Annotated in this window: 55 protein-coding genes and 2 tRNA genes (2 of these 57 running past the window's edge); 30 read left to right on the top strand and 27 right to left on the bottom strand. The window is 59.7% G+C overall.

The features are described 5' to 3' along the window. From rpe to ACM6J5_RS25775, 8 genes are all read right to left on the bottom strand, one after another. Positions 1–75, bottom strand: partial view of a ribulose-phosphate 3-epimerase gene (rpe, locus tag ACM6J5_RS25810; RefSeq protein WP_095946111.1) — the 5' portion only. It extends 600 nt beyond the left edge of the window; the window shows 75 of its 675 coding nt (coding positions 1–75); it begins with the start codon at positions 73–75; its stop codon lies off the left edge, out of view. Positions 76–190: 115 nt separating this feature from the next. After that, the gene (locus tag ACM6J5_RS25805; RefSeq protein WP_414929592.1) at positions 191–1,339 is read right to left on the bottom strand and encodes an iron-containing alcohol dehydrogenase; all 1,149 of its coding nucleotides are present in this window, start codon (positions 1,337–1,339) and stop codon (positions 191–193) included. A 231-nt stretch (positions 1,340–1,570) separates the two neighbouring features. Then, the gene (locus ACM6J5_RS25800) at positions 1,571–2,395 is read right to left on the bottom strand and encodes an ABC transporter permease (protein WP_007980200.1); all 825 of its coding nucleotides are present in this window, start codon (positions 2,393–2,395) and stop codon (positions 1,571–1,573) included. A 12-nt stretch (positions 2,396–2,407) separates the two neighbouring features. Further along, positions 2,408–3,655: an ABC transporter permease gene (locus ACM6J5_RS25795; RefSeq protein ID WP_007980201.1), complete on the bottom strand. Its 1,248-nt coding sequence runs from the start codon at positions 3,653–3,655 to the stop codon at positions 2,408–2,410. A 170-nt stretch (positions 3,656–3,825) separates the two neighbouring features. Beyond that, on the bottom strand, positions 3,826–4,869 hold the full coding sequence (locus ACM6J5_RS25790) for a polyamine ABC transporter substrate-binding protein (protein WP_095944869.1): 1,044 nt from the start codon (positions 4,867–4,869) through the stop codon (positions 3,826–3,828). Positions 4,870–4,917: 48 nt separating this feature from the next. Then, positions 4,918–6,042: an ABC transporter ATP-binding protein gene (locus ACM6J5_RS25785; RefSeq protein WP_046039490.1), complete on the bottom strand. Its 1,125-nt coding sequence runs from the start codon at positions 6,040–6,042 to the stop codon at positions 4,918–4,920. 351 nt (positions 6,043–6,393) lie between these two features. Beyond that, a complete protein-coding gene (locus ACM6J5_RS25780) occupies positions 6,394–7,023 on the bottom strand; it encodes a response regulator transcription factor (RefSeq protein ID WP_008051638.1) in 630 nt (209 codons plus the stop codon). A gap of 125 nt (positions 7,024–7,148) precedes the next feature. Further along, positions 7,149–9,545 carry a PAS domain S-box protein gene (locus ACM6J5_RS25775; RefSeq protein ID WP_414929591.1) on the bottom strand — a complete coding sequence of 799 codons (2,397 nt, stop codon included), beginning with the start codon at positions 9,543–9,545 and terminating at the stop codon, positions 7,149–7,151. Positions 9,546–9,618: 73 nt separating this feature from the next. On the opposite strand from ACM6J5_RS25775, the gene ACM6J5_RS25770 reads away from it, so the two are divergent. After that, positions 9,619–10,608, top strand: a complete 990-nt coding sequence (locus tag ACM6J5_RS25770) for an alpha/beta hydrolase family protein (RefSeq protein WP_414929590.1) — start codon at positions 9,619–9,621, stop codon at positions 10,606–10,608. Between the two features lie 119 nt (positions 10,609–10,727). On the opposite strand, the gene ACM6J5_RS25765 is transcribed toward ACM6J5_RS25770, so the two are convergent. The 3 genes from ACM6J5_RS25765 to ACM6J5_RS25755 are packed head-to-tail and all read right to left on the bottom strand — an operon-like array spanning position 10,728 to position 13,184. Continuing rightward, positions 10,728–11,495, bottom strand: coding sequence for a TerB family tellurite resistance protein (locus ACM6J5_RS25765; RefSeq protein ID WP_414929589.1), 768 nt, complete (start codon positions 11,493–11,495; stop codon positions 10,728–10,730). 1 nt (position 11,496) lies between these two features. Beyond that, positions 11,497–12,168, bottom strand: a complete 672-nt coding sequence (murU, locus tag ACM6J5_RS25760; RefSeq protein ID WP_095944865.1) for an N-acetylmuramate alpha-1-phosphate uridylyltransferase MurU — start codon at positions 12,166–12,168, stop codon at positions 11,497–11,499. Next, positions 12,165–13,184, bottom strand: coding sequence for an aminoglycoside phosphotransferase family protein (locus tag ACM6J5_RS25755; RefSeq protein ID WP_095944864.1), 1,020 nt, complete (start codon positions 13,182–13,184; stop codon positions 12,165–12,167). Before ACM6J5_RS25755 ends, murU begins: the two co-directional genes overlap by 4 nt. Positions 13,185–13,314: 130 nt before the next feature. Here ACM6J5_RS25755 and ACM6J5_RS25750 point away from each other — a divergent pair, with 130 nt between their 5' ends. The 11 genes from ACM6J5_RS25750 (at position 13,315) to ACM6J5_RS25700 (ending at position 27,502) form a co-directional block, all read left to right on the top strand. After that, positions 13,315–16,125, top strand: coding sequence for an LPS-assembly protein LptD (locus ACM6J5_RS25750; RefSeq protein ID WP_414929588.1), 2,811 nt, complete (start codon positions 13,315–13,317; stop codon positions 16,123–16,125). After that, positions 16,106–17,422, top strand: coding sequence for a peptidylprolyl isomerase SurA (gene surA, locus ACM6J5_RS25745; RefSeq protein ID WP_414929587.1), 1,317 nt, complete (start codon positions 16,106–16,108; stop codon positions 17,420–17,422). Before ACM6J5_RS25750 ends, surA begins: the two co-directional genes overlap by 20 nt. Beyond that, entirely contained in the window at positions 17,419–18,408 is a 990-nt protein-coding gene (gene pdxA, locus ACM6J5_RS25740) for a 4-hydroxythreonine-4-phosphate dehydrogenase PdxA (protein WP_414929586.1), read from the top strand. Before surA ends, pdxA begins: the two co-directional genes overlap by 4 nt. After that, positions 18,405–19,214, top strand: coding sequence for a 16S rRNA (adenine(1518)-N(6)/adenine(1519)-N(6))-dimethyltransferase RsmA (gene rsmA, locus ACM6J5_RS25735; RefSeq protein WP_095944861.1), 810 nt, complete (start codon positions 18,405–18,407; stop codon positions 19,212–19,214). The genes pdxA and rsmA overlap by 4 nt, the downstream gene beginning before the upstream one ends. Positions 19,215–19,329: 115 nt before the next feature. After that, entirely contained in the window at positions 19,330–19,710 is a 381-nt protein-coding gene (gene apaG / locus ACM6J5_RS25730) for a Co2+/Mg2+ efflux protein ApaG (protein WP_095944860.1), read from the top strand. Continuing rightward, the gene (locus ACM6J5_RS25725) at positions 19,710–20,591 is read left to right on the top strand and encodes a symmetrical bis(5'-nucleosyl)-tetraphosphatase (RefSeq protein ID WP_150672008.1); all 882 of its coding nucleotides are present in this window, start codon (positions 19,710–19,712) and stop codon (positions 20,589–20,591) included. The genes apaG and ACM6J5_RS25725 overlap by 1 nt, the downstream gene beginning before the upstream one ends. 33 nt (positions 20,592–20,624) lie before the next feature. Further along, a complete protein-coding gene (gene glpE, locus ACM6J5_RS25720; RefSeq protein WP_008051614.1) occupies positions 20,625–20,954 on the top strand; it encodes a thiosulfate sulfurtransferase GlpE in 330 nt (109 codons plus the stop codon). Between the two features lie 297 nt (positions 20,955–21,251). Then, positions 21,252–23,174, top strand: a complete 1,923-nt coding sequence (locus tag ACM6J5_RS25715) for a PrkA family serine protein kinase (RefSeq protein WP_008051612.1) — start codon at positions 21,252–21,254, stop codon at positions 23,172–23,174. Positions 23,175–23,378: 204 nt separating this feature from the next. Next, entirely contained in the window at positions 23,379–24,650 is a 1,272-nt protein-coding gene (locus ACM6J5_RS25710; RefSeq protein ID WP_008051610.1) for a YeaH/YhbH family protein, read from the top strand. Further along, positions 24,647–26,209 (top strand): SpoVR family protein, encoded by a 1,563-nt coding sequence (locus ACM6J5_RS25705; protein WP_057713067.1) that lies wholly within the window; start codon positions 24,647–24,649, stop codon positions 26,207–26,209. Before ACM6J5_RS25710 ends, ACM6J5_RS25705 begins: the two co-directional genes overlap by 4 nt. Positions 26,210–26,272: 63 nt before the next feature. Beyond that, a complete protein-coding gene (locus ACM6J5_RS25700) occupies positions 26,273–27,502 on the top strand; it encodes a multifunctional CCA addition/repair protein (RefSeq protein ID WP_150672009.1) in 1,230 nt (409 codons plus the stop codon). Between the two features lie 81 nt (positions 27,503–27,583). Here the strand turns inward: ACM6J5_RS25700 and folK are convergent, their stop codons facing one another. Then, positions 27,584–28,102: a 2-amino-4-hydroxy-6-hydroxymethyldihydropteridine diphosphokinase gene (gene folK, locus ACM6J5_RS25695; protein ID WP_150672010.1), complete on the bottom strand. Its 519-nt coding sequence runs from the start codon at positions 28,100–28,102 to the stop codon at positions 27,584–27,586. Continuing rightward, positions 28,093–28,449 carry a dihydroneopterin aldolase gene (gene folB / locus ACM6J5_RS25690; RefSeq protein WP_008051601.1) on the bottom strand — a complete coding sequence of 119 codons (357 nt, stop codon included), beginning with the start codon at positions 28,447–28,449 and terminating at the stop codon, positions 28,093–28,095. Before folB ends, folK begins: the two co-directional genes overlap by 10 nt. A 74-nt stretch (positions 28,450–28,523) precedes the next feature. On the opposite strand from folB, the gene plsY reads away from it, so the two are divergent. After that, positions 28,524–29,093: a glycerol-3-phosphate 1-O-acyltransferase PlsY gene (gene plsY / locus ACM6J5_RS25685; RefSeq protein WP_008051600.1), complete on the top strand. Its 570-nt coding sequence runs from the start codon at positions 28,524–28,526 to the stop codon at positions 29,091–29,093. A 23-nt stretch (positions 29,094–29,116) separates the two neighbouring features. Here plsY and tsaD read toward each other — a convergent pair whose 3' ends face one another. After that, positions 29,117–30,142, bottom strand: a complete 1,026-nt coding sequence (gene tsaD / locus ACM6J5_RS25680; RefSeq protein ID WP_150672011.1) for a tRNA (adenosine(37)-N6)-threonylcarbamoyltransferase complex transferase subunit TsaD — start codon at positions 30,140–30,142, stop codon at positions 29,117–29,119. 199 nt (positions 30,143–30,341) lie between these two features. Between tsaD and rpsU the strand changes: the two genes are divergently transcribed. The 6 genes from rpsU (at position 30,342) to ACM6J5_RS25650 (ending at position 40,010) form a co-directional block, all read left to right on the top strand. Continuing rightward, positions 30,342–30,557 carry a 30S ribosomal protein S21 gene (gene rpsU, locus ACM6J5_RS25675; protein ID WP_002551877.1) on the top strand — a complete coding sequence of 72 codons (216 nt, stop codon included), beginning with the start codon at positions 30,342–30,344 and terminating at the stop codon, positions 30,555–30,557. Between the two features lie 481 nt (positions 30,558–31,038). Next, the gene (gene dnaG, locus ACM6J5_RS25670) at positions 31,039–33,006 is read left to right on the top strand and encodes a DNA primase (protein WP_414929585.1); all 1,968 of its coding nucleotides are present in this window, start codon (positions 31,039–31,041) and stop codon (positions 33,004–33,006) included. Between the two features lie 67 nt (positions 33,007–33,073). Then, a complete protein-coding gene (rpoD, locus tag ACM6J5_RS25665) occupies positions 33,074–34,921 on the top strand; it encodes an RNA polymerase sigma factor RpoD (RefSeq protein WP_095944854.1) in 1,848 nt (615 codons plus the stop codon). A 123-nt stretch (positions 34,922–35,044) separates the two neighbouring features. Continuing rightward, positions 35,045–38,791, top strand: a complete 3,747-nt coding sequence (locus tag ACM6J5_RS25660; protein ID WP_414929584.1) for a bifunctional diguanylate cyclase/phosphodiesterase — start codon at positions 35,045–35,047, stop codon at positions 38,789–38,791. 15 nt (positions 38,792–38,806) lie between these two features. Beyond that, positions 38,807–38,883 (top strand) — tRNA-Ile (locus ACM6J5_RS25655). 233 nt (positions 38,884–39,116) lie between these two features. After that, entirely contained in the window at positions 39,117–40,010 is an 894-nt protein-coding gene (locus ACM6J5_RS25650) for a DUF6602 domain-containing protein (RefSeq protein ID WP_414929583.1), read from the top strand. A gap of 158 nt (positions 40,011–40,168) precedes the next feature. Here ACM6J5_RS25650 and ACM6J5_RS25645 read toward each other — a convergent pair whose 3' ends face one another. The 10 genes from ACM6J5_RS25645 to ACM6J5_RS25600 all read right to left on the bottom strand — a co-directional run bounded on the left by ACM6J5_RS25645 (position 40,169) and on the right by ACM6J5_RS25600 (position 46,011). Beyond that, a complete protein-coding gene (locus tag ACM6J5_RS25645) occupies positions 40,169–40,528 on the bottom strand; it encodes an HNH endonuclease (protein ID WP_414929582.1) in 360 nt (119 codons plus the stop codon). Continuing rightward, positions 40,525–40,659, bottom strand: a complete 135-nt coding sequence (locus ACM6J5_RS25640; protein WP_414929581.1) for a hypothetical protein — start codon at positions 40,657–40,659, stop codon at positions 40,525–40,527. Before ACM6J5_RS25640 ends, ACM6J5_RS25645 begins: the two co-directional genes overlap by 4 nt. A 328-nt stretch (positions 40,660–40,987) precedes the next feature. Next, complete coding sequence (locus ACM6J5_RS25635; protein WP_414929580.1) at positions 40,988–42,211, bottom strand: tyrosine-type recombinase/integrase; 1,224 nt, start codon at positions 42,209–42,211, stop codon at positions 40,988–40,990. 8 nt (positions 42,212–42,219) lie between these two features. After that, complete coding sequence (locus ACM6J5_RS25630; protein ID WP_414929579.1) at positions 42,220–42,411, bottom strand: hypothetical protein; 192 nt, start codon at positions 42,409–42,411, stop codon at positions 42,220–42,222. Next, a complete protein-coding gene (locus ACM6J5_RS25625) occupies positions 42,395–42,955 on the bottom strand; it encodes a hypothetical protein (protein WP_414929578.1) in 561 nt (186 codons plus the stop codon). Before ACM6J5_RS25625 ends, ACM6J5_RS25630 begins: the two co-directional genes overlap by 17 nt. Before the next feature lie 265 nt (positions 42,956–43,220). Beyond that, the gene (locus ACM6J5_RS25620; protein ID WP_414929577.1) at positions 43,221–43,607 is read right to left on the bottom strand and encodes a hypothetical protein; all 387 of its coding nucleotides are present in this window, start codon (positions 43,605–43,607) and stop codon (positions 43,221–43,223) included. Then, positions 43,597–43,923, bottom strand: coding sequence for a hypothetical protein (locus ACM6J5_RS25615; protein WP_414929576.1), 327 nt, complete (start codon positions 43,921–43,923; stop codon positions 43,597–43,599). The genes ACM6J5_RS25620 and ACM6J5_RS25615 overlap by 11 nt, the downstream gene beginning before the upstream one ends. Before the next feature lie 11 nt (positions 43,924–43,934). Next, entirely contained in the window at positions 43,935–44,153 is a 219-nt protein-coding gene (locus ACM6J5_RS25610; protein ID WP_414929575.1) for a helix-turn-helix domain-containing protein, read from the bottom strand. Between the two features lie 71 nt (positions 44,154–44,224). Further along, complete coding sequence (locus ACM6J5_RS25605; RefSeq protein WP_414929574.1) at positions 44,225–44,698, bottom strand: hypothetical protein; 474 nt, start codon at positions 44,696–44,698, stop codon at positions 44,225–44,227. Beyond that, the gene (locus ACM6J5_RS25600) at positions 44,698–46,011 is read right to left on the bottom strand and encodes a tyrosine-type recombinase/integrase (RefSeq protein ID WP_414929573.1); all 1,314 of its coding nucleotides are present in this window, start codon (positions 46,009–46,011) and stop codon (positions 44,698–44,700) included. The genes ACM6J5_RS25605 and ACM6J5_RS25600 overlap by 1 nt, the downstream gene beginning before the upstream one ends. A gap of 127 nt (positions 46,012–46,138) precedes the next feature. Here ACM6J5_RS25600 and ACM6J5_RS25595 point away from each other — a divergent pair. Beyond that, positions 46,139–46,213, top strand: a tRNA-Leu gene (locus ACM6J5_RS25595). A 74-nt stretch (positions 46,214–46,287) separates the two neighbouring features. On the opposite strand, the gene ACM6J5_RS25590 is transcribed toward ACM6J5_RS25595, so the two are convergent. Both ACM6J5_RS25590 and ACM6J5_RS25585 read right to left on the bottom strand, forming a co-directional pair. Beyond that, on the bottom strand, positions 46,288–46,593 hold the full coding sequence (locus ACM6J5_RS25590) for an XRE family transcriptional regulator (protein ID WP_008051594.1): 306 nt from the start codon (positions 46,591–46,593) through the stop codon (positions 46,288–46,290). Beyond that, positions 46,586–46,951 (bottom strand): type II toxin-antitoxin system RelE/ParE family toxin, encoded by a 366-nt coding sequence (locus ACM6J5_RS25585; protein ID WP_150672013.1) that lies wholly within the window; start codon positions 46,949–46,951, stop codon positions 46,586–46,588. Before ACM6J5_RS25585 ends, ACM6J5_RS25590 begins: the two co-directional genes overlap by 8 nt. A 558-nt stretch (positions 46,952–47,509) precedes the next feature. On the opposite strand from ACM6J5_RS25585, the gene ACM6J5_RS25580 reads away from it, so the two are divergent. Further along, entirely contained in the window at positions 47,510–47,809 is a 300-nt protein-coding gene (locus ACM6J5_RS25580) for a DUF3077 domain-containing protein (protein WP_414929572.1), read from the top strand. An 88-nt stretch (positions 47,810–47,897) separates the two neighbouring features. On the opposite strand, the gene ACM6J5_RS25575 is transcribed toward ACM6J5_RS25580, so the two are convergent. Then, positions 47,898–48,578, bottom strand: coding sequence for a peptidase M41 (locus tag ACM6J5_RS25575; RefSeq protein ID WP_414929571.1), 681 nt, complete (start codon positions 48,576–48,578; stop codon positions 47,898–47,900). A 128-nt stretch (positions 48,579–48,706) separates the two neighbouring features. Between ACM6J5_RS25575 and ACM6J5_RS25570 the strand changes: the two genes are divergently transcribed. The 9 genes from ACM6J5_RS25570 to pqqE form a co-directional block, all read left to right on the top strand. Then, positions 48,707–49,168: an Lrp/AsnC family transcriptional regulator gene (locus ACM6J5_RS25570; RefSeq protein ID WP_007980298.1), complete on the top strand. Its 462-nt coding sequence runs from the start codon at positions 48,707–48,709 to the stop codon at positions 49,166–49,168. Between the two features lie 222 nt (positions 49,169–49,390). Beyond that, positions 49,391–51,088: a flavin monoamine oxidase family protein gene (locus tag ACM6J5_RS25565; protein ID WP_150672015.1), complete on the top strand. Its 1,698-nt coding sequence runs from the start codon at positions 49,391–49,393 to the stop codon at positions 51,086–51,088. 12 nt (positions 51,089–51,100) lie between these two features. Further along, positions 51,101–51,895: a carbon-nitrogen hydrolase family protein gene (locus ACM6J5_RS25560; RefSeq protein ID WP_414929570.1), complete on the top strand. Its 795-nt coding sequence runs from the start codon at positions 51,101–51,103 to the stop codon at positions 51,893–51,895. 48 nt (positions 51,896–51,943) lie between these two features. Beyond that, positions 51,944–54,373, top strand: coding sequence for a pyrroloquinoline quinone biosynthesis protein PqqF (pqqF, locus tag ACM6J5_RS25555; protein ID WP_414929569.1), 2,430 nt, complete (start codon positions 51,944–51,946; stop codon positions 54,371–54,373). Positions 54,374–54,540: 167 nt separating this feature from the next. Beyond that, entirely contained in the window at positions 54,541–54,615 is a 75-nt protein-coding gene (gene pqqA, locus ACM6J5_RS25550; RefSeq protein ID WP_003444522.1) for a pyrroloquinoline quinone precursor peptide PqqA, read from the top strand. A gap of 77 nt (positions 54,616–54,692) precedes the next feature. Next, positions 54,693–55,604 (top strand): pyrroloquinoline quinone biosynthesis protein PqqB, encoded by a 912-nt coding sequence (gene pqqB, locus ACM6J5_RS25545; protein WP_150672018.1) that lies wholly within the window; start codon positions 54,693–54,695, stop codon positions 55,602–55,604. Positions 55,605–55,745: 141 nt separating this feature from the next. Further along, complete coding sequence (pqqC, locus tag ACM6J5_RS25540; protein WP_414929568.1) at positions 55,746–56,498, top strand: pyrroloquinoline-quinone synthase PqqC; 753 nt, start codon at positions 55,746–55,748, stop codon at positions 56,496–56,498. Then, positions 56,495–56,770: a pyrroloquinoline quinone biosynthesis peptide chaperone PqqD gene (gene pqqD, locus ACM6J5_RS25535; RefSeq protein ID WP_090451769.1), complete on the top strand. Its 276-nt coding sequence runs from the start codon at positions 56,495–56,497 to the stop codon at positions 56,768–56,770. The genes pqqC and pqqD overlap by 4 nt, the downstream gene beginning before the upstream one ends. Then, a protein-coding gene (gene pqqE, locus ACM6J5_RS25530) for a pyrroloquinoline quinone biosynthesis protein PqqE (RefSeq protein WP_414929567.1) crosses the window boundary here: on the top strand, positions 56,742–57,422 show its 5' portion. It continues 492 nt past the right edge of the window; only the first 681 of its 1,173 coding nucleotides appear in the window; it begins with the start codon at positions 56,742–56,744; its stop codon lies beyond the right edge, outside the window. The genes pqqD and pqqE overlap by 29 nt, the downstream gene beginning before the upstream one ends.

Here is a 57,422-nt window from a genome sequence, read left to right as displayed (position 1 = left end):
GACGTTGTCCACTTCTTCACCCAGGCGGGCGAAGTCGGCGGAGAGAATCGACGGAGCAATTACGAAGGGCTGCATGACGCACCTTTTCTGAGCAGAATCACGATGGCGCGCATTGTATACCTCATGCTTTGACGCGCGCACCGTGAGCGCGATGATTGGACCTTGCCATCATCCATCGACGGCAATTGCCCTAGTACGCCGCGCGATAGATTTTTTCGATATCGACGGCACTCAATTTGCGCGGATTGTTGCGCATCAAGCGCTCGATCCCCGCCGCTTCCACGGCCATGGACGGGATGGCGTCCTCGGGCACACCGAAACTGCGCAGGCCTTGGGGAATTTCAACGGCGGCACACAGTTCGGACATGGCTTGCACAGCTTTGTCGGCCGCTTCGTTGATGCTCAAGTGAGCGGTCTTCACGCCCATGGCCTCGGCAATATCCTGCATGCGTTCGATGCAGGCCATCTTGTTCCAGGTCATGACATGGGGCAGTAGCAAGGCATTACTGACGCCATGGGCAATGTTGAAGCGCCCGCCCAGCGGATACGCCAGCGCATGCACCGCGCCAACCCCGGCATTGCCGAACGCCATGCCGGCCATCAGGCTGGCAGTGGCCATGTCTTCCCGGGCTTGCAGGTTCGACGGGTTGGCGTAGGCCTTGGGCAAAGCCTTGGCGATCAACTTGATGGCGCCGATGGCCAGGGCATCGGTGATCGGCGAGGCGTTGACCGACAGATAGGACTCGATGGCATGCACCAGCGCATCGACGCCGCTGGCCGCCGTGACGCTGCGCGGACAGGTCAGGGTCATTTGCGGACTGACCAGCGCCACATCAGGCAACAGGTAGTCGCTGACAATGCCCTTCTTCAGTTGCGCGAGCTTGTCGGAAAGGATGGCGACGTTGGTCACTTCCGAGCCGGTGCCGGCGGTGGTCGGGATGGCGATCAGCGGCGGGCCCTTGCGCGGGACCTGATCGATACCGAACAGATCCTCCAGCGCACCGTGGTACCCGGCGTAGGCCGCCACGCTCTTGGCAATGTCGATGGCACTGCCGCCGCCAAGGCCGATCAAGCCGTCATGCCCACCGTCGCGATAAGCCTGCATGCAATCTTCGACGATGGCGATTTCGGGGTCCGGGAGCACCCGGTCGAAAATCTCGTAACTGCGTTCGCCCAACTGCGCCAGTGCCAGTTCTACCGTGCCGGACTTGACCAGGGCGGCGTCGGTGACGATCAGCGGGTTGTCGATGTCCAGACGCCTCAGCTCGGCAGACAGCTGCTCGATGGCACCTGCGCCGGTGATCAGTTTGTGAGCGATTTTGAAAGAGGAAAGACCCATATGCGCAGCCTCTTATAGGTAGGGGAGCTGGGCACAATAGTAGCTGGGGATTGGGGTTTGTCTGCCATTCAGGAGGTGAATGACCGGACCTCCCGAAAACTACCAAAAACACTTGTAGGAGCGAGCCTGCTCGCGATGAACCTGAGAGCGCCGCGGGGTGTCAGGTTTCCCGCGTTATCGTTGACGTTCATCGCGAGCAAGCTCGCTCCTACAGGGGATTGATGTGAAGCTTTAAACCTGCGCCGTACGCAGCTTCTCGCTCCGCCCACGCAGCCACTCCAGGGTCAGCAGCAGGATCACCGAGAAAGCAATCAGCAGCGTCGCGGCGGCGGCGATGGTCGGGCTGAGGTTTTCGCGGATGCCGCTGAACATCTGCCGTGGCAGGGTCGCTTGTTCGGGACCTGCGAGGAACAGCGTCACCACCACTTCATCGAACGAAGTCGCGAAGGCGAACAGCGCCCCGGAGATCACGCCAGGCGCAATCAGCGGCAAGGTCACCCGGCGGAACGTGGTCAGCGGCGAAGCACCCAGGCTCGCAGCGGCCCGCACCAGGTTGTGGTTGAACCCCTGCAAGGTAGCGGAAACGGTAATGATCACGAACGGCACACCCAATACCGCATGCACCACGATCAGCGAGAAGAAGCTGTTACCCAGCCCCAACGGAGCAAAGAACAGGTAACTGGCCACACCGATGATCACCACCGGCACCACCATCGGTGAAATCACCAGCGCCATCACCAACGCCTTGCCGGGGAAGTCGCCCCGGGTCAGGCCGATCGCCGCCAGCGTACCGAAGACCATGGCCAGCACCGTGGCCGCCGGGGCGACGATGATGCTGTTCTTCAGGGCGCGCATCCATTCCGCCGAGGCGAAGAAATCGTGATACCACTGCAGCGAGAAGCCCTGCAGCGGGTACACCAGGAAACTGCCGGAGTTGAACGACAGTGGAATGATCACCAGCACCGGCAGGATCAGGAACAACAGAATCAAGCCGCAGAGAATCCGCAAGCTGTAGAACCACACCCGTTCGATGGGCGACATATAAGGACTCAGCATTTCGTTCTCCCCTTAGCTCAGGCGCAGGCGGCTCGCGCCTACCAGCCAGCTGTAAATCAGATAAAGCACGACCGTCGCGAGCAGCAGCAGCCCACCGAGTGCGGTCGCCATGCCCCAGTTGATGCTGGTGTTGGTGTAGAAGGCGACAAAGTAGCTGACCATCTGATCGTTCGGGCTGCCCAGCAATGCCGGGGTGATGTAGTAGCCGATGGCGAGGATGAACACCAACAGGCAACCGGCGCCGACGCCGGCATAGGTCTGCGGGAAGTACACCCGCCAGAAGCTGGCGAACGGATGGCAGCCGAGGGAAATCGCGGCGCGCATGTAGGTCGGCGAGATGCCTTTCATCACGCTGTAGATCGGCAGGATCATGAACGGCAGCAGGATGTGCACCATGGAGATGTAGACACCGACGCGGTTGAACACCAGCTCGATCGGCTTATCGATGATGCCCATGGCCATCAGGCCGCTGTTGATCAGGCCACCCGATTGCAGTAACACGATCCACGCCGCGACCCGTACCAGGATCGACGTCCAGAACGGCAACAGCACCAGAATCATCAGCAGGTTGCTCTGGCGCGACGGCAGGTTCGCCAGCAGGTAAGCCAGGGGATACGCCAGTACCAGGCAGATTACAGTGATGATCAGGCCCATCCAGAAGGTGCGGGCGAAGATGTCGAGGTAGATCGCCTGATCCGGGGTGGCCGGAGCGATTTCGCCGAGGTCGTCGATGCGATGATCGACAGCCGCCAGCAGGTAATACGGGGTGATGCTGCTGGTGTTGCGACGCACCGCTTGCCAGTAGGCCGGGTCGCCCCAGCGCTCATCGAGACCTTCCAGCGCTTCTTTATAAGAAGCCGGCTCAGTGGCGAGCGGCAAGGCGCGGGCGGTTTTGGTCAGCAGGCTGCGGTAGCCGGCCAGTTCCATGTTCAGGCGCTTGGACAGATCGCCCAGGGTCTGATTCTTGCGAGCCTCGGCGAGGTCTTCGGCCGCAGCTTTATAAACCGGTTCAGCGGGCAGGCCGCGGCCGTCCCAACTGGCGATGGCGGTCACGGTGCGCGGCATGCCGCCGACCACTTCCGGGTTGCCAACGCTTTTGTAGAGCAGCGCCACGATCGGCACCAGGAACACCAGCAACAGAAACAGCACCAGCGGCGCGATCAACGCCTGGGCCTTCCAGCGGTTGACCCGCTCGGCGTGCTTGAGCCGCTGCTTCAAGGTGGGGCTGGTGCCCTCGTTCAGGGGAACGGCGATAGCCATGACGTACTCCGGGAATCTTTGATCGTTACAGAGGCGGCGAACCACCTCTGTTGTGTTGAAACACCGCAACCTGTGGGAGCGAGCTTGCTCGCGATGAGGCCATTACATTCAACATCTATGTTGATTGACCCACCGCTTTCGCGAGCAGGCTCGCTCCTACAGGCGAAGCATTACTTCGCAGCCCAGGCGTTGAAGCGCTGTTCCAGTTGCTCGCCGTTGTCAGCCCAGAAGCTGACGTCGATCTGCACCTGGTTGGCGATGTTTTCCGGGGTGGTCGGCATGTCTTTCAGGACATCCTTGGCCAGCAACGGTACGGCCTGGGTGTTGGCCGGGCCGTAGGCGATGTTTTCCGAGTAGGTCTTCTGTTGCTGTGGCTGTACCGAGTAGGCGATGAATTTCTTCGCCGCTTCGGCGCGCTTGGCATCCAGACCTTTTGGAATGGCCCATGCGTCGAAGTCGTAGATGCCGCCGTTCCACACCACTTTCAGGTTGCTTTCTTTCTGCACGGCAGCGATACGACCGTTGTAGGCCGAGCTCATGACCACGTCACCGGAAGCGAGGTATTGCGGCGGTTGTGCGCCGGCTTCCCACCACTGGATGTTCGGCTTGAGTTCATCGAGCTTCTTGAACGCGCGGTCCTGGCCGTCCTTGCCGGCCAGCACTTTGTAGACGTCTTTCGGGGCAACGCCGTCGGCCATCAGTGCGAATTCCAGGGTGTACTTGGCGCCTTTACGCAGGCCACGCTTGCCCGGGAACTGCTTGGTGTCCCAGAAATCCACCCAGCTGGTCGGTGCGCTTTTCAGTTTGTCGGCGTTGTAGGCCAGCACGGTCGACCACACGAAGAAACCCACGCCGCAAGGCTGGATGGCGCCCTTGACGTAGTCTTCGGTCTTGCCGAACAACTTCGGATCAAGTTGTTCGAACATGTCTTCGTCGCAACCACGGGACAACTCCGGCGATTCAACCTCTACCAGATCCCAGGACACGCTCTTGGTGTCGACCATGGCCTTGACCTTGGCCATTTCGCCGTTGTACTCGCCGGCCACGATCTTGCCATTGCCTGCCGCTTCCCACGGTGCGTAGAAGGCTTTGACCTGAGCCGCCTTGTTCGCGCCGCCAAAGGACACCACGGTCAGGTCCGGGCCGGCCGCCATTGCGTGTGCCGCGCCCATCATGCCCAGTGCCAAAGCGGTGTATTTCAGGGATCTCAACATTTATTGTTCTCTCCACGTGCAGGGTTGGTGTTGGTGTTGCCGGGGCGATCAATGCGCCTCTAGAAGTGGGTCGAGTGCGCGAACGTGCTCGACCTGCCAGCCAAGCGGTACCACGTCACCGACGGCGAGCGATGGATCAAGCTCGGCAATCGGCTGTTTCACGAAGAAGTCGGTCTTGCCGCAGACTTCCATGCGAACCCGGACGTGGTCGCCCAGATAGATGAATTCCTCGACTCGCCCGGAGAAACGGTTGACGCATTGGTCGCTGGAGCCATTGAGGCTCACTCGCTCCGGACGAATGGACAGGGTCACCGGCTCGCCGGTCTGGCCGACGTTGACCGCCAAGGCTTCCACCTTCTCACCGCGCCCGAGCTCGACAATGCAACGGTCGCCGGTTTGGCTGTGCAGGCGGCCATTGAGGCGGTTGTTCTCGCCGATGAAGTTGGCGACGAAGGTGTTCTTCGGCTCTTCGTAGAGAGTGCGCGGCGGCGCGATCTGCTGGATTTCGCCCTGATGGAACACCGCCACACGGTCGGACATGGTCAAGGCTTCGCCCTGATCGTGGGTCACGTAGACCACGGTGACGCCAAGGCGCTGGTGCAGGTGCTTGATTTCCATCTGCATGTGTTCACGCAGTTGTTTGTCGAGTGCGCCGAGGGGTTCGTCCATCAGCACCAGTTGCGGCTCGAACACCAGCGCCCGGGCCAATGCCACACGCTGTTGCTGACCGCCGGAAAGCTGCGCCGGGTAACGCTGGGCGAAGGCATCGAGCTGGACCATGCTCAGCACGCGCTTGACCCGGGCACTGACGTCGCTCTTGTTCATGCCGCGCACGGTCAGCGGGAACGCCAGGTTCTCGGCCACCGTCATGTGCGGGAACAATGCGTAGTTCTGGAACACCATGCCGATGTCGCGCTTGTGCGGCGGCACGTTGTTGATGGCGCGCCCGGCCAACAGGATTTCACCCGCGGTCGGCGTTTCGAAGCCGGCGAGCATCATCAGACTGGTGGTCTTGCCGGAGCCGGACGGCCCGAGCAACGTGAGGAATTCGCCTTTGCGAATGTCCAGGTTGAGGTCCTTGACGATCAGGTTCTCGCCGTCGTAGCTCTTCTGCACTCCACGAAAGCTGACCAGAACATCATTGGCCCCTGCGCTTGAATCGACCTGGCTCATACCCACACCTTTGTTATTGATGACTGCTGTGGGACTAAGCCTAGTGGACGCTGGGGACCGCGCAAATCGGGGCGCAAGAGAGATTGGCCTCAGCCGGATGGAAGGTTGGGGGTAGGGATTGCCCTACAAGGATGGCGCAAATGGACAAGGCAGCTGCAGGTGTCGAGCTGCAAGCCGCAAAAGCGAGCAAAACAGTTGTCGCTATTGGATATGCCTGCCATCCCAAGCCAGACGGAGATCCCTTGTAGGAGTGAGCCTGCTCGCGATGGCATCCTGTCAGTCAACATTGCATTGACTGATCCACCGTGATCGCGAGCAGGCTCACTCCTACAGTTTTGGTTGCGGAGCGCTTTAGAGGAGTTTGTGTTCCATCGCGTACTTCACCAGTTCCGCCAGCGAAGTGATGTTGAGCTTTTGCATCAGCCGCGCCTTGTGGGTGCTGATGGTTTTGCTGCTCAGCGCCAGTTGCTGGGCGATGTCGTTGACGTTGGCGCCCTGGGCCAGGCGTTCGAACACGGAGAATTCGCGCTCGGAGAGCAACGAGTGCAATGGGCGCGAATCGGTAAGACCAACCTCGAAAACCATGCGATCGGCCAGTTCCGGATCGATATAGCGCCCACCCGACGCCACTTTGCGAATGGCTGTCAGCAACAGTGCCGGGTCGCTGTCCTTGGTCGCATAACCCGCAGCGCCCACCTTCAACGCCCGGGCGGCCATCTGCGCTTCATCGTGCATCGACAGCACCAGGATCGCCGGTGGATTGTTCAGGGCGCGAATCCGCGGAATCGCTTCCAGGCCGTTGACGCCCGGCATGGAGATGTCCAGCAACACCACTTCGCAGGGCACATGACGCAAGGTGTCGAGCAACTGCTCGCCATTGCTCGCCTCCCCCACTACCAGCAAGTCCTTGGCCAGGCCGATCAACTGCTTGATGCCTTCGCGGACAATAGTGTGGTCTTCGGCTACCAGTACACGGATCACGTTTTTCTCCAGGTTCAAGATCTATCGCGAGCAGGCTCGCCCCCACAGGGGATTTGTGAACGACTCAAAGCCATTGTGGGAGCGAGCCTGCTCGCGAAAGCGTCAGCACGGACACCACAAATTCTTCAGGCTTTCTCCAGAGGCACTCGCACTTCTAACGTCGTGCCCTCACCCGGCTCACTCTCAAGGGATAACTCACCACCCATGATCAACACCCGCTCGCGCATGCCGACGATCCCAAAGGACGTTGGCCTGCCAGGCGCGGCGACAAATCCTACGCCATCATCGCTGACCGTCAGACACAACTCGTCGCCATCAAGGGTCAGTGTCAGTTCAACAGTATGCGCCTGGGCGTGCCGCATGACATTGGTCAGCGCCTCCTGAAGGATTCGAAACAGACCAATTGCCTTCGCATCGCTGAGCACTGGCAAATTGTCCGGCACCTGCACCAGACACGGGATCTGCGTACGCGCCTCGAATCGGCGGGCCTGCCACTCTATGGCCGAGGCGATGCCCGCGTCGAGAATCGGCGGGCGCAATGCCGTGGCCACATCACGGACCAGCTGAAACAATTGGGCGATCAAGCGCTTCATGCTGTTCAAGCGCTCGTTCAAACCCGGATCAAGCTGCGCGTAGGCCAGTTCGCACATCGACGTTTCCAGCTTCAACACGGTGAGCATCTGACCCAACTCATCGTGAACTTCCCGGGCTATGCGCGCCTTTTCTTCTTCGCGCACGCTTTCCAGGTGCGCGGACAACTCACGCAGTTGTTCCCGGGAGCTGGCCAGTTCAAGTTCGATGCGCTTGCTCTCGCTGATGTCCCAGACAATCCCGTCCCAGACATACGTACCGTCTTCCAGCCGACGGGTGACGGCCTTGATTTCCGCCCAGCGCTGCTCGCCCTGACGCGTCAGGATTCGCCCCTGCCACGACCAGTCGCTGTCGGTATCCAGCGCATGATCCTGGGTCTGGTGATAGCTGGCCTTGTCATCCGGATGCACGAGGCTGCGCAGGCCTTTATCGCGATGCGCCAGCGTGGCCGGCGAGTAACCCACCAGGCTTTCGCTGCCTTCGCTGATGTAGGCAAAGTCGATCTGACCGGTCACCGGCGCCCGCTCCAGTCGAAAAACCAGTCCTGGAACGTTGGCGGCGATGCCTTGAAGCCGCGCCTCGCTTTCCTGCAAGGCCGCCAGGGCACGACGCCGCTCGGTGACATCGTTGAGGTAAACCACCAGGTATTCGCCGTCGCGAAAGCGCAGAAAACTCAACGAGACATCGGCCGGCAGGATGCTGCCATCAGCCCGCACGCAATTGGATTCGAAGCTTTGCGGGCCGTCTTCACTGGCCCGGGCGCGCTTCCACAGGTTCAGCCATCGGTCCATGTGCAGGCCGGGTTCAAAATCGATCAATGGCCGATCGATGATCCCGCCGGCCGGATAGCCCAGCATGCTTTCTGCCGCGCGGTTGGCGTAGCGCACATGGCTGTCCCAATTGACCCAGAGGATACCGACGGTGCTCTGGTCGATGGAAAACTGGGTGAGCCGCAAGGCCTCTTCGCTGGCGGCACGCAAGGCGATGTCTTCCTGCGCGGCCAGCAGGCGCTGCTCCAGGTTGTGCTGCTGGCGACGCTGCCAGACCACGATGGCCATGCAACTCAACGCCAGCACGGCCAGCAGCAGGCAGAGGTTTTGCCAGAATCCCCGGGACTCGGTGAGCCGCGGATACTTGGGCTGCAGCCATTGATTGTGCAACTGCTCCAGATCCTTGGCCGGGATCGCCCGCAATGCACTTTCAACGATGCCCGCCAGTTCCGGCTTGTCGCGCAGCGTGGCCACCCGCAGCAACTGCGGCAGGCCGACATCCCCCACTACCACTAATCCGGCGAACTCCGTCTCGACCGACAAGCGACCCAGCTGCGCCTCATCGATCACCGCATAAGTTGCCTGCTGGCCAACCAATAATTGCAATGCCTGACGCTCCATCGGTACGCCTTGCAAATTCAGGTGCGGGTAGTTGCCGCGCAGGTAATCGGCGATGGCACTGGGCATGCGCACGGCGACTCGGGTCTGGCTGTCGAGTTTTTCCAGCTCGACAGCGCCCGCGCTTTTCTGATCGCTGACCACCAATTGCGGCACACGCATGTAGGGGTCGGAAAACTGCCAGAGGCGCAGCCCGCCAGGGGTCTGGGTCAGCCCCGGAGCGATGTCGATTTCGCCCTCGCGGGCCGCGGCTTCCAATTGCTCAAGGTCGGGGAAATTGCGCCAGCTCAGTTCGACATTGAGGTTTTTTGCCAGCCACTTCATCAATTCGACGTTCACCCCGGACAGGCGCTGCAAGCGGCGATCGTATTGCGCATAGGGCGCCTGCAACACCACGCCGACCCGCAACTCGCCCTGCTGCGCCAGCCAGTGCTGCTGTTTCGGGGACAGTTGGGCGACGGGTGCCGGAGGCGCGGCGGCCGCCCAGCCCATCAAGGGAAACCACAAACAGCCGATAACCCACAGGCAGCGAAAACGCATCATTGAACTCTCACACACTGACAAATACTGACCAACCCATTAGGCTGCCGGAACATCTTCTGGCCTGGAATATCCGATGCCCCTTGTCCACCGCCTGGCACTGCCAGCATTGTGCCTGTCGCTGATCCTGCCTTGCGCTTTTTCCGTCAAGGCGGCCGACCCGGCCTCCCTCGCGGAAGAAAAAACCGCCGAAGAAAAACCGCTCGAACGTCAGCCTCTGCCTGAGCGTAGTCAGGAAGAAGCGACTGCACTCGAGCGAAAGATCCCGCCTCAGGAACAGCAACAACTGCAAGCAGGCACCGACACGTTTCTGGCCTTGTGGAAACCGGCCAACACCGCCGACCCCAAAGGCGCGGTGATTATCATCCCGGGCACCGGCGAAACCGCTGACTGGCCGCAAGCCGTCGGCCCTTTGCGGCGAAAATTGCCGGATGCCGAATGGAGCAGCCTGAGTATCACCTTGCCGGACCTGCAAAGCGATGCCATTGCGCCACGAATCGTCGAAGCAGCGCCGGCACCCAAGGCCGCCGAAACCGTCAGTAAAGACTCGACTACCGCTGCCCCTATCGAACAGGTGGCCGGTGGCGAGGCAGATGTAACCGACAAGGTCGTCGCCGAAACCACCGAAGAACAGTCCAAGGCAGATGCCGAGCGGATCTTTGCCCGGATCGACGCCGCGATCACCTTCGCCGAACAGCAAAGCGCCCGCCGTATCGTGGTGTTGGGGCATGGCACCGGCACTTACTGGGCTGCGCGCTATTTAAGCGAGAAGCAGCCCTCACAAGTCGAGCGATTCCTGATGGTCGCAGCGCAGACACCTGCTCAAGCGAAACCCGAACTGGATGAGCTGGCTCCGAACCTGAAACTGCCTACGGCTGACATGTTCTATATGGACAAGCCGCTGGATCGCAATGCGGCGCTAGCCCGTCTGCAGGCCAACAAACGGGTGAAAACGTCGGCATTCAGCCAGATATCGCTCAAGGCATTACCCGACAAAAAGGCCGAGCAGGAGCAACTGTTCCGCCGGGTGCGGGGCTGGCTGAACCCGCAGCCTTCGACAGACTGAAAGACCGAGGCGCCTTCATCGCGAGCAGGCTCGCTCCCACATCAGATCTCCAGCGTTAGAAGACACCTGTGCGAGCCTGCTCGCGATAGAGGTATCACTGGCGACGCAAACTTTCCGGGCTAACGAAAATTCCGCCGTTCCCGAATCAGCGTATAGGCATTATGCAGTTCACGCGTTCGCTCGGTGGCCTCACGCACCTGCGTCGCCGTCGCGCCGCTGCCGGCAATCTTGTCCGGATGATGGCGACTGAGCAGGCGCCGATAAGCACGCTTGATCTGCGCCGGTTCAGTGGTGGCCGACACCCCCAAAAGCCTCAATGCGTCCTGATAACTGGGCACGCTGTTGCCCAATGGCCGTTTCCGCGGCTCATAGTCGTGCGCCAACGCCTTCACCTGATGGGGCGTCCAGCCCAACCATTTGCCCCATTGGCCGATCAGTTTACGTTCACTGCTGCCGGCACGACCATCGGCCCAGACCATTCGCCAGCAGGCGCGTAATACGCCTTCTGCCGCATGGGGCTGGGCACTCAGGCGACGCAGATAACCGCGCAGCCGGTCGCGGCCCGACTTGCCGCGATTGAACGCAGCAATCGCACGACGCTGGGCCGACTCGGACATATCCAGCGAGCGCATTTCCGCCCGGGCCTGTTCGATGTGCCCGGACATCACCTGGCCGTCACACTTGGCCAGGCGCCCCAACAGGACAAACAGCAACTCATCGTTACGCAGCACCGGGCGACCGCCCAGTTTTTCCCGCAAGTGTCCCCAGCTTTGCAGGTGCAAGCGCCGATCCAGCGCCTGCCCCAACAACGCGCCGAGAATGGCCCCCGGAATGCTGGCTATGGCAAAGCCTGCTCCGGCTCCGATCAGAGTCCCTGGCCACAACATGTCAGCGGCTCGCTTCTATTAATGCTTCAACTTCGGCCAGTCGCTCGTGAGTGCCGACATCGACCCAGTGCCCCCTCAGCTGCTCGCCAGTCACTTGATCGTCAGCCATGGCCTTGCGTAACAGCGGCGCGAGCTTGAAGGCCCCCGCGGTGCAACCGTCGAACAGCTGCGGATGCAACACGGCGATGCCACTGTAGGTCAGGGTACCCACCTCTGGCTGACCGTCGTGCACCTGCGTTTCGACCAGGCTAAAGTCCCCGGCCGGATGATGGGACGGGTTGCCGACCAGCACCAGGTGCGCCAGGCCGTTGATGGGCTGATGCAGCACGCTGAAGTCGTAATCGGTCCAGATGTCGCCGTTGACCACGACAAACGCTTCATCCCCCAGCAACGGCAACGCGCGGAAAATCCCGCCGCCGGTTTCCAGGGGCTCACCTTCGGCCGAGTACTGAATGCTCACGCCATAACGCGATCCATCGCCCAGGTAGTCTTCGATCTGCTGACCGAGCCAGGCGTGATTGATCACGATGTCGGTGAACCCGGCGGCGGCCAGCGCTCGCAGGTGATACTCGATCAGCGGCACGCCGCCTGCACGAACCAGCGGTTTTGGCGTGGTCAGGGTCAGCGGGCGCATGCGCTCGCCTTTACCCGCGGCCAGAATCATTGCCTTCATGCTTTCACTCCGGCGCGCAGACTGGCCAGCAACACATCCAGCTCGGCCAGTTCAGGGCGGCGAGCGATCACCGTTTCTATGTACGCAAAGAAACGCGGCACATCACCCAGATAACGCGGTTTGCCGTCGCGATGGCAGATGCGCGCGAAAATGCCGATGACTTTCAGGTGACGTTGCACGCCCATCAAGTCGCTGGCACGCAGGAAGTCCTCGAAATCGGGCTGGACCGGAATCCCGAGCGCACCCGCTTGCCGCCAGTAGCTTTCGAGCCAGCCGTGTACACGCTCCTGGGGCCAACTGAGGAATGCGTCCTTGAACAGGCAGGTCACGTCGTAGGTTACCGGGCCATACACCGCATCCTGGAAGTCCAGCACACCGGGATTGGGCTCGCTGAGCATCAGGTTGCGCGGCATGTAGTCGCGATGCACCAGGACTTTGGGTTGTGCCAGGGCGCTGTCGATCAACAGTTCGCTGACCTGCTGCCAGAGCACTTGTTGCGCCGCGTCGAATTCGATGCCCAGTTCGCGCTTCACGTACCACTCGGGGAACAGTTCCAGCTCGCGACGCAGCAAGGCCACGTCATAGCTCGGCAGAGGCGCAACCATCGGCAACTGCTGGAAAGCCAGCAAAGCTTGCAGGGCATCCGTGAACAAATCGTCGGCGTTTTCGCTGTCGATGACGTCCAGATAGGTCTTGTTGCCCAGGTCATTGAGCAAAAGAAAGCCGCGTTCAAGGTCTTCGGCATAAATTTTCGGCACATTTATTCCGGATTTCGCCAGCAAAAAGGCGATATCCACGAAGGGTTTGCAGTTTTCCTGGGGCGGCGGCGCGTCCATCACGATGAAACTTTTGTCACCGCCTTCCCAACGGAAATACCGCCGGAAACTCGCGTCGCTGCTGGCCGCAGTCAACGTGGCCGGGGGTACGACGCCCCAGCCCTGCTCGGCAAAAAGGGTCGTCAATTGTTGATCGAGCCAAACTTTCAGGTGTTGCAAGCGTACATCTTGATCAGGCATTGCAAGGGTCTCCGACGGCGCTAGCCGTCAAGCGGGTCATGCTTTATTATCCAGCATCTTTTTCAGACCATCGAGAGGCGTGCGGCCCACACCGCGGGCAGATGGCACGCAGGAAGCCCGGACTAATAAGATGGCATTGAAATCCCCCGCGTTTCGTAAAAAATTTCCGTTGTTGGTTACCGGCAGTTTGCTGGCGCTGCAACCCCTTGCCACTTCCTACGTGGTCGCCGCGGAACAGTTTGACTGCTCAGTCTCTGCTTCGGGTTCCTGGGACTGTGCGCCAAAGACGCCGGCGGCTGCATTGCCACCGCGTCCCGTCCATGACGGCAGCGCAGTTTCCGCCACCGGCGAAGCCCCGGCCGAGAACGGTTCCAGCGAAGACGCCGGCGCCAAGCCGGTGCTGGTCACCGAATCCAAAGGCCGTGGCCTGACATCCCGTAGCGCAGACTACAGCCACCTCGACTGGGTTCCCCGCGAGCAGCTCACTGCCGCACAATTGGCCGAAACCGGTCCTTATTGCTCCGGTTCCTATATCGAACCGATTCGTCCTGGCATGGATGACAAGACGAATAAAAGCGACGCTCCAACCTTTATCGGCGCAAAAGCTTCCCGCTATAAGCAGGATGAGCAAGTTGCGACACTGGCCGGTGACGTTGTCATGCGTCAGGGCAGCATGCAGGTCGAAGCCGACGAAGCCAACCTGTACCAGGCCGAAAGCCGTGGCGAACTGAACGGCAACGTGCGCATTCGCGACAACGGCGCCTTGATCGTCGGCGACCACGCCGACGTGCAGCTCGACACCGGTGAAGCCAAGGTCGACAACGCCGAATACGTGATGCACAAATCCCGCATCCGCGGTAATGCGCTGTACGCCAAACGTGCCGAGAACGCGATCATCCGCCTCAAGGATGGTACGTACACCACGTGCGAACCGAACAGCAACGCCTGGCAGCTCAAGGGCAACAACATCACCCTGAACCCGGCTACCGGTTTCGGCACGGCGACCAACGTGACGCTGCGGGTCAAGGACATTCCGGTCCTGTACACGCCGTACATCTATTTCCCGATCGACGACCGTCGCCAGTCCGGCTTCCTGCCGCCGACCATCGGCACCGGCAGCGATACCGGCTTCATGCTGGTCACCCCGTACTACTTCAACCTGGCGCCGAACTACGATGCCACGTTGTACCCACGCTACATGGAAAAGCACGGCTTGTTGATGGAAGGCGAATTCCGCTACCTGACCAAGTCCAGCGAAGGCCAGTTCGGCGCGGCGTACCTCAACGACGAAAGCAACGAACGCGACAAGCAGACCGACGCCGAAAAAACCCGCTACATGTACAACTGGCAGCACAAGGGCGGTCTCGACTCGCGAACGCTCACGCAAGTCGACTACACCAAGATCAGCGATCCGTATTACTTCCAGGATCTGCAGACCGACCAGATTGGCGTGAAAAGCCAGGACTACGTGAACCAGCAGGGCTCCGTCACCTATCGCGGCGACGGCTATACCGCTCGCGTAAATGCCCAGGCCTATCAGCTGGCGACCGTTTCGAACATTACACCGTACGACCGTTTGCCGCAGATCACCTTCAATGGCGCGCTGCCGTATCATCCCCAAGGCTTGAATTTCTCCTACGAAACCGAAGTTGTTCGGTTTGACCGGGATCTGAAATCCGGCAACTACTCCGACGAAGACGGTAATGTAGAGCCACGTATTGATAACAACGTTCAAGGTCTGGCTCGTGCCAACGGCGATCGCCTCAACCTGGCACCAGCCGTCACCCTGCCGCTGAACTGGACCTATGGCTTCCTGAAGCCGAAACTCAAGTACCAGTACACTCAGTACCAACTGGATCTGGACGGTACTGGTAAAAGTCAAATCGCGCGGCAGAATCAAACCGCAGCTGCAAACGGGACTGAAAATTTCAACGGTCAGTTCGACAGCAACCAAAATCGCGGAGTGCCGATCGCCAGCATCGACAGCGGCCTGTACTTCGATCGCAATACCCAATGGTTCGGCAAGAACTATCGCCAGACCCTCGAACCGCGCCTGTTCTACCTGTACGTGCCTGAGGTCGACCAGGTAGACATCCCGGTATTCGACACCAGCGAATACACGTTCAGCTACGCGTCGCTGTTCCGTGACAACCGTTTCTCCGGCGCCGACCGTGTCGGCGACGAAAACAAACTGTCCCTGGGCATCACTAACCGCTGGATCGAAGATAACGGTTTCGAACGTCAACGCCTCAGCGTAGGCCAGGCCCTGTACTTCAAGGACCGCGAAGTCCAGTTGCCGGGTGTCGATCCAAAACTCCGCGCCGATGCCCAAGCCAGCGTTTCGCCGTACGCACTGGAGTACGAATACCGCTGGAACCGCGACTGGCGTACCACGGCCGACTACAACTGGGACCCGGACAGCCACAGCCCTCGTTCGGGCAGTGCGATGTTCCACTACCAGCCTGAAGACAACCCGAACAAGGTCATCAACGCCGGCTATCGCTATCGTAACGACCAGGTGATCTACAACCAGAACACCGGTCAATGGCAGTTCGGTGGCGACTACGGTACCCCTGGCACCCCGGGCTACGTGAAGGACTACTACAAGATCGAACAGCACGACTTCTCGGTGATCTGGCCGGTCGTGCCGCAATGGAACGCCATCACCCGTTGGCAGTATGACTACAACCGCAACCGCACCCTGGAAGCGTTCGGTGGTTTCGAGTACGACAACTGCTGCTGGAAACTGCGCCTGATCAACCGTTACTGGGTTTCCTATGACGAGTTCAGTCAGAACGCCCCGGAAAACGAAAAAGGCGACCATGGCGTCTTCCTCCAAATTGTTCTGAAGGGGCTCGGCGGCCTGACTGGCGCCAAGGTAGAGAGCTTCCTCGACAAAGGCATTCAAGGTTATCGTGAACGTGAAGACCAAGCTTTCTGATTGTCTGCGCCCGCTGATGCTGGGCGCGCTGTTCCTGAGTACGGCGGCGAGCGCCGCCGTACAGTCCATCGACAAAGTGGTGGCCATCGTCGACAACGACGTGGTCATGCAGAGCCAACTGGACCAACGGGTTCATGAAGTTCAGCAAACCATCGCCAAGCGTGGTTCTGCCGTGCCGCCGGCCAGCGTGCTGGAGCAGCAGGTACTTGAGCGTCTGATCGTCGAAAACCTGCAATTGCAGATCGGCGAGCGCTCCGGCATCCGCATTACCGACGAAGAGCTGAACCAGGCTGTCGGCACCATTGCCCAGCGCAACAACATGTCGGTCGAGCAGTTCCGCGCCGCCCTGACGCGCGACGGTCTGTCCTACGACGACGCACGTGAGCAGATTCGCCGCGAAATGGTCATCAGCCGTGTACGCCAGCGTCGGGTCGCCGAGCGCATTCAGGTCTCCGAGCAGGAAGTGAAGAACTTCCTGGCATCCGACCTGGGCAAAATGCAACTGTCCGAAGAGTTCCACCTGGCCAACATCCTGATTCCTACGCCGGAAAGCGCCAACTCCGACGCGATTCAGAATGCAGCCAAACAGGCCGATGCGATTTACCAGCAACTCAAGCAAGGCGCTGACTTCGGTCAGTTGGCAATCGCCAAGTCCGCCAGCGAAACCGCACTGGAAGGTGGTGACATGGGCTGGCGCAAGGCCGCTCAATTGCCTCCGCCGTTCGATCGCCTGCTGAGCACCATGCCGGTGGGTGATGTCACCCAGCCAATGCGCACCCCGGGCGGTTTCATCATTCTGAAGGTCCTCGAAAAGCGTGGCGGTCAGACCCAGATGCGCGATGAAGTACATGTGCGCCACATCCTGGTCAAGCCGAGCCCGATCCGCGACGAAGCAAAAACCAAGGCCCTGGCTGAATCGCTCTACAGCCGTATCGAGGCTGGCGAAGACTTCGGCGAGCTGGCGAAAAGCTACTCGGAAGACCCGGGCTCCGCCCTCAACGGCGGCGACCTGAACTGGATCGACCCGAACGCACTGGTACCCGAGTTCCGCGAAGTGATGGCCAGGACCCCGCAAGGTCAGCTGTCCAGGCCGTTCCAGACTCAGTACGGCTGGCATGTCCTGGAAGTCCTTGGCCGTCGCGCCACCGACAGCACCTCACAGGCTCGCGAGCAGCAAGCGATGACCGTTTTGCGTAACCGCAAATACGACGAAGAGCTGCAAACCTGGCTGCGTCAGATCCGTGACGAAGCGTACGTGGAAATCAAACTCCCTGGCGCCGACCAGGCAGCGCAGTGAAACCCCAACGTTTCGCGCTGACACCCGGCGAACCGGCCGGCATAGGTCCCGACCTGTGCCTGCTGCTCGCCTCGCAAGCCCAGCCTCACCCCCTGATTGCCATTACCAGCCGCGACCTGCTCATTGAGCGGGCCGCGCAACTGGGCGTGGCTGTCGATCTGCTGCCGGTCACACCGGACAACTGGCCGGACGTACCCGCGCCAGTCAACAGCCTGTATGTCTGGGATACTCCGCTCAATGCCAAGGTCGTCGCCGGGCAACTGGACAAGGCGAACGCTGCCTTCGTTCTGGAAACCCTGACCCGCGCCGGCCAAGGCTGCGTGAGCGGAGATTTCGCCGGCATGATTACCGCGCCGGTGCACAAAGGTGTCATCAACGAATCCGGCATCGCCTTTTCCGGGCACACGGAATTCCTTGCCGACCTGACCCACACCGCGCAAGTGGTGATGATGCTGGCCACACGCGGCTTGCGCGTGGCCCTGGTGACCACTCACCTGCCCCTTCGCGAGATTGCCGATGCAATCACGCCGGAGCGTCTGGAACGCGTCACGCGAATCCTGCACGCCGACCTGCAAAACAAGTTCGGCATCGCCCGGCCACGCATCCTGGTCTGCGGGCTCAACCCCCATGCCGGCGAAGGCGGGCACCTGGGCCATGAAGAAATCGATATCATCGAACCCACATTAGAGCGCCTGCGCGGCGAGGGCATGGACCTTCGTGGCCCCCTGCCCGCCGACACTCTGTTTACCCCCAAATATCTGGAGCACTGCGATGCGGTGCTGGCGATGTACCACGACCAGGGCCTGCCGGTGCTGAAGTACAAAGGCTTCGGCGCGGCAGTCAACGTGACCCTTGGCTTGCCGATTATCCGCACCTCGGTCGACCACGGCACCGCCCTGGACCTGGCCGGCAGCGGCAAGATCGACACCGGCAGCCTGCAAGTCGCCCTGGAAACCGCCTACCAGATGGCCGAGACCCGTTTATGACCGAGCATTACCAACACAAGGCGCGCAAACGCTTTGGCCAGAACTTCCTGCACGATGCCGGCGTTATCGACCGCATCCTGCGCTCCATTCATGCCAAGGCAGAAGACCGCCTGCTGGAAATCGGCCCCGGCCAGGGCGCACTGACCCAAGGCCTGCTCAGCAGCGGCGCGCAACTCGATGTGGTGGAACTGGACAAGGACCTGATCCCGATCCTCAACCAGCAGTTTGCCGGCAAGAGTAACTTCAACCTGCATCAGGGCGATGCGCTGAAGTTCGACTTCAACAGCTTGAATGCCGTGCCTGGCAGCCTGCGAGTGGTCGGCAACCTGCCGTACAACATCTCCACGCCGCTGATTTTTCACCTGCTGCACAACTCGCACCTGATCCGCGACATGCACTTCATGCTGCAAAAGGAAGTGGTCGAGCGTCTGGCTGCCGGCCCTGGTGGTGGCGACTGGGGTCGGTTGTCGATCATGGTTCAGTACCACTGTCGAGTCGAGCACCTGTTCAACGTCGGCCCGGGGGCATTCAACCCGCCACCGAAAGTCGACTCGGCCATCGTGCGCCTGGTGCCCCACGCGGTACTGCCACACCCGGCCAAGGATCACCGCCTGCTGGAACGCGTCGTGCGCGAAGCTTTCAACCAGCGCCGCAAAACCCTGCGCAACACACTCAAGCTGCTGCTGAGCAATGCCGAAATCGAAGCCGCCGGCGTCGATGGCAGCCTGCGTCCCGAGCAACTCGACCTGGCCGCGTTCGTACGCCTGGCCGACAAGCTCAGCGAACAAAAGCCTGCCGCAGACTGACAGGCGATGAGCGCTATCGGGTAGGACGCCACTCTGGTCTACTACCCGATACTTGGCCTAGACTGAACCCCAACAGCTACGCCCCGCGTCCCGCTTCGTTTTTAAGGCCCCTTGCATGTCCGATCCTCGCTATCAGGTCGACGTCAGCGTCGTCACCCGCTATCTGGCAGAACAATCGCAACCCGAGCACGACCGCTTTGCCTTCGCCTACACCATCACCGTGCAAAACAATGGCGAAATGCCCGCCAAACTGCTTTCACGGCACTGGGTCATCACCGATGGTGACGGGCATGTCGAAGAAGTGCGTGGCGCAGGTGTAGTCGGCCAACAACCGTTGATCGAGCCCGGCAAGAGCCACACCTACAGCAGCGGCACGGTCATGACCACCAAGGTCGGCACCATGCAAGGCACTTATCAGATGCTGTCCGACGACGGCAAACACTTCGATGCCATCATCGCACCCTTCCGCCTGGCGGTGCCCGGAGCCCTGCACTGATGGCAACGTACGCTGTCGGTGACCTGCAAGGCTGTCTTCAAGCCCTGCAATGCCTGCTCAAACAAGTGGCGTTCGACCCACAACGGGATCGTCTGTGGCTGGTGGGCGACCTGGTCAACCGCGGCCCGCAGTCGCTGGAAACCTTGCGCTTCCTCTACAGCATTCGCGAATCGCTGGTGTGCGTGCTCGGCAACCATGACCTGCACCTGCTGGCGGCCGGACGCAACATCGAACGCCTGAAAAAGGCCGATACCCTGCGCGAGATCATTGACGCGCCCGATAGCGCCGAACTATTGGAATGGGTGCGCCAGCAAAAGCTCATGCACTACGACGAACAGCGCAACCTTGCATTGGTCCATGCCGGCATTCCACCGCAGTGGTCGCTGCGCAAAGCTTTGAAGTGTGCCGCCGAAGTCGAGACCGCCTTGCGTGACGACAACCTGTTGCCGCCCTACCTCGATGGCATGTACGGCAACGATCCGGCGAAATGGGACAACGACCTCAAAGGCGTGACGCGCCTGCGGGTGATCACCAACTATTTCACGCGCATGCGCTTTTGCACCGCCGAAGGCAAACTCGACCTCAAGAGCAAGGAAGGTCTTGATACCGCACCAGCAGGCTACAAGCCCTGGTTCCAGCACCAGCACCGCAAGACCAAGGACCTGAAGATCATCTTCGGTCACTGGGCAGCACTGGAAGGCAACGTCGAAGAGCCGGGTATTTCGGCACTCGATACAGGCTGCGTCTGGGGCGGCGCCCTGACCCTGATGAACGTCGACAGCTTTGAGCGTCTGTCCTGCAAATGCGACGAACACGGTCATGCCGTGCCGCCAGTCGCCTCATCCATTCCCCAAACATCGCCAGCCAGCGCCCCGCGCTAGACTGCCCATTCAGCCGAGCCACAGGAGCCCGCCATGAGCGAATTCAAACGTATCCCCCCGGAGCAGGCCCAAGCCCTGCGCGAACAAGGCGCAGTGGTAGTCGACGTCCGCGACCCGGCCACTTTTGCCGCCCTGCACATCGCAGGCTCGAAGCATCTGGACAACCATTCCCTGCACGCTTTCATCCAGGGCGCCGACCTCGATGCACCGACCGTGGTGGTCTGCTATCACGGTAACTCCAGCCAGGGCGCAGCCGCTTACCTGATCAGCCAGGGCTTCTCCGATGTCTACAGCATGGATGGCGGATTCGAGTTGTGGCGGACGACGTATCCTGCGGAAACGGCGCAAGGCACCACCGAATAATTTTTTTGTAACGTTGCAGGCCCCGGCTCCCGCGGGCTGGCGCGGTGGCAGACGAACGGTCTGCCACAAACAATTACGTATCTTGCCTTTACCTCCCGAATTCCCAACTATCCTTAAGCGCAGGCCATCCAAAACAGGGGAGAGCCGGTACACCGGCGCGCGGGTCATCGGGAGTAGCTTTCGGAGTAGTCAGCTCCGGGAGAGTTCTGGGGGGTAAACAGCAATCGCCTGTTCGGTTGCTGCCAGCATCGACTGAGTGATCCGGCGTCGGCTCCACGTATCGAGCGAGGTGACGTCATGAGTATCTTTAGCCACTTCCAACAACGCTTCGAGTCCACACGCCAGGAAGAACTCTCTCTGCAGGAGTATCTGGAACTGTGCAAAAAAGACCGTAGCGCCTACGTTTCCGCCGCCGAGCGTCTACTGCTGGCCATCGGTGAACCGGAACTGCTCGACACCTCGACCAACTCGAGACTGTCGCGCATCTTCTCCAACAAGGTCATCCGCCGCTATCCGGCCTTTGAAGACTTCCACGGGATGGAAGAATGCATCGACCAGATCGTGTCGTATTTCCGCCATGCCGCTCAGGGCCTGGAAGAGAAGAAACAGATCCTTTACCTGCTCGGCCCTGTCGGTGGCGGTAAATCGTCCCTGGCCGAGAAGCTCAAGCAATTGATGGAAAAAGTGCCCTTCTATGCCATCAAGGGCTCGCCGGTTTTCGAGTCGCCCCTGGGCCTGTTCAACTCCACTGAAGATGGAGCGATCCTGGAGGAAGACTTCGGCATTCCACGGCGCTACCTCAACACCATCATGTCGCCATGGGCAACCAAGCGCCTGGCCGAATTCGGCGGCGACATCAGTCAGTTCCGCGTGGTGAAACTCTACCCGTCGATCCTCAACCAGATCGCCGTGGCCAAGACCGAACCTGGCGACGAAAACAACCAGGACATCTCGGCGCTGGTGGGCAAGGTCGATATCCGCAAACTGGAGGAGTTCCCGCAGAACGACGCTGATGCATACAGCTACTCGGGCGCACTGTGCCGGTCCAACCAGGGCCTGATGGAGTTCGTCGAAATGTTCAAGGCACCAATCAAGGTGCTGCACCCACTGCTGACCGCCACCCAGGAAGGCAACTACAACAGTACCGAAGGTCTCGGCGCGATTCCGTTCACCGGGATCCTGCTGGCGCACTCCAACGAATCGGAGTGGCACACCTTCCGCAACAACAAGAACAACGAGGCCTTCATCGACCGGATCTACATCGTCAAAGTGCCGTATTGCTTGCGGGTCAGTGACGAAGTGAAGATCTACGACAAGCTGCTGTTCAACAGTTCGCTGGCCAAGGCGCATTGCGCGCCGGACACCCTGAAGATGCTGGCCCAGTTCACCGTACTCTCGCGCCTCAAGGAGCCGGAAAACTCCAACATCTACTCGAAGATGCGCGTGTACGACGGCGAGAACCTCAAGGACACCGATCCGAAAGCCAAGTCGATCCAGGAATACCGCGACAATGCGGGCGTCGACGAAGGCATGAACGGTCTTTCGACCCGGTTCGCCTTCAAGATCCTGTCGAAGGTGTTCAACTTCGATCCGCACGAAATCGCCGCCAACCCGGTGCACTTGCTCTACGTGCTGGAGCAACAGATCGAGCAGGAACAGTTCCAGGCCGAGACCCGCGAACGCTATCTGCGCTTCCTCAAGGAGTACCTGGCACCGCGCTACATCGAGTTCATCGGCAAGGAGATCCAGACCGCCTACCTCGAGTCCTACAGCGAGTACGGCCAGAACATCTTCGATCGTTACGTGCTGTACGCCGACTTCTGGATCCAGGACCAGGAATACCGCGACCCGGAAACCGGCGAGATCCTCAACCGCGTAGCGTTGAACGAAGAACTGGAGAAAATCGAAAAACCGGCCGGCATCAGCAATCCGAAGGATTTCCGCAACGAAATCGTCAACTTCGTCCTGCGTGCCCGGGCCAACAACAACGGCAAGAACCCGACCTGGCTCAGCTACGAAAAACTGCGGGTGGTCATCGAGAAGAAAATGTTCTCCAACACCGAGGACCTGCTGCCGGTCATCAGCTTCAATGCCAAGGCCAGCAAAGAGGACCAGCAGAAACACAACGACTTCGTCACACGGATGGTCGAGCGGGGCTACACCGACAAACAGGTACGACTGCTGTCCGAGTGGTACCTGCGGGTCAGAAAATCACAATAACCCGCTGCCGGTCAGACCGGTTGTCGTCAGCCAGAGGCCTGTGTATGCATTTTCTGTTACACAAGCCTCTGGAAGGTGTTCGAAAGTCGGTAGCGAGTTCAGGCAGCATCCAAAGCGCTTGGGGGAGCGTTCAACATCCCTCGGCTCTCGGTTCGATGCTGTATCACCGCTCGCCCCTTTCAGGACAGCTTCTAAGGAGCAGTCATGAGCTATGTGATCGACCGACGTCTCAATGGCAAGAACAAGAGCACGGTGAACCGCCAGCGGTTTCTGCGGCGGTACCGTGATCACATCAAAAAGGCTGTCGAAGAGGCGGTCAGCCGGCGCTCCATTACCGATATGGAACACGGCGAACAAATCAGCATTCCCGGCCGCGACATCGACGAGCCGGTGCTTCACCACGGTCGCGGTGGCAAGCAGACGGTCGTGCACCCGGGCAACAAGGAATTCACCAGCGGCGAACATATCGCCCGTCCACCGGGAGGCGGTGGCGGCCGGGGCCCTGGCAAGGCCGGTAATTCCGGCGAGGGGATGGACGAATTCGTCTTCCAGATCACTCAGGAAGAGTTCCTCGAATTCATGTTCGAGGATCTCGAGCTGCCCAACCTGGTCAAACGCAACCTGACCGGCACGGACACCTTCAAGACCGTGCGGGCCGGGATCAGCAACGAGGGCAACCCGTCGCGGATCAACATCATCCGCACCTTGCGCTCAGCCCACGCCCGGCGAATCGCCCTGTCCGGCAGCAGTCGGGCAAAACTGCGCGAAGCCAAGGAAGAACTCCTGCGACTCAAGCAGGAAGAACCAGACAACTTCGGCGATATTCAGGAAATTGAAGCGGAAATCGAAAAACTCAGCGCGCGCATTCACCGCGTGCCGTTTCTCGACACATTCGACCTCAAGTACAACCTGCTGATCAAACAACCCAACCCCAGCTCCAAGGCCGTGATGTTCTGCCTGATGGACGTGTCCGGCTCGATGACCCAGGCGACCAAGGACATCGCCAAGCGCTTCTTTATCCTGCTGTACCTGTTTCTCAAGCGTAACTACGAAAAGATCGACGTCGTATTCATCCGCCATCACACCAGCGCCCGCGAAGTGGATGAAGAGGAGTTTTTCTACTCCCGGGAAACCGGCGGCACCATCGTCTCCAGCGCCTTGAAACTGATGCAGGAGATCATGGCCGAGCGCTATCCGAGCAACGAGTGGAACATCTACGCCGCCCAGGCCTCCGACGGTGACAACTGGAACGACGACTCCCCGATCTGCCGCGACATCCTGATCAACCAGATCATGCCATTCGTGCAGTACTACACTTACGTTGAGATCACCCCGCGCGAACACCAGGCCCTGTGGTTCGAGTACGAGCGCATCGCCGAAGCCTTTTCCGACACATTTGCCCAGCAACAACTGGTCTCGGCCGGGGATATCTATCCGGTCTTCCGTGAACTCTTCCAGCGCAGGTTAGTGACATGACCGCCAAAGAGCAGAAACGCCAACCCATTTCCACCGGCTCCGAATGGACGTTCGAGCTGATCCAGGCCTACGACCGTGAAATCAGTCGTATTGCGGCCGGTTACGCCCTCGATACGTATCCCAATCAGATCGAAGTGATCACCGCCGAACAGATGATGGACGCCTACGCCTCGGTCGGTATGCCACTGGGTTATCACCACTGGTCCTACGGCAAGCACTTCCTCAGCACAGAAAAGTCCTACACCCGCGGCCAGATGGGGCTGGCGTACGAGATCGTGATCAACTCCGACCCCTGCATCGCCTACCTGATGGAAGAAAACACCATCTGCATGCAGGCGCTGGTGGTGGCCCATGCGTGCTACGGGCACAACAGCTTTTTCAAAGGCAACTACCTGTTCCGCACCTGGACCGACGCCAGTTCGATCATCGATTACCTGGTGTTTGCCAAGCAGTACATCATGCAGTGCGAAGAACGCCACGGCATCGACGCGGTCGAGGACCTGCTCGACTCCTGCCATGCACTGATGAACTATGGTGTCGACCGTTACAAACGCCCTTATCCGATCTCTGCGGAAGAAGAACGTCGCCGGCAAAAGGACCGGGAAGAACATTTACAGAAACAGATCAACGATCTGTGGCGCACCATTCCCAAGGGCGCGGACAAATACAGCGACAAGGACAACGCACGCTTCCCCGCCGAACCTCAGGAAAACATCCTGTACTTCATCGAAAAACACGCGCCGCTGCTGGAACCATGGCAGCGGGAAATCGTACGTATCGTGCGCAAGATCGCCCAGTACTTTTATCCACAGCGTCAGACCCAAGTGATGAACGAGGGTTGGGCCACGTTCTGGCACTACACCCTGATGAACGACCTGTACGATGAAGGTCTGGTCACCGACGGCTTCATGATGGAGTTCCTGACGTCCCACACCAGCGTGGTGTTCCAGCCTGGCTTCGATAGCCCCTACTACAGCGGCATCAACCCCTACGCCCTGGGGTTTGCCATGTACCGCGACATCCGTCGCATGTGTGAAGAACCCACGGAAGAAGATCGCCGCTGGTTCCCGGACATTGCCGGTACCGATTGGCTGGCAGCCATCAAGTTCGCCATGAGCAGCTTCAAGGATGAAAGCTTCATCCTGCAGTACCTCTCGCCCAAGGTGATCCGCGACCTGAAGCTGTTCAGCATTCTCGATGACGACCAGAAGGACGACCTGCTGGTGCCCGCCATTCACGACGAAGGTGGCTACCGCATCATCCGTGAAACCCTCGCGGCACAGTACAACCTGGGCAATCGCGAGCCCAACGTGCAGATCTACAGCATCGACCGCCGTGGCGACCGCTCCCTGACCCTGCGCCACCAGCAGCACGACCGCAAACCACTGGGGGACTCGACTGAAGAAGTGCTCAAACACCTGCACCGCCTCTGGGGCTTCGACATTCACCTGGAAACCCTGCAAGGCGATCAGGTCATGAAAACCCACCATGTGCCGCCCAGAAGCGAGCACAGCGAAGGTGATTACGGACGCCTGGACTTGGCCGTCATCCATCTTTGATACCGTTTGTGCCTCCGAAAGCTCGATGCAACGGTTATCCTGTCGAGCTAACGGAGGTTTTTTATGCGTATTTATAAAGTCGGCGGCGCGGTACGTGATCGCCTGCTGGGCAAACCGGTTACCGATATCGACTGGGTCGTGGTTGGCGCCACCACCGAAGAGATGCTCGCCAAGGGCTTTCGCCCGGTGGGCGCGGATTTCCCGGTGTTCCTACACCCAAAAAGCGGTGAGGAATACGCCCTCGCCCGCACCGAGCGCAAAAGCGGACGCGGTTACGGCGGGTTCACTTTTCACGCCAGCCCCGAAGTCACCCTCGAAGAAGACCTGATCCGTCGCGACCTGACCATCAATGCCATGGCCGAAGACGATCAGCAGAACCTGACCGACCCGTACCACGGCCAGCGCGATCTCGAAGCGCGCCTGCTTCGCCACGTTTCCCCGGCATTTGCCGAAGATCCGCTCCGGGTCCTGCGTGTTGCCCGCTTCGCGGCGCGTTATGCGACCCTGGGCTTTACCGTTGCCCCGGAAACACTGGCACTGATGCGCCAACTCAGCGAGTCAGGCGAGCTTGAAGCACTGACGCCGGAGCGCAGCTGGAAGGAAATCTCCCGCGCCCTGATGGAAGATCAGCCACAGGTGTTTGTTGAGGTTCTACGCGCATGCGACGCACTCAAGGTGCTGATGCCCGAAGTCGACGCGCTGTTTGGCGTACCGCAACCACCCGCCCACCACCCGGAAATCGATACAGGCGCACATACCCTGAGCGTGCTGCAGCAAGCCGCAATACATAAACAGCCACTGACCGTGCGCTGGGCGTGCCTGCTGCACGACCTGGGCAAGGGCCTGACGCCAGAGGAAGAATGGCCGCGACACATTGCCCACGAGTTCAAGGGCCTGAAGCTGATCAAAGCAGTCAATGAACGCTTCAAGGTGCCGAGGGACTGCCAGGAACTGGCGCTGCTGGTGGGCGAATATCACACCCATGGGCATCGCGCCCTTGAGCTGAAGCCATCGACATTGCTGGAGCTGCTGCAAAGCTTCGACATTTACCGTCGGCCACAGCGGTTCGAGGAGTTCATCGCGGCATGCGAGATGGATGCGCGTGGGCGCAAAGGGCTGGAAGAACGAAGTTATCCACAGGCGGATTATTTGCGCGGTGCAGCGACTGCCGCTCGTAGTGTGGCGGTCCAGCCATTGCTGGAGAAAGGCTTCAAGGGGCCGGATCTGGGGGAGGCGATCAAGCGTGAGCGGCTAAAAGCCTTGAAAGCCTACAAAGAGACCGCGTCGACCTGAAAAGCTTCGCGAGCAGGCTCGCTCCCACAGACTTACGCTAACCCCGTGGGAGCGAGCCTGCTCGCGAAGACGTCAGTAAGGTCACAACAAATCTGAAGGCGTCAGCTGCTCACCGCGCCATTCGAAAGCCACTGGCGCCAACACTTGATCAATTTGCGCTTCAGCCCACAAGGTCGCAAAGCTCTTGCCTGCGCCCGGGTGCACGCGATCCGGCGCTATCAACGACAACGGCCACAGAACGAACGCATTTTTCAGAATTTCTGCCCGCGGCAAGATCAGGCCATCGAAGTTGCCCATCAGGTCACCGAACAACAACACGTCGATATCCAGTGGCAAACCTCGGCGATCCGGTGCGTAACGACCGTTATCAGCCTCAATGAACTTCAGACGACGATCAAGCTCAATCAGTGGCAGATCGGTATACGCCGACACCACGAAATTGAAGAACGGCCCGCTCTTGATGCCCACCGGCTGGCTTTCGAACACCGCCGAACAGCGGATATCGACCAGGAACGCCGCCAAAGCATCGAGCCCCGCCCGCAAATGGGTTTCACGCTCGATATTGCTACCGAGCCCGAGGTACACCTGAGTCAGCGACATCCGCGCTCGATCTCCACGCCCACACCGCCGGTGGCAGCCGGCACGGCGCCGGGCTTGGTCAGCTTCAGGCGCATCCAGGTGATCTTGAATTCGCTCATCAGCACTTCAACCAGGCGCTCTGCAAAGGTTTCCACCAGCTGGAATTGCGCCTGCTCGGCAAACGCCTGGATGCGTGAGGAAACACTGGCGTAGTCGAGCGCCAGGGTCAGGTCATCACCGGCTGCGGCCGGGCGATTATCCCAGGCGAAGCTCAGATCAAGACGCAAGCACTGTCGGATGCCTCGTTCCCAGTCGTAGGCACCAATCACCGTGTCGACTTCCAGGCCCTCGATAAACACTCTGTCCAAGCACTTCTCTCCGCTACACGACAAGGGCGCAATGCGCCGTTAGAATCAGGGCGTCCTCGCCCGGAATAGTTAGCATGTTTTGGTTATTGGCGATCCTCGCCTACCTGCTCGGCTCTCTGTCCTTTGCCATTTTGCTCAGCCGCCTGACCGGTAACCCCGATCCGCGAATGAGTGGCTCGGGCAATGCCGGTGCCACCAACATGTTGCGCCTGGCCGGCAAGAAACTCGCTATCCTGACCCTGCTCGGCGACCTTTGCAAAGGCCTGCTGCCGGTACTGATTGCGCGCCTTGCGGGCCTTTCGCAGCAGGAACAGGCCTGGATCGGCGTTTATGCCGTCATCGGCCATCTGTTTCCGTTGTACTTTCGCTTTCGCGGCGGCAAGGGTGTCGCCACCGCTGCCGGCATGTTGCTGGGACTCTACCCGCCCGCAGCCCTTCTGGCGGTCTGCGCCTGGCTCTTGACGTTCTACCTGACCCGCACCAGCTCCCTGGCCGCCCTCATCGCCACACCGCTGACCCTGCCGTTGCTGGCCTGGCAAGAACCGGCCGCCCTGCTACCCATGAGCGCGCTCACCGGGCTGATCGTCTGGCGTCATCGCGGCAATCTACGCGACCTGTTTGCCGGCCGCGAACGGCATTTTTAGCGGCCGGCCATAAGCACCGCTCATCAAAGCGCCGACAACTGCTCCATCGGCCAACGCGCCTGCACGCTGATTGCCAGGCTTTCCTGCTGACCGGCCTGCAAGCGCTGGCAACCGGCGAACGCGATCATTGCGCCATTATCGGTGCAGAACTCAGGACGCGCATAAAACACGTCGCCCTTCATGTCGCCGAGCATTTTTTCGAGGGACGCGCGCAACGCCTTGTTGGCACTGACGCCTCCAGCAATCACCAGGCGCTTCATGCCGGCGGCCTTCAGGGCACGCTTGCACTTGATGGTCAAAGTCTCCACCACGGCCTGCTGGAACGCCAGCGAGATGTCGCAACGGGCTTGCTCGCCGTCGTCTCCGGCGCTGACGCACTGCTGCCAGGTGTTCAACGCAAAGGTTTTCAGGCCACTGAAGCTGAAATCCAGGCCCGGGCGGTCGCACATCGGCCGCGGGAAGACGAAACGCCCTGCAACGCCCTGCTCTGCAAGGCGAGCAATCTCAGGCCCACCCGGATAATTGAGCCCCATCATCTTGGCCGTTTTGTCGAAGGCCTCGCCGGCGGCGTCATCCAGGGTCTCACCCAGAAGCGTGTACTGGCCGATTCCGTCGACCTGAACCAGTTGCGTATGACCACCCGACACCAACAAAGCGACGAACGGAAACTCCGGCGGTTGCGACTCCAGCATCGGCGCCAGCAAGTGGCCTTCCATGTGATGCACGCCGAGGGCCGGAATACCCCAGGCAAAGGCCAGCGCCTGAGCGCAGGAAGCCCCTACCAACAAGGCACCGACCAGGCCAGGACCCGCGGTGTAGGCGATCGCGTCGATCTCGGTCGGCACGCAGTCGGCCTCGGCCAACACCTGACGAATCAAGGGCAGCATGCGTTTGACGTGATCGCGCGAAGCCAGCTCCGGCACCACGCCACCATAGGCGCGGTGCAGGTCGATCTGACTGAACAGCGCATCGGCCAGCAGGCCGCGTTCACTGTCATACAATGCGACACCGGTTTCGTCGCAGGAGGTTTCTAATCCCAGTACTAGCATGGGTTTGCGCCTTGTTTAGGCTGAATTCGAAGGCGCGCATAATAGTCGTCGCGTGATGCCCCGACCAGCGGTTTTCGATCAGAGGCTTTGCATTCCGAGCGATGAGGGGTTAACATCCGCAACCCTTAAAAACCGACGTCTTCAAGTGCTCTTTTGCCGCGAGGATGTTGACCCCGGTAATGAATGAAGGTAGCTCTGGATGCCAGCCGTCAAAGTAAAAGAGAACGAACCCTTCGACGTAGCTCTGCGTCGTTTCAAGCGCTCCTGCGAAAAAGCCGGTGTACTGGCTGAAGTTCGTAGCCGCGAATTTTACGAGAAGCCAACTTCTGAGCGTAAGCGCAAAGCAGCAGCCGCTGTTAAGCGTCACGCCAAGAAAGTTCAGCGCGAACAGCGCCGCGCCGTTCGTCTGTACTAATACACAGACGATCGTAGCAAGCTTCTGCCAAGCCCGGCCCTCAGCCGGGCTTATGGCATTTGCGTAAAACGCTTGATGCTTCACTGTCAAAGCCGCAGACGCGACCGAGACAAATCTGCTTCACCGCGTCAGACCTGGCTCTTTTGCCAGCGGTGCACGTCTTTTCTGACGAGCCTTTCAAGGCTACTGACGAGCACACCCACTGATTCCTCTCACGACGATCAGCCCAAGGCACCTGCTTGCGTGCCAGATGATGAGCTATCCGGGGCCGATGATTGGCCGCTGCGGATTCAGCGCAACACATTCAAACAGTCGAATACTGATTGGCATTAACGTCAGTGGATTTTCGGCAGATACACTTCCCGACAGCGATTACGCAGACGACACCGGTCGAGCCGCACACTTTGCGCGCCTCAAACAATGACCGCGTTCGGCCGCCGTACGTTTCGGACCCCTTTTCAGCGCAGATGACGAGAACGCCATGGCCGGGCTAATTCCCCAGAGCTTCATTGACGACCTTCTGAACCGCACCGACATCGTCGATGTGGTCAGCTCGCGCCTGCAATTGAAAAAGGCCGGCAAGAACCACACTGCCTGCTGCCCGTTCCACAAGGAAAAGACTCCGTCGTTCAGCGTCAGCCCCGACAAGCAATTCTATTACTGCTTCGGCTGCGGCGCTGGCGGCAACGCCCTCGGCTTCATCATGGACCACGACAACCTGGATTTCGTCCAGGCTGTCGAAGAACTGGCCAAAGCCGCCGGCATGGAAATCCCCCGCGAAGAAAGCGGTCGCCCGCACAAACCGCGCCAGCCGACCGATTCGCCGCTGTATCCGCTACTGAGCGCCGCTGCCGACTTTTATCGCCATGCCCTGAAAAGCCATCCATCGCGCAAGGCCGCGGTGGAATACCTGAAAGGTCGCGGGCTGACCGGCGAAATCGCCCGGGACTTCGGCCTGGGTTTTGCCCCACCTGGCTGGGACAACCTGTTCAAGCACCTGAGCAGCGATACCCTGCAACAAAAAGCCATGATCGATGCCGGCCTGCTGATCGAAAACGCCGAAAGCGGTAAACGTTACGACCGCTTCCGCGACCGCGTGATGTTTCCGATCCGCGACAGTCGCGGGCGCGTCATCGCCTTCGGCGGCCGGGTATTGGGCGACGACAAGCCGAAGTACCTGAACTCCCCGGAAACCCCGGTTTTCCATAAAGGCCAGGAACTCTACGGCCTGTACGAAGCGCGCAAGACCAACCGCAACCTCGACGAGATCATCGTCGTCGAGGGCTACATGGACGTCATTGCCCTGGCCCAGCAAGGCCTGCGCAACGCCGTCGCGACCCTGGGCACCGCCACCAGCGAGGAACACCTCAAGCGACTGTTTCGCGTCGTTCCCAGCGTACTGTTCTGCTTCGACGGCGACCAGGCCGGCCGCAATGCGGCATGGCGGGCACTGGAGGCGACACTTTCGAGCCTGCAGGACGGTCGTCGCGCACGCTTCCTGTTCTTGCCCGAAGGCGAGGACCCGGACACCCTGGTCCGCTCCGAAGGCACCGATGCCTTCCGCGCACGGATCAACCAGCACGCGCAGCCACTGGCCGATTACTTCTTCCAGCAACTGACGGAAGAAGCCGACCCACGGTCGCTTGAGGGCAAGGCCCACATGGCCACCCTCGCCGCGCCGTTGATCGACAAAGTCCCGGGCGCCAACCTGCGCACCCTGATGCGTCAGCGCCTGAGCGAAATCACCGGCCTGAGCGGCGAAGCGGTGAGTCAATTGGCACAAAGCGCCCCGCAAGAAGCGCCGCCGGCCTACGACCCGGGCATCGATTACGACGCGATGCCCGATTACAGCGACTATCATCAGCCGCAGGCACAGGAAATGTATGTGCCGCAGCTGGAATGGACGCCGAAGAAACCCGGTGCAGGAGGCAAGAAATGGGACAAGAAACCGTGGGACAAGAATGGCAAACGGGGCGGTGATCGCGATCAACCCCGCGCGCCACGGGTGCCCGCCGCCGTAGAACCGCCAACCCTCGCCGCCTTGCGCACGTTGCTGCATCACCCGCAACTGGCCGAAAAAGTCGAGGATGCCGGGCACTTCGCCGCCGAGGATCACACCAACACGCAATTGCTGGTGGCGCTGCTCGAAGCTGTGCAGAAGAATCCCAAGCTAAACTCAATTCAACTGATTGCGCGTTGGCACGGCACAGAACAAGGCCGCTTGCTCAAGGCCCTGGCGGAAAAGGAATGGCTGATTGATGGAGATAACCTTGAACAACAGTTTTTCGACACCATTACTAGCTTGTCAGCCCGCCAACGCGAGCGAAATCTGGAACAACTTCTGCGAAAAGCGCGTCAAAGCGAATTGACCAGCGAAGAGAAAAATCAACTGCGCGACCTCTTGAGTCGCAATGTTTCCGCATCAAACCCGACCTCAACTGGCGCGTGAGGTCATAGCTCAGGTATAATCCTCGGCTTGTTTTTTGCCCGCCAAGACCTTCAGTGGATAGGGTGTTATGTCCGGAAAAGCGCAACAGCAGTCTCGTATCAAAGAGTTGATCACCCTTGGTCGTGAGCAGGGCTACCTGACTTACGCGGAGGTCAACGACCACCTGCCGGAGGATATTTCAGATCCGGAACAGGTGGAAGACATCATCCGCATGATCAATGACATGGGGATCAACGTATTCGAGGTTGCGCCAGATAAGGATTCCCTTATGCTGGCCGACGCCGATACCGACGAAGCCGCAGCCGAAGAGGCCGCTGCAGCGTTGGCTGCGGTCGAGACCGACATTGGTCGCACTACCGACCCGGTGCGCATGTATATGCGCGAAATGGGTACGGTGGAGCTCCTCACGCGTGAAGGCGAAATCGAAATCGCCAAGCGTATTGAAGAGGGCATCCGTGAGGTGATGAGCGCAATCGCGCACTTCCCAGGCACGGTTGATCATATTCTCTCCGAGTACACCCGCGTCACCACCGAAGGTGGTCGCCTGTCCGACGTCCTGAGCGGTTATATCGACCCGGACGACGGCATTGCGCCGCCTGCGGCAGAAGTGCCGCCGCCGATTGACGCGAAAGCCGTCAAGGCGGATGACGATTCCGACGACGACGAAGCCGAAGCCTCGGATGACGAGGAAGAAGCCGAAAGCGGTCCGGATCCAATCATCGCCGCACAGCGCTTTGGCGCTGTGGCCGATCAGATGGAAATCACCCGCAAGGCGCTGAAAAAGCACGGTCGCAACAATAAGGCAACGATTGCCGAGTTGTTGGCCCTGGCCGAACTGTTCATGCCGATCAAACTGGTGCCGAAGCAATTCGAAGGCCTGGTCGAGCGTGTTCGCAGTGCCCTGGATCGCCTGCGTCAGCAAGAGCGCGCAATCATGCAGCTCTGCGTTCGTGATGCACGCATGCCGCGTGCCGACTTCCTGCGCCAGTTCCCGGGCAACGAAGTCGACGAAAGCTGGAGTGACGCCCTGGCCAAAGGCAAAGGCAAGTACGCTGAAGCCATTGGTCGTCTGCAGCCGGACATCATCCGTTGCCAGCAGAAGCTGACCGCGCTGGAAACCGAAACCGGTTTGACCATCGCTGAAATCAAGGACATCAACCGTCGCATGTCGATCGGTGAGGCCAAGGCCCGCCGCGCGAAGAAAGAGATGGTTGAAGCCAACTTGCGTCTGGTGATCTCGATCGCCAAGAAGTACACCAACCGTGGCCTGCAATTCCTCGATCTGATCCAGGAAGGCAACATCGGCTTGATGAAAGCGGTAGACAAGTTCGAATACCGTCGCGGCTACAAGTTCTCGACTTATGCCACCTGGTGGATCCGTCAGGCGATCACTCGCTCGATCGCCGACCAGGCCCGCACCATCCGTATTCCGGTGCACATGATCGAGACGATCAACAAGCTCAACCGCATTTCCCGCCAGATGCTGCAGGAAATGGGTCGCGAACCGACCCCGGAAGAGCTGGGCGAACGCATGGAAATGCCTGAGGACAAGATCCGCAAGGTATTGAAGATCGCTAAAGAGCCGATCTCCATGGAAACCCCGATCGGTGATGACGAAGACTCCCATCTGGGTGACTTCATCGAAGACTCGACCATGCAGTCGCCAATCGATGTTGCAACCGTTGAGAGCCTTAAGGAAGCGACTCGCGAAGTGCTGTCCGGCCTCACTGCCCGTGAAGCCAAGGTACTGCGCATGCGCTTCGGTATCGACATGAATACCGACCACACTCTCGAAGAGGTTGGTAAGCAGTTCGACGTGACCCGTGAGCGGATTCGTCAGATCGAAGCCAAGGCGCTGCGCAAGCTGCGCCACCCGACGAGAAGCGAGCATCTGCGCTCCTTCCTCGACGAGTGATACCAGAACCCCCGGCCCAGGCCGGGGGTTTTGTTTTATGGCAGATTAATATCTCCGCACCCCACCCTCCGCCCCGTAGCCCGTCTACACTCGAAACATCCCCAGAGCCATAACGAGACCGTTATGCCCAGACTGCCGACCGTGCTTTTTTTGCTGTCGCTGATGACCTGGACCGCAACGGCTGGCGCGCTGACTCTAACCGACGAAGAACGTAGCTGGCTGGCGGCTCACCCGGAATTGCGCCTGGGTGTCGATGCGTCGTGGCCGCCCTTCGAGTTTCGTGACGATGAGGGCCGCTACCAGGGCCTTGCCGCGGATTACATCGAGGTCATCCGCAAAAGGCTGGCAACCCGACTCACGCCCATCGAACCGGTGAGTTGGACCGCCGTCCTGGAACAGGCCAAAAAGGGCAAACTGGACCTGCTGCCGGGCATCATGTCGACCCCGGAACGCCAGAGATACCTGTCGTTCACCCGTCCTTATCTGGATTTTCCGATTGTCATCCTGGCCCATGTCGGGGGTCCCCAGCCACATAATCTGAAAGACCTGTACGGCCTGAAAATCGCCGTGGTGGAAAACTACGCCCCCCACGAACTGCTGCGCAGCCACCACCCCGACTTGAATCTGGTGGCGATGCCCAACGTCAGTTCGGCTCTGCAGGCGCTGGCCACCGACGAAGTGGACGCCGTGGTAGGCGATCTGGCTTCCAGCGTCTGGAGCCTGCGCCAACTCAAGCTCGATGGGTTGTATGTCAGCGGTGAAACGCCCTATCGCTATCAACTGGCCATGGGTGTGCCCCGCGACAACAAGGTGCTGGCCGGCATTCTCGATAAAGTCCTGGCGGACATGAGCCCCGCAGAAATCAGCGCCATCCAGGAGCATTGGGTCGGCAACGTCCTCGATCATCGAACTTTCTGGAACGACCTGCTGGTGTATGGCCTGCCCGGATTGCTGCTGCTGACTGTCGTGCTGGCGGTGGTTATCCGCATCAACCGCCGCTTGAGCTCGGAAATTGCCCGCCGGGTAGACCTTGAACAGGAACTGCGCAGCAGCGAATACCACTACCGTGGCCTGGTGGAGAGCCTGTCGGCCATCGCCTGGGAAGCAAAAGTCACCGACTTCACCTACAGCTACGTATCGCCCCACGCCGAAGACCTTCTCGGTTATCCCCTGTCCCATTGGCTGATTCCGGGCTTCTGGCGCAACATCATTCACCCCGCCGACCTGACCCGCGCCCAGACCTTCTGCGACCACGAAGTGCTGGCCGGGCGCGACCACCGCCTCGATTACCGGGTGATCACCGCCGACGGCCGCTGCCTGTGGGTGCGCGACATTGTCAGCCTGATCGAACACGGGCATGAACCGGTGTTGCGCGGGTTGATGATCGACATCACCGACGCCAAGCGCACCGAAGAAGCACTGCGCCTGTCGGAGCAGAAATTCGCTTCCGTGTTCCAGCAATGCCCGGACATTCTGGTAATCGCGCGCCTGAGCGACGGTTGCCTGCTGGAAGTCAACGAAGCGTTCGAAGAGCAGATCGGCCTCAAGGCCGAGGAGGTCATTGGCCAGACCGCCACCAACCTGAACATCTGGGGGATCCCCGGTGTCGGGCCGGGCCTGCTGCAACGCTTGCAGGCCGGCAGCATCCGCAACCTGGAAATGCCCTTTCGTCGCAGCAACGGCCAAGTGTTTACCGGCCTGATTTCTGCCGAACCGTTCGACCTCGACATGACACCGGCGCTGGTGGTCGTGGTGCGGGACATCACCCAACTCAAGGAAACCCAGCAACAGCTGCAAACGTCCGAAGAAAAATTCGCCAAGGCCTTCCATGCTTCCCCCGACGGCTTGCTGCTGTCGCGACAAAGCGATGGCTTGCTGTTGGAGGTCAACGACGGTTTCAGCCGCATCACCGGCTTCAACAGCGCCATGTCGGTGGATCGTTCGGCGCTGGACCTGGGGATCTGGGTCAACCTCAATGAACGCAAGCAAATGCTCGACCTGCTGCACCGCGACGGCTTTGTCCGCGACTTCAGCTGCCATATCCGCCGCAGCGACGGGCAGATCCGCCTCTGTGAAGTGTCCAGCCGTCCGCTGCCGATTGGCGATGAAGACTGCATGCTGACCATCGCCCGGGACATCACCGAGCGGCACCTGATGCAGGAAAAACTGCAACAGGCCGCCACCGTGTTCGAAAGCACCGCCGAAGGCGTATTGATCACCGACACCCAACAGCACATCAGCGCGGTCAACCGCGCGTTCACCGAAATCACCGGTTACAGCGAAAGTGAAGCCCTGGGCCACACGCCACGCCTGCTCGCCTCGGGCCTGCATGACAGCGCGTTCTATGCGGCCATGTGGCACCAATTGACCGCCGAAGGCCACTGGCAAGGCGAGATTTCCAACCGGCGCAAGAATGGCGAGCTGTACCCCAGTTGGCTGACCATCAGTGCCGTGCGCAACCGGGAGAAGTTCATCACCCACTTTGTCGCGGTGTTCGCCGACATTTCCAGCCTCAAGCATGCCCAGGCCAAACTCGACTACCAGGCGCACCACGACCCGCTGACCGGCCTGCCGAACCGCACGCTATTCGAAAGCCGCCTGCTGACGGCGCTCAACAACCAACAGGAAAACGGCGGTCAGGGCGCGGTGCTGTTCCTCGACCTCGACCGCTTCAAGCACATCAACGACAGCCTCGGCCACCCGGTCGGCGACCTGCTGCTCAAGGGCATTGCCGTACGCCTCAAGGAGCAGCTGCGTGACATCGACACCGTGGCGCGCCTGGGGGGTGACGAGTTCATTATCTTGCTGCCGGGCCTGCAACAATCCAGCGATGCCGACCACATCGCCACCAAACTGCTCAATTGTTTCGCCGCACCGTTCCAGGCCGGCGAACACGAGTTCTTCATCAGCGCCAGCATCGGCACCAGCCTCTATCCGAAGGATGGCTGCGACGTTGCCACACTGATCAAGAACGCCGACGCCGCGATGTACCGCTCCAAGGCCAAGGGCCGCAACCGTGTCGAAAGCTACACCCGCGACCTCACCGCCCAGGCCAGCGAACGCGTCGCGCTGGAACACGAACTGCGCCGCGCCATCGAACGCAACGAGTTGCACCTGTGCTACCAACCGAAAATCAGCCTCGAAGACTACAGCCTGGTCGGCGCCGAAGCCCTGATCCGCTGGCACCATCCGACCTTTGGCGACGTGCCCCGGGAACACTTCATCCCGCTGGCCGAAGAAAACGGCATGATCCTGCAAATCGGCGACTGGGTCCTGGAAACCGCCTGCCGGCAGATGGCCGAATGGCACCGGCTGTACGACAGTCCCGGCCCGCTGTCGGTCAACCTGGCCGGCGCCCAACTGCGCCAACCCAACCTGCTGGGCCGCATCGAACAGTTGCTCAAGGACAACGGCCTCAACCCCGGTTTCCTGCAACTGGAAATCACCGAAAACTTCATCATGAGCCAGGCCGAAGAAGCGCTGGCGGTGCTACATCAACTCAAACAACTGGGCGTGCAACTGGCCATCGACGACTTCGGCACCGGCTACTCGTCCTTGAGTTACCTCAAGCGCCTGCCGCTGGACATCCTCAAGATCGACCAGTCCTTCGTCCGCGGTCTACCGGACGATCCCCACGACGCCGCCATCGTCCGCGCCATCATCGCCCTCGGACGCAGCATGCAATTCACCGTGATTGCCGAAGGGGTCGAGACCCGGGCGCAACAGCAATTCCTCGCCGCCGAGGGCTGTGAACAAATCCAGGGCTACATCGTCAGCCTGCCCCTGCCCCCCGACGAATTTGCCGCGACATTTCTTCGTACAAGCGTAAAGGCTTTTTCGGATAGCACAGTCGCAAAACCGTCGCTATAATCCGCGACCTACTGAGGGCCTATAGCTCAGTTGGTTAGAGCAGAGGACTCATAATCCTTTGGTCCACGGTTCAAGTCCGTGTGGGCCCACCAATAGAATCAACAACTTAGGTCAGCCATCGTGGTTGGCCTTTTTTGTATTTGGCGTCTTTGTAAGCACTTTGTAAGCAAATGGCGGAAAAAACTTGCCTCAGCCCCGCCACCCTAGCTCATCGTCGAGCTGGACCTCGAGTAGAACGACGACCCTGCTGTCGATCAGAACTTCAGCCCGGTGCAGTGCCCAGCGAGCATCCGTCTAACCGCCACGCCATATCCAGAGACACGCTATGAATGACCTGTATCAGCTTCTGCGCGAAGACGCACTGCAGCTCTCTAGTGAGTTCCGCAAAGCGTCAATTCAGGGTGTTGGAACCTCGCAAGAAGTTGCGGAGTTCCGAGAAAATGCCGTGCAAACATTCTTAACGCGTTATTTCCCCTTCCCACATCGGATCGCAAAGGGGAAAGTCCGCGATTCGTTTGGCAACATCGCCGCATCTATCGACTGCGTCATTTGCGCCCCAAATCACCCATACACAGTGAGCGCTCGAGACAAATTCAGCCTGTTGCTGGCAGAGGGCGTGGACTCCGTCGTTGAGGTCAAACCGAACATCGCCGACAAGGCTGAGCTTCATCGAGCGCTTGAACAGGGACTGACAGTCAAGAAGCTGCGTCGCGCAACCACATCACTTTTTCGTGAGCACCACCCTATGTCGGAGTGGGCGCAGCGGGTTCCCTTCGGCATCTTCTCCATGCAGTGCAAAGCCTCTCCAATCGAAACTGGGTTTGAGATCCTGGAGTTCTACCAAGAGCGTGGCATTGCCCCGATAGACCAAGCTGACTTCGTCGTAGTAAACGACGTGTGTGTGTTTTCAAACTTCGTCGACCAGTCTCTGAATTGTTGGAACGTCGAAGGATATCCAAACAAAGCTGGATGGTTCTATGAAGGTTGGGGGAAAGACAGCCTAGTTGGGTTCTTGTTGAGGCTCCACGGGGTAGCACACGCCGGGATGAAGCTGCAGGAAGACGTCCTACCGCGTTACCTAACACCACCCGAGGAGGCACGATTTAAGGTTGTGGATCTTGCCTTTAAGTACGGACTCTACCAGCAGCTTAAAAGCCAACCAGGAGCCAACGCAGCCGCAATACAACGCTCCGTTCGGGCAATACTTGGCGAAGGCTAACATCTGTGCAATTCACGCCGAGCCGGAGCAATGGCGCAACCGCGCTAATTTGCAGCACCAATGCGCCACTTGTCGCGAAAGCCGTGGTCAGTCGAAAAACACCGACCAATCCCCCTCAAACCCTTTGTGCAACCAGCGTCGGGCAATGAATGCCCGCGTCATGCCTTCGCGGCCACCTTCTCCGACCAGAACGCGTGATAGGCGTCTCTGGTTCGCTGCACCCCGGCCCGGCGTTGCTCCACCAGTTGGGCGGGGCTTAGATCGAGGAGGCTAAGCCCACGGCGTTCGAGCTGGCCGAAGTAGCGGTTATCGGCGCCGTTGCAGAAGTTGCAGGCGCAGACGATGTACGCCTCTTCATCGCGCTGCGGGTGGCCCTTGGGTAGCAGGTGATCCCACGACATGGCCGCCCAGGCATCGAAGGACGCCGTCCCGTCGAGTCCGCAATACACACACTTGAAGCCGTCACGCTCAAGCACCTTGAAGGCGTAGCCGCGCAGGCTATCACTGTATTTTTTCACGCCGCCACCTCGCCAAACACCGACCAGTCACCCTCGAACCCTTCCCTAACCAAATACTTCCAATGCACGCCCGGCGCCTTTTCGTCGGGCGCCGTAAACAACTCACCGAAGCGCTCGGGCTCATCGGCCAACCCCCCTCCCGGTGTCGAGGACCCTGGCTTCGGCACCAGGCTCCAGGCTCCAGGCTCCAGTAATTTGCAACCCACTGATTTGTCGGGCGCAATGCCATCTGTGAAGTATTTTTAGATGGCCCTGTTACCGATCACATGACCGGGCGCCCCCCGCACATCGCGCAAAGGCCCGCGCTAGAGCGCATCACGAACGAAAACCCGTTTTCACACCTCAGACATGCTAGCAAAAACCGGCCAGCCCCACGCACCCGTCTAAACCGCACCTCTCACGCCTTACCCCACAATCACAATGTGTTCATGCTTTCAGGCCTTTGCAGACCATGGAAAATTAGAGCGAATTGACTATCCAGCCGAAGCGCCGCGACAAATCCAACCCATCACCCCCCCCAACACCACCCACACCGACCCCGTGCCAGTCCAACAACGCCCGACGTTTCAGAAGCGACAAATCACCCTGCACATAGGTTTCGGTCAATCCCGGCATCGCATGGTTCAGTAACAGCTCGGCAATCACATAATTGACGCTCAAATGTTGCCAACCGGCCCGCGCCAGTTTGCGCAGATCATGGCTTGACCACTGGCCACCGCTCAGACCGGCAATCGCCGACGAAGCCCCAGCCACCGACAACGCCTGACCATGCCCACCGGGAAACAGATACACACTCGGCTGGCTTGATTGTTGGTCCCTGTACCAACGCAGCACCGCCACCACAACAGGCGTCAGCGGCAGTTCATGCCGTGTCCGCGTCTTGGTCAACTCAGCTGGAATCACCCACACAGCCCCGTCCAGGTCGAAGTGTTCCCACTTCGCCCGCCGCGTTTCGCCAACCCGCGTACCGTGACAGAGCATCAACAGCGCCAACAGGCAAGGCCCTGGCGACTTCGGCAGACGCTGCGCCAGCAGATCCATCAGCCCGCTAACATCACGCGGAAACAACCGCGACACCTTTGGCTTCAAACGACCTAGGCCAAAATCAGTAAACCGGACGTCAGCCAGCGGATTGACGGTCAGCAGACCCAGCCGCTTACCCGTCCGAAACGCCGCGTTCAATACCCGATAGGCATTGCACACCGTTGCCGGAGCCAATTGCGCCTGCATCGGTTGAATCAACAGCTGGTCAAGCGTGGCCGTCGTCAATTGATCCACCGGCAACCCCCACAGACGCGGCAACAGCCAGTTCTTGGCCAGTGACCGGCAACAGGCCTTGCGGGCCTTCGATACCGTAGACAGGTTCAAATGCCGCTCCAGATACCACGTCACCACGTCACCGACCGTATACAGCGGGCACAGCATGGCGCCTGGATCAACGCCACCGGCCAGCAGTGGCGCCGACCGCCGCGCGGCCAATTCCTTGCAGCCACAACGCGGCCAGTCCGCCGCCTTCTGCCATTTACCAGCGCGCACCATGTACCACGCACCCCGGCGCCGATCCTTGAGAAAACGAAAGCGCATGTCCGGGTAGCGTTTGTCGCGAAGGTCGCGAACGTCTTTGTCTGTTGCTTCGGCTCTAATCGCTGCATCGCTGAAATGGATATATCGCGTCTCACCCATCGCACACCTCAATAATGAATGACCACGGCACCCGGCCGAGACTCTGGCAGACCCAGGTCAAGCACCACGTCGGCAGCGTCACTGAAGCTGGCTTCGACGCCCTGGCAGGCCCAGGTCAATACCCCGTCGACGACACCGACAAAGCTGACTTCGACACCCTGGCAGACCCAGGTCAACACCCGGTCATTCTGCAAATTCATCGAGCGCCCGCCGCACCAATAACACGTCGTGCCAGCCCGCTACGCTGGCACGCAGTCGCGCCTCAAGCTCGCGCTCCAGCCCGGCCACCTGTGCCACCGACGCGCCGCGCACGGCAAATTCGTGCAGAATTTCAGACCGAATGTTTGCGCTATCAAGATCCGGGCAACCCTTCAGCGCCCATGCCTGTAATGTCTCCAGCGGCAACACCCCGCCCGACAGTTTCAACACTCGGCACACTACCCGTGACTTTCTCAGCGGCTGACCATCAACCCCCGTGAACAGGTATTCACCGTGGCCCTCAGCCACGGACCAATAGCGCGCCAGCAGGTCCAAGGCCTGGACCGTCAGCGGCAGACGGTCGACACCAACTCGCCACACCCGCTCCCGCAGATCGAAGTCCATCCAGCGCGCTAGCCGCGTCACCTCCAGCGACTGGCCGTAACAGAGTGTCAGCAGCGCGACCAACGCGGCTTGCGGGTCACGCTCAAACTTAGCCAGCAGTCGCGACACGGCCCGGCCAATGACCTGCAAAGGCTCACTCATAGCGTCCCCCTAGGCGTTACACGCGAGAATGCGAAACACAGGAGGCCGCAGGCCTCCCCGGCGCAGAGCGCCGGATGCACTTGCCCACCGGCTGCGCCCGTGGACAACTGCAAGCCCTCGACCCCGCAAGCGGGGCCCCACTCGGGCCGCAAGATCAAAGTCAACGATTTCCAATCGCCCAGACAGAGCAAAAGCAAGAGCGAAGCGATTGCATTGAACCCCTTGGGGGGTTTGGGGGGCTCTTCTCTTCTCTTCTCTTCTCTGGTCACGCTGCTGTCACGCTGCTGTCACGCTCAATGCGTGACACCTTCTCGCGATAGTTTTTCTGCCTATTCCCGTCTAGGGCGCGCTTCTTGGCCGACTGCCCGTTGTGCCGGCTGAATTTCGGAATCGAAATTCCGTCATTCCCATCAATCAACCAGCCCACTTTTTCCATCGCTGCTGCAAACCCGTCACGGCGCACATGACGATCAATCCAGTTTTTTGTCACGCCCACAGCGTGACCATCGCGTGACTGAGCATTGGCCCATGACCAGAAGTGAAGAAGCATCCCGACAACCTCGAACTCAGAGCAAACCAGACTGGCGGCAATGCCGATAACAGCCGGATCAGTCGCGAGATCAACACGCACCTTGATCCAGTCACCCGCCATGGCTCAGCCCTCGAACCAGACCATGGCCGTGCAAGATGAAAGTGCTATGCGGGTGTGCCGACGTCAGCAGCAGGTCTCCGTCATCGAGCCAGACAGCGAAGCCAGTACGACGCCCCAGCGTGTCGCCGGTTGCGGTGAAGCGGGAAATCTTGCCAGCAGGCCCGGGGGCATCCGCAATAGGCCAGACGGGAGCATTTAGCGCGGCGTGAAGAGTCATCGAACAGCCCTCGAAATTGTCGAAGGCCGGATAAAGCGCGACAATCAGCGGGCTTATCACCACTTGCAGGGGGTGATCGGCACAGCCGGACGCGCTCACGTCCGGCTTTTTTATGCGACTGATTTAACCGGGCGCACTACGTCCAGCAGAGCGCGCACGGCCGCTGTCGGCCACGCAAGACGACCACCAATGCGCGCACACTTCACCGGCCCATCATTGCGAATGGCCCAGTTACGCAGGGTTTGTTGCTTGCGGTTGAGAAAGTGCGCGGCTTCGGCCGTTGTCAGGGTTGGACGGTCGATTGCGTCCAAGGCTTGAAAGGTATCCACATGCTTCTCCCGATATTTTAGCCAGTTGTCTGGCCCTCGGGTTCACCATTATTCACACAAGTTCGTTGATGTCACGGACACCCACCCTGTGGGGTGGTCGTCCGCTCACCTCGCCGTTTAACCACCCCATGCTTCTTCAGCAGTACGATCTGGCGTCTAAATTGCCGCTCTTCGGCTTCAGAAAGATCCGGCGCTTCTTCATTAGCCTTCGCCTTATCAAAAGCGTCGAGGGCAATTAATAAATTCAGATCAGTTTGAAGCCGCCGACGATGATGCTCTTGCATCGCAACCAATAGCTTCGGCCCTCGCCGATCATTCACTAGTAGCATCATCAGCCGGTGAAGCGCTTTGGCGTCGTAAGGCCTGATAGCTTTCCCTTCGCGAAGCTGTGCTTCGACTCGCCACCACATACTGACTAACAAGCCAAGTGACTGGAAACGCAGCCACTCGCGAGGTAGCTTGCCGTCTTCTCCGAGCGGCAATTCCAGCTGGACTCCCGCATTGGCGATACGCAGATCGACCTTTCGCCGCTTCCGCTCGCTCATCACACAGCCCTCAAGCGCTGACCATTACTGATCGGTACTGGCAGGCCTGCTTGTTCTAACATCCACGACTCAAAGCGTTCGTGATGAAGGCGCAGCAAATCCAATGGACGCACCTTGTAATGCCGCTCCTGAGTAGCACTTGGCTTGTGGCCTCCTATCTGCGCGATAACTCCGGATGGCAACTCCAACCACTCCGACAGACTCACAAACGAACGGCGCAGGTCATGCGGTGTTACCGACACACCGGCAACAGCACAGGCGCGGTCAAGCGCGTGATTGGCTTCGGATATGCGCCCGGTTGCGCTGGCAGGGCTTGAGAATACCCATTGATTGCGCCGTGGCAGATCACTCAGCAGGCGTTCGACATAGGGCGTCATCGGAATTGTTCGGGTGCCGTCACGGCCACCCTTGCTGGCATCCTTGTCGCGGATGGTCAGGCTGTGCCACCTCCAATCAATGTCCGACCATTTCAAAGCCAACAGCTCGCCGGGGCGCGAACCAATCAGCAGCAGCGTTTGCAGGTAGGCACTGATAACGGGGTTGTCGGTGCCACGCACAGCAGCAAACCACGCTGGCAGCTGTTCCTTTAGCAGACAGCCCTGCTTTGCCTCTGCGCGCCCCAAACGATCCTTGGCGCGCTTGGTGATGGCCTGATCGCCAGCCACCACGGCCTGATACTTTGGCTCATCAGCGGCCCAGCGCAGGAAGGCCTTGAGACAACGCATGGCCAGCCTTGCGCGAGTAGGCCTAGTGGCGCCTTCCTGTGCTGCCCAACGCTCCAGCGCGGCACCACTCAGTGCCGACAATGGCAGCCCCATCAGCGAATGCAGCGGACCGGCGACCGTTTCACCGGCACCGCGCTTGCGCTTTTCGCCACCGGCCTTGGCCAGCTGCACATGGTCTTGGTAATGAGCATCGCCCCAGTGCGAACGACGGTCGGCAAGGTAGTCGGTCCAACCATCGGCTAGCGTGACCGTCTCCAAGCGGGCCTGCTCAACCACAGCAACGGCAGCTGCCTCGTTGTCTTTCTTCAATTGCCGGGGATCGCGGCCTTGATCCAGCTCGGCCTGAAACGTGCGCGCCACCTTCTCGGCATCGCCGATGCTCTTACCCGGCCAGTCACCGATGGTGATCCGAACAACCTTGCCCATGTAGCGGCCTTGCCAGACGAATGCCTTCTTGCCCGCAGTTACGCGGATAGCCAACCCTGCCTGATCGGCGCTCCAGTAGAAATCCTGACCACCGACAGCGGCTGGCGGCATCAGGTCATTAATGCGTTTAACCGTCAGCCCGAATCGCTTCTTCTGCCCCATAACGCCCCCGAATCTTTGTAATCACTTTGTAAGCATTCGACCAAGATAGATCGGGATGCAGATCAACAAAAGCGAATGGTAATGCCCAGCTATTACTGGACTATATGCCATATTCTATCAACGTTTCGGGGTATTTATGGATAGTCATTTGGCAGGACTCATAATCCTTTGGTCCACGGTTCAAGTCCGTGTGGGCCCACCAAACAAGAAAGCCGCGCAATGCGCGGCTTTTGCGTATTTGAATAGCCCAAAACAGTTGAGCCATTTTTTAATCGTTCAGTTGGCAAAGTTTTCAATCTTTACCTGGCCCTCGGGGAAAGTGGCGATGATTTCCAACTCGCCACCCATGGCGCGGATGTAGTTGCGCAAAGTACTGATGTACATGTCCGTTCGCCGCTCCATCTTGGAGATCGCCGCCTGGTTGACATGCAGTGTCCTGGCCAGTGTGTCCTGACTCAACGCTTGCGCCTGGCGCAATTCGTGAAGCGGCATTTGTGCTCGTAGCTTCTGATGCAAGGCCTCAACACGCGCTTGAGACTCTGGAGAGCGACGTGCCACCAAATCAGCAAATTTTTTAGCCATTGTCATAGCCCTCTTTCTTCAATGCTTCCAAATGCTCGTCGTAGAGACGTTCGGCCAGTGGCACCTGTTCCGAATACCAACGCTCCTGGCCGGTTTTATCACCGCCAATCAGCAGAATCGCGCTGCGCCGTGGATCAAACGCGTACAGCACACGGTAAGGCCTGCCAGCGTGCTGCACCCTTAACTCACGAAGGTTGCCATGCCGTGAACCCTTGATATCGCTGGTATGTGGAAAACCCAAGTGTGGGCCATCCTCGCCCAGCAACATCACCGTGGCCTGAACCGAGTCCTGTTCGGCCTCGTTCAGGTGATCCCACCAGGCCTCAAATTCATCCGTGTATTCGACGTCCCATTTCATACAAATATGCCACCAAAGGAATATAACCTCAAAGGAATAAATGTATGAGTTTCAGAGGTGCCCAACCACCCTGATTTCTCTGTCAATTGTTAACGATGGTTGCTGGCAGAGAGTTTGCCGTTTTGCCAATTGCTTCAGTGCCCTCACGACAACACGGGAACCGGGCGTTTGGCTCAACTACTCAGAGGATGCACCGGCCTGGAAAGTCGCTCGTTGCGCCAGTCTTCGTTTACAGAGGGTGTCGCAATATCGGATGACGTCCGTAAACCTTGTAGGCAAACTCCGAACCTTGCTTTTGGGCACTTTGCCGCCTTGTTGCGCTTTTCTTCGACGGGATAGTCTCTGGACGTCGCTGACCAATCAGTGATCGGGCTTGGAAACCCGTCGAAATTGGACGCAACAGTTTGCCCACCTGAATTTTGAGTTATGGCAGCTGTGCGCGGGACGTCTTCGGGCGTGCCGGTTTCCTAATTTCCCGGTTTTCCAACCTGCGCGCAGCTGCCACCCATTCGCTTGGAAACGAATGTGACAGCGCCTTAAAAAATTAGGAGTTTGAATATGAACACATCCACACCTTCAGAACTAAAAACCGTCGGTTTCACCCCTTTCCTGTATCTCTCGGATCAACCTCTGTTTCACGTCTGTCGCGACGTCCCCATCGCCGACGCCCTGGCCCAAGCCTCCGACCTGCTGTTCCTCGCCAAGTCCCTCACCGTGGACGCCGCCTACGCCCAAGACTCCGACCGCCACGCTTGGGCCGCTCATTACCTGACGACGATGAGCAAAGCGGTGATTGATGATGTGGTGAAAGTGCTGACGCGAAGGCCTGTTCAATCAAGAGCGGATGCAGATCAATAGAACACTGTTCACAGGACCGGAAAACTCCCAAAAAGGGACTGGGCGTTCCCTTTTTGGAACTGATAGAGCCGGCCTCTTCGACCCTTCGTTATTTGCAGTGCTGGACGACATCACTGCAACTGTCAGTCCAAACACGTAACGAAGGGATGGTCTGCACTGCCCGCAACCGCTCCAGCATCGGCCCCGTCAACACAACCTCATACGTATCCGCCGCCCGCCCCCACTGCTCCACAATGACCATCCCGTCCACCAGCGCCCCGGCCAATTCGGCAATCGTCCCGGCCTGATCCTCGATGATTTGTTGCGTCCGATCCCACACGCGATCAGTCATCGCTTTGAGCTGCGCCGCTATGCGTTCAGACGACGCTGGATCGGTATCGGGGTAGAGGATATTACGCAGCAGGTGCTGTAGCTCCCTGACTTTTGCGTAATCCTGTTCCGCCCCCTGCTCGCCTTTGAGGATGGCTGTCGCTTGCCGCTTATCGACGCGTTTTGCGGCTAAAGGTTTTGAAGGCAGGGTCTGCGCCATTGCGCCAGCCAGGAGCACCATCATCCGGGCTTCCAGGTATTCCTTCATGGCTTCCATCGACAAAATTGACCGCACCAAGTTGATGGAGGCCCCCCCCTTATGTCTAAGGTCCATGGTCACTGTCAGGCTCACCCCACCCGTTTCAAATCCCAGGGCGCGGGCCACCACGTAGTGCCCCATTTCGTGATGGGCGATCTGCAATGCACGGTCCCGTACAGCGGCAGGCAGCTTTATTGTCATGTCCTTGGCCTCTCACCCTAGACAGCATCAATCTTAGTCGATTGCCTACTCTCTTTCGGCCACAAGCGTCGCGTCGAACGAGCCTGTAACATGCAGGACCATTGATTCACGCCTCTGGAGCCACGCCGTTGCCCGACACTCGCCCCCCTGTTCTCGATGAAATTGACCGCCAATTGATTGCCGCCCTGCAGATCAACGCCCGCGAGAGCGTGGCCATGCTCGCCCGACAACTGGGCATCGCCCGTACCACCGTCACTTCGCGCCTGGCGCGGCTGGAAAAGGCCAAGGTGATCACCGGTTACGGCGTGCGCCTTGGACAGCGTGTGGTGGATGGCGGGTTGCAGGCGTATGTGGGGATAACCGTGCAACCGCGTTCCGGCAAGGAAGTGTTGCGACGCCTGAGCGCGATGGCGCAGGTGCAGCAGTTGTGTGCGGTGAGTGGCGAATTTGATTATGTGGCGTGGTTGCGCACCGATTCGCCGGAGCAACTCGATCAGTTGCTGGATCAGATTGGCAGTGTGGATGGGGTGGAGAAGACCACGACGTCGATCATCTTGAGTAGCAAGATTGATCGGGGGCAGCCGGTTTGACATTCCAATTCAGGTTTCATGGGTGTCTGAGCTGACGCTATCGCGAGCAGGCTCGCTCCTACAGTGAGCAGTATGTATCGACAGATCGTCACTTTGATCAATTAACTAGCAAAACGACGACACTTTGCGTCTTATTAACGTGCTCCGTGCTCTCTAGAATGGCTGGCATCTTTTCCTATACTCAGATGCGCATTCCGCGTCGGGTCGCCAGCAAGGTCAGCCATGAACAAGAACAATCGCCATCCTGCAGACGGTAAAAAGCCAATCACCATTTTTGGCCCGGACTTTCCTTTCGCCTTCGACGACTGGATCGAACACCCGGCCGGGCTGGGCAGCATTCCCGAGCACAATCACGGTGCCGAAGTGGCGATTGTCGGCGGCGGGATTGCCGGCCTGGTGGCGGCGTATGAGCTGATGAAGCTGGGCCTGAAACCGGTCGTCTACGAAGCCTCGAAAATGGGCGGCCGCCTGCGCTCCCAGGCGTTCAATGGCGCCGAAGGCATCATTGCCGAACTGGGCGGGATGCGCTTCCCGGTGTCGTCCACCGCGTTCTATCACTACGTCGACAAACTGGGTCTGGAAACCAAACCTTTCCCTAACCCGCTGACACCCGCGTCGGGCAGCACAGTGATCGACCTCGAAGGTCAGACCCATTACGCACAGAAGCTGTCGGATCTTCCTGCATTGTTCCAGGAAGTGGCTGACGCCTGGGCCGATGCCCTGGAAGCCGGCTCGCAGTTCGCCGATATCCAGCAAGCCATTCGCGACCGCGACGTGCCGCGCCTCAAGGAACTGTGGAACACCCTGGTGCCGCTGTGGGACGACCGCACCTTCTACGATTTCGTCGCCACCTCCAAGGCCTTCGCCAAGCTCTCGTTCCATCACCGCGAAGTGTTCGGCCAGGTCGGTTTCGGCACCGGCGGCTGGGATTCGGACTTCCCGAACTCGATGCTGGAAATCTTCCGCGTCGTCATGACCAACTGCGACGATCACCAGCACCTGGTGGTTGGCGGTGTGGAGCAGGTGCCACAGGGCATCTGGCGCCATGTGCCGGAGCGTTGCGCGCACTGGCCGGCCGGCACCAGCCTCAGCTCGCTGCACAACGGCGCACCGCGCACCGGCGTGAAGAAAATTGCCCACGCGCCGGGCGGCCGTTTCGCCGTCACCGACAACTGGGGCGACACCCGCGAATACGCGGCCGTGTTGACCACCTGCCAGAGCTGGCTGCTGACCACTCAGATCGAATGCGACGAAAGCCTGTTCTCGCAAAAAATGTGGATGGCTTTGGACCGTACCCGCTACATGCAGTCGTCTAAAACTTTCGTGATGGTCGACCGCCCGTTCTGGAAGGACAAGGATCCGGAAACCGGCCGCGACCTGATGAGCATGACCTTGACCGACCGCCTGACCCGTGGCACGTACTTGTTTGAAAACGGCAAGTTCGACAACGGCAACGACAAGCCGGGAGTGATCTGCCTGTCGTACTCGTGGATGAGCGATGCGCTGAAAATGCTCCCGCAGCCGGTGGAAAAACGCGTGAAGCTGGCCTTGGATGCGTTGAAGAAGATCTACCCGAAAGTCGATATCGCCGCGCGGATCATCGGCGATCCGATCACCGTTTCGTGGGAAGCCGACCCGCATTTCCTCGGCGCGTTCAAAGGTGCGCTACCCGGCCACTACCGCTACAACCAGCGCATGTATGCGCACTTCATGCAAGACGACATGCCAGTCGAGCAGCGCGGGATTTTCATCGCCGGTGACGACGTTTCGTGGACGCCGGCCTGGGTTGAGGGCGCGGTACAAACTTCGCTCAACGCGGTGTGGGGCATCATGAAACACTTCGGCGGTGCAACTCACGCCGAGAATCCGGGTCCAGGAGATGTATTCAACGAGATCGGACCGATCGCCCTGCCCGAGTAAGAGGATTCCGAAATGCGCGTAGCCCTTTACCAATGTCCACCGCTGCCGCTGGATGTCGCCGGCAACCTGCAACGCCTGCATCAGTTGGCGCTGGAAGCCAAAGGCGCCGATCTGCTGGTGCTGCCGGAGATGTTCCTGACCGGCTACAACATTGGTGTCGATGCCGTCAGCGTGCTGGCGGAGGTGCATAACGGTGAATCGGCGCAGCAGGTTGCGCGCATTGCCAAGGCGGCCGGGATCGCCATTTTGTATGGCTATCCCGAGCGCACCGAGGACGGGCAGATCTACAACGCCGTGCAGTTGATCGACGCTAACGGCGAGCGCATCTGCAATTACCGCAAGACCCATCTGTTCGGCGATCTGGATCACTCGATGTTCAGCGCAGGTGCCGATGAGTTTCCCGTCGTTGAACTCAACGGCTGGAAACTCGGTTTCCTGATCTGCTACGACCTGGAGTTTCCGGAGAACGCCCGACGTCTGGCCTTGGCCGGTGCCGAGCTGATTCTGGTGCCGACCGCGAACATGATTCCGTTCGATTTCGTCGCCGATGTCACCGTGCGCTCCCGCGCCTTCGAAAACCAATGCTATGTGGCTTACGCCAACTACTGCGGCCATGAAGGCGACATCCACTACTGCGGCCAGAGCAGCATCGCCGCACCGGATGGCAGCCGTATCGCCCAGGCAGGCCTGGATGAAGCATTGATCGTCGGTGAGCTGGATCGTCAGTTGATGGTTGATTCCCGCGCCGCCAATCGCTACCTGATCGATCGTCGTCCCGAGCTTTACGGCGACTTGAACAAGCGCTGACTCACTCTAATCCGCTAGCATTGGCACTTCACTGTTCTGGAAGTGCCCATGCCCGCGCCGAATCCCCTTCACCCCCACACTGAAACCCTGGCCAACGGCTTGCGGGTGACGCTGCGTCACGTCCCGAATTTGAAGCGCTGCGCAGCAGCGTTGCGGGTCGCCGCGGGCAGCCATGATGTGCCGCTGGCGTGGCCCGGCCTGGCGCACTTTCTTGAGCATCTGCTGTTTCTGGGGACTGAGCGTTTTCCTGCCGAGAAAGGGTTGATGGCCTACGTCCAGAGTCATGGCGGCCAGGTAAACGCGCGGACCAGCGAACGCACCACGGACTACTTTTTCGAATTGCCGCCTCAAGCATTCGTTGGTGGATTGGAGCGTCTGTCAGACATGCTCGCCCATCCGCGTATGAATCCGGACGATCAACTGCGGGAACGGGAAGTGCTGCACGCGGAATATGTCGCGTGGTCGCAGGATCCGACAGCGCAGCAGCAGTTCTCGTTGTTCAATGGCCTGGCCGAGGCTCATCCGCTACGAGGTTTTCATGCTGGTAATCGCGACAGTCTGCCGGTAGAGCAAACTGAGTTTCAGCAGGCGTTGCAGGATTTTCATCAGCACTTTTACCAGACCGGACAAATGACCCTGAGCCTGGTCGGACCGCAGAGCCTCAATGAGTTGAAGGCAATCGCCGAAGCCTTTGGCAGCGTCATCGCCACAGGCGAAACAGTCACGCAACAAGCGCCGATATCGTTGATGGATACGCCGGATAAAAGTTATCAACAGGCTGGCGAACGACGTCTGGAGCTGCTGTTTGCTCTCGAAGCACTGCCCGACCGTTCTGCAGAAGCGTTGGCGTTCCTGTGCCACTGGCTGAACCAGGCTAAAACCGGGGGCTTGCTGGTGGACCTGCGCGAGCGCGGGCTGGCCGATCACTTGAAAGCCCAACCGCTGTACCAGTTCGCCGGGCAAGCTTTGCTGCATATCGAATTCACCCTGCCCGCCGCCGACTCGGCAACAGGCATCCGCGAACGCCTGCTGGACTGGCTCAGGTTCTTTGCCAAGCAAGACTGGGACCGATTGCGCGCAGAGTACGCCTCCCTGCTCCAGCGCCAGCAGCAAATCAGCAGCGCCTTGCAACTGGCCCGACTGGACAGCGAACAACGCGAAGTCGGGTTATCCGAGCCGGGTGTTACAGCCCTCACGCAAATTCTCCAACAAATCGGCACGGTGGATAACTTCAGCGGCCCATGGCAACTGCCGGCACTCAACCCTTTCCTGCACTCCGAAGCACCAACAGCCAACGCCGGATTGATTCGCGGCCAGACCAGCGCCCACCGCGGCCTGCGCACTTTTGCCCAGGATCGCTCGCGCAGCCGTCGTGAACGTTCGCCAATGCACTTCAGCCAGGCATGGCCGGACAACGGTGCTGAAGGTGCGATTTATCTGCGCTGGCGTCTGGACTCGACTCCCGGCAGCCACCTTCAATCACGGCTGGAAAACCACCTGCAACCGTTGCGCGAAGACGCGCGTCAGGCCGGTGTGGATTTTTCCTTCAGTGCGTCGGGCAACGAATGGCTGCTCAAACTGAACGGGCTACAGGAGCCGATGCCCAGCATCCTGGAGCATGTGCTGAAAGAACTGACAAAACCTGATGCCGCCGTCTCACAAGCCGAATCGACCAGCGTTGCGTTGATACCGATTCGACAACTGCTCAAGGCATTGCCCGATCACTGCCTCGGGCACGCCGCGAACTCGGACGATGTGCAGCAACTCTGGTCGAGTGCGCGATGGGATGGGCTGGCCATCGGGTTATCGGCTCAGACTCAAGCAGCCATGGGCCTGGCCTTGAGCCGCATACCCGGCGCGCCGGACAATCAACTGACGCCGCCCTCGTCGATCCTTACACAGCATCTATGGAGCACTGTCGATACCGCTTCCAGCGAACACGCCTTGCTGCTGTTCTGTCCGACAGCCACCCAGGAAATGGCCGACGAAGCCGCGTGGCGTTTGCTCGCGCATGTCTGCCAGACCCCCTTCTACCAACGCCTGCGGGTGGAACTTCAACTCGGCTATGCGGTGTTCAACGCCCTGCGGCAGATTCACGGGCAAACCGGGCTGCTGTTCGGTGTGCAATCGCCAAACATTGCGCCGGTGGAGTTGCTGCAACACATCGAGCAATTCCTGAATCGATTGCCGGAACTGATCAACGCACTCGACGACACCGCTTTCAACGTTCAACGCCAAGCCCTGGCGGATCAGTTTTCCAGCGCTGCGCTCACCACGGGTCAAGCGGCCGAATTGCTCTGGCAGGGCAAGCTGGCCGGCCGTTCGTCGGATTATCTGACGCGCTTGCCCGAGGCCATTGTGCGCATTGACCGGACCGCTCTACTGGCTGCGGCCCGACGCCTGAATCAGGCCGAGGGTGGCAGGCTGTGTCTTGCCAACAGTCTTGCCCCAGGTACGCCGTGGCAAGCGGCAAAATGATCATTACCGAGGCTGCAAGGAGCTTTCTCAAAGTTTCACGGACAATCCCTTTGAAATTTTGAGTAACATAGCCGCCTAACTAGCCTAACTATCTGGAACATCTCTGATTTGAGGTGGACTATACCTATAGATAGCGCTGTCCCACCCCACTTGAAGGAGTTCAACTTATGGCCTGGACCAAACCTGCCTACACCGACCTGCGTATCGGCTTTGAAGTCACCATGTACTTCGCCAGCCGCTAATCTGCTTAGGCAGACTGCAGCTAACGCCTCGGTTATCCGAGGCGTTTTATTTTCAGCGTTGAAATGATGGAGCGTCCATGTTTGTCCAGATTCTAGGTTCCGCTGCCGGCGGCGGCTTCCCCCAGTGGAACTGCAACTGCGTGAACTGCGCGGGCTTTCGCAACGGCAGCCTGCGGGCCAAGGCACGGACGCAATCGTCCATCGCGATTTCCGACGATGGCGTGAACTGGGTGCTGTGCAACACCTCCCCGGACATCCGCGCCCAACTCCAGAGCTTCGCCCCGATGCAACCGGGCCGCGCCCTGCGCGATACCGGGATCGGCGCGATCATCCTGATGGACAGCCAGATCGACCACACCACCGGCCTGCTCATGCTGCGCGAAGGCTGCCCGCATCAGGTCTGGTGCACCGACATGGTCCACGAAGACCTGAGCACCGGTTTTCCGCTGTTCACCATGCTCAACCACTGGAATGGCGGGCTGACCTGGAATCGTATCGAACTCGACCAAAGCTTCAGCGTACCGACATGCCCGAACCTGCGCTTCACCCCGCTGCCTTTGCGCAGTGCCGCGCCGCCCTACTCACCGCATCGCTTCGACCCGCATCCGGGCGACAACATCGGCCTGATCGTCGAAGACCTCAACACCGGCGGCAAACTGTTCTACGCACCGGGCCTGGGCAAGGTGGATGATGCGCTTCTGGAAATCATGGCCGGCAGCGATTGCCTGCTGGTGGATGGAACCTTGTGGGATGACGATGAAATGCGGCGGCGCGGCGTCGGTACTCGTACTGGGCGCGAGATGGGACACCTGGCGCAGAACGGCCCCGGTGGGATGCTTGAAGTGCTGGAGCAACTGCCCAACCAGCGCAAAGTACTTATCCACATCAACAACACCAACCCGATTCTTGATGAGGATTCGCCGGAGCGCGCAGAACTGGATCGGCGCCAGGTGGAAGTTGCGTATGACGGCATGAGTATTGTGTTGTAAGTAGCCGAGACCGCTGTGCGGTCTATCGCTAGCAGGCTAGCTCCCACAGAGGTATGCGTTTCAACTGTGGGAGCTAGCCTGCTAGCGATAAGGCCAGCTCAGGCACCAAAGATTTCAACGGTTGTACACCGGAGAACCGCCATGACCGACACCCCGATGTCCCCCGCCGAATTCGAAGCGGCCCTGCGCGCCAAGGGCGCCTATTACCACATCCATCACCCCTATCACGTGGCGATGTACGAAGGCCGGGCCAGCCGCGAACAGATCCAGGGTTGGGTCGCCAACCGTTTCTACTATCAGGTGAACATCCCCCTGAAGGACGCGGCGATCCTCGCTAACTGCCCGGACCGCGAGATCCGCCGCGAGTGGATTCAGCGCCTGCTCGACCACGACGGTGCGCCCGGTGAAGACGGCGGCATCGAAGCCTGGCTGCGCCTGGGCCAGGCCGTGGGCCTCGACCCGGATCAATTGCGTTCCCAGGAGCTGGTGCTGCCCGGCGTACGCTTCGCCGTGGACGCTTATGTCAATTTCGCCCGCCGCGCCAGTTGGCAGGAAGCCGCGAGCAGCTCGCTGACCGAACTGTTCGCCCCGCAAATCCACCAATCGCGCCTGGACAGTTGGCCCCAGCATTACCCGTGGATCGACCCCACCGGCTACGAGTATTTCCGCACGCGCCTGGGCCAGGCACGGCGTGATGTCGAGCACGGTCTGGCGATCACGTTACAGCACTACACCACCCGTGAAGGCCAGGAACGCATGCTGGAAATTCTCCAGTTCAAGCTGGACATTCTTTGGAGCATGCTCGATGCCATGAGCATGGCCTACGAACTGAAACGCCCGCCGTATCACAGCGTGACCGGGGAACGGGTCTGGCACAAAGGAATCACCTTATGAGTTTCGATCGCAGCAAGACCCCGACCTGGCGTCCCGGCTACCGTTTCCAGTACGAACCGGCGCAAAAAGGCCATGTGCTGCTATACCCGGAAGGCATGATCAAGCTCAATGAAAGCGCCGCGTTGATCGGCGGTTTGATTGACGGTGAGCGGGATGTCGCGGCCATCATCAATGAGCTCGACCGACAGTTCCCCGGCGTGCCCGAGCTCGGTGACGACATCGAGCAATTCATGGAGGTTGCCCGTGCGCAGCACTGGATCGAACTTGCCTGATTCATCGGTGCAAGTACCGCCCAAACCCGAGGTCGGCCTGCCGCTGTGGCTGCTCGCCGAGCTGACCTATCGCTGTCCGCTGCAATGCCCGTACTGCTCCAATCCGCTGGATTTCGCCGAGCAAGGCAAAGAGCTGAGCACCGAACAGTGGATCAAGGTGTTTCGCGAAGCACGAGAGATGGGCGCGGCGCAGCTCGGCTTTTCCGGTGGCGAGCCGCTGGTGCGCCAGGACCTCGCCGAACTGATTGCCGAGGCCCGCAAACTGGGTTTCTATACCAACCTGATCACCTCCGGCATCGGCCTCACCGAGCAGAAAATCAGCGACTTCAAGAAGGCCGGTCTCGATCACATCCAGATCAGTTTCCAGGCCAGCGACGAGCAGGTGAACAACCTGCTGGCCGGTTCGAAAAAGGCCTTTGCGCAGAAACTGGAAATGGCCCGGGCGGTGAAGGCCCACGGTTATCCGATGGTGCTGAACTTCGTCACCCATCGGCACAATATCGACCAGATCGACCGCATCATCGAGCTGTGCATCGCCCTGGAGGCGGACTTCGTCGAACTCGCTACGTGCCAGTTCTACGGCTGGGCACAACTCAATCGCGTCGGGCTTTTGCCAACCAAAGAGCAACTGGTGCGCGCCGAACGCATCACC

Origin of the sequence: Pseudomonas sp. IT-P74, from assembly GCF_949768175.1 — a bacterium.
Lineage (GTDB): Bacteria > Pseudomonadota > Gammaproteobacteria > Pseudomonadales > Pseudomonadaceae > Aquipseudomonas.
Note: the sequence above shows the minus strand (reverse complement) of the source record. Positions and strands in the feature narration are given on the sequence as shown.

Excerpts from the sequence above, each read along its gene's own strand:
- ACM6J5_RS25805 (WP_414929592.1), bottom strand. The coding sequence starts at position 1,339 with ATGGGTCTTTCCTCTTTCAAAATCGCTCACAAACTGATCACCGGCGCA.
- murU (WP_095944865.1), bottom strand. The coding sequence starts at position 12,168 with ATGAAGGCAATGATTCTGGCCGCGGGTAAAGGCGAGCGCATGCGCCCG.
- ACM6J5_RS25630 (WP_414929579.1), bottom strand. The coding sequence starts at position 42,411 with ATGAATTTGCAGAATGACCGGGTGTTGACCTGGGTCTGCCAGGGTGTC.
- ACM6J5_RS25625 (WP_414929578.1), bottom strand. The coding sequence starts at position 42,955 with ATGAGTGAGCCTTTGCAGGTCATTGGCCGGGCCGTGTCGCGACTGCTG.
- ACM6J5_RS25765 (WP_414929589.1), bottom strand. The coding sequence starts at position 11,495 with ATGTTGTGGCCAGGGACTCTGATCGGAGCCGGAGCAGGCTTTGCCATA.
- ACM6J5_RS25770 (WP_414929590.1), top strand. The coding sequence starts at position 9,619 with ATGCCCCTTGTCCACCGCCTGGCACTGCCAGCATTGTGCCTGTCGCTG.
- dnaG (WP_414929585.1), top strand. The coding sequence starts at position 31,039 with ATGGCCGGGCTAATTCCCCAGAGCTTCATTGACGACCTTCTGAACCGC.
- ACM6J5_RS25605 (WP_414929574.1), bottom strand. The coding sequence starts at position 44,698 with ATGAGCGAGCGGAAGCGGCGAAAGGTCGATCTGCGTATCGCCAATGCG.
- plsY (WP_008051600.1), top strand. The coding sequence starts at position 28,524 with ATGTTTTGGTTATTGGCGATCCTCGCCTACCTGCTCGGCTCTCTGTCC.
- folK (WP_150672010.1), bottom strand. The coding sequence starts at position 28,102 with ATGTCGCTGACTCAGGTGTACCTCGGGCTCGGTAGCAATATCGAGCGT.
- ACM6J5_RS25710 (WP_008051610.1), top strand. The coding sequence starts at position 23,379 with ATGAGCTATGTGATCGACCGACGTCTCAATGGCAAGAACAAGAGCACG.
- ACM6J5_RS25590 (WP_008051594.1), bottom strand. The coding sequence starts at position 46,593 with ATGGCTAAAAAATTTGCTGATTTGGTGGCACGTCGCTCTCCAGAGTCT.
- ACM6J5_RS25700 (WP_150672009.1), top strand. The coding sequence starts at position 26,273 with ATGCGTATTTATAAAGTCGGCGGCGCGGTACGTGATCGCCTGCTGGGC.
- ACM6J5_RS25775 (WP_414929591.1), bottom strand. The coding sequence starts at position 9,545 with ATGATGCGTTTTCGCTGCCTGTGGGTTATCGGCTGTTTGTGGTTTCCC.
- pqqD (WP_090451769.1), top strand. The coding sequence starts at position 56,495 with ATGAGTTTCGATCGCAGCAAGACCCCGACCTGGCGTCCCGGCTACCGT.
- ACM6J5_RS25575 (WP_414929571.1), bottom strand. The coding sequence starts at position 48,578 with ATGACAATAAAGCTGCCTGCCGCTGTACGGGACCGTGCATTGCAGATC.
- ACM6J5_RS25565 (WP_150672015.1), top strand. The coding sequence starts at position 49,391 with ATGAACAAGAACAATCGCCATCCTGCAGACGGTAAAAAGCCAATCACC.
- rpoD (WP_095944854.1), top strand. The coding sequence starts at position 33,074 with ATGTCCGGAAAAGCGCAACAGCAGTCTCGTATCAAAGAGTTGATCACC.
- ACM6J5_RS25715 (WP_008051612.1), top strand. The coding sequence starts at position 21,252 with ATGAGTATCTTTAGCCACTTCCAACAACGCTTCGAGTCCACACGCCAG.
- ACM6J5_RS25660 (WP_414929584.1), top strand. The coding sequence starts at position 35,045 with ATGCCCAGACTGCCGACCGTGCTTTTTTTGCTGTCGCTGATGACCTGG.
- ACM6J5_RS25600 (WP_414929573.1), bottom strand. The coding sequence starts at position 46,011 with ATGGGGCAGAAGAAGCGATTCGGGCTGACGGTTAAACGCATTAATGAC.
- pqqF (WP_414929569.1), top strand. The coding sequence starts at position 51,944 with ATGCCCGCGCCGAATCCCCTTCACCCCCACACTGAAACCCTGGCCAAC.
- rpsU (WP_002551877.1), top strand. The coding sequence starts at position 30,342 with ATGCCAGCCGTCAAAGTAAAAGAGAACGAACCCTTCGACGTAGCTCTG.
- apaG (WP_095944860.1), top strand. The coding sequence starts at position 19,330 with ATGTCCGATCCTCGCTATCAGGTCGACGTCAGCGTCGTCACCCGCTAT.
- ACM6J5_RS25620 (WP_414929577.1), bottom strand. The coding sequence starts at position 43,607 with ATGGCGGGTGACTGGATCAAGGTGCGTGTTGATCTCGCGACTGATCCG.
- ACM6J5_RS25585 (WP_150672013.1), bottom strand. The coding sequence starts at position 46,951 with ATGAAATGGGACGTCGAATACACGGATGAATTTGAGGCCTGGTGGGAT.
- ACM6J5_RS25795 (WP_007980201.1), bottom strand. The coding sequence starts at position 3,655 with ATGGCTATCGCCGTTCCCCTGAACGAGGGCACCAGCCCCACCTTGAAG.
- pqqB (WP_150672018.1), top strand. The coding sequence starts at position 54,693 with ATGTTTGTCCAGATTCTAGGTTCCGCTGCCGGCGGCGGCTTCCCCCAG.
- ACM6J5_RS25705 (WP_057713067.1), top strand. The coding sequence starts at position 24,647 with ATGACCGCCAAAGAGCAGAAACGCCAACCCATTTCCACCGGCTCCGAA.
- ACM6J5_RS25725 (WP_150672008.1), top strand. The coding sequence starts at position 19,710 with ATGGCAACGTACGCTGTCGGTGACCTGCAAGGCTGTCTTCAAGCCCTG.
- rsmA (WP_095944861.1), top strand. The coding sequence starts at position 18,405 with ATGACCGAGCATTACCAACACAAGGCGCGCAAACGCTTTGGCCAGAAC.
- glpE (WP_008051614.1), top strand. The coding sequence starts at position 20,625 with ATGAGCGAATTCAAACGTATCCCCCCGGAGCAGGCCCAAGCCCTGCGC.
- ACM6J5_RS25635 (WP_414929580.1), bottom strand. The coding sequence starts at position 42,211 with ATGGGTGAGACGCGATATATCCATTTCAGCGATGCAGCGATTAGAGCC.
- pqqC (WP_414929568.1), top strand. The coding sequence starts at position 55,746 with ATGACCGACACCCCGATGTCCCCCGCCGAATTCGAAGCGGCCCTGCGC.
- ACM6J5_RS25750 (WP_414929588.1), top strand. The coding sequence starts at position 13,315 with ATGGCATTGAAATCCCCCGCGTTTCGTAAAAAATTTCCGTTGTTGGTT.
- tsaD (WP_150672011.1), bottom strand. The coding sequence starts at position 30,142 with ATGCTAGTACTGGGATTAGAAACCTCCTGCGACGAAACCGGTGTCGCA.
- ACM6J5_RS25800 (WP_007980200.1), bottom strand. The coding sequence starts at position 2,395 with ATGCTGAGTCCTTATATGTCGCCCATCGAACGGGTGTGGTTCTACAGC.
- ACM6J5_RS25560 (WP_414929570.1), top strand. The coding sequence starts at position 51,101 with ATGCGCGTAGCCCTTTACCAATGTCCACCGCTGCCGCTGGATGTCGCC.
- ACM6J5_RS25580 (WP_414929572.1), top strand. The coding sequence starts at position 47,510 with ATGAACACATCCACACCTTCAGAACTAAAAACCGTCGGTTTCACCCCT.
- ACM6J5_RS25755 (WP_095944864.1), bottom strand. The coding sequence starts at position 13,184 with ATGCCTGATCAAGATGTACGCTTGCAACACCTGAAAGTTTGGCTCGAT.
- ACM6J5_RS25650 (WP_414929583.1), top strand. The coding sequence starts at position 39,117 with ATGAATGACCTGTATCAGCTTCTGCGCGAAGACGCACTGCAGCTCTCT.
- ACM6J5_RS25790 (WP_095944869.1), bottom strand. The coding sequence starts at position 4,869 with ATGTTGAGATCCCTGAAATACACCGCTTTGGCACTGGGCATGATGGGC.
- ACM6J5_RS25785 (WP_046039490.1), bottom strand. The coding sequence starts at position 6,042 with ATGAGCCAGGTCGATTCAAGCGCAGGGGCCAATGATGTTCTGGTCAGC.